General features: G+C 67.5%; 53 protein-coding genes (1 of these 53 only partly in view). 28 read left to right on the plus strand and 25 right to left on the minus strand.

All coding sequences use genetic code 11. From position 1 onward, the window contains the following. Positions 1-1,104 carry the 5' portion of a multidrug efflux RND transporter permease subunit SmeB gene (gene smeB, locus V9K93_RS08105; protein WP_136639197.1) on the minus strand. It extends 2,046 nt beyond the left edge of the window, so only the first 1,104 of its 3,150 coding nucleotides appear in the window; it begins with the start codon at positions 1,102-1,104; its stop codon lies beyond the left edge, outside the window. Positions 1,105-1,116: 12 nt separating this feature from the next. Beyond that, a complete protein-coding gene (gene smeA, locus V9K93_RS08110; RefSeq protein ID WP_253078406.1) occupies positions 1,117-2,313 on the minus strand; it encodes a multidrug efflux RND transporter periplasmic adaptor subunit SmeA in 1,197 nt (398 codons plus the stop codon). 128 nt (positions 2,314-2,441) lie between these two features. Between smeA and baeS the strand changes: the two genes are divergently transcribed. The 9 genes from baeS (at position 2,442) to V9K93_RS08155 (ending at position 12,051) form a co-directional block, all read left to right on the plus strand. Further along, on the plus strand, positions 2,442-3,833 hold the full coding sequence (gene baeS / locus V9K93_RS08115) for a sensor histidine kinase efflux regulator BaeS (RefSeq protein WP_337302345.1): 1,392 nt from the start codon (positions 2,442-2,444) through the stop codon (positions 3,831-3,833). Continuing rightward, entirely contained in the window at positions 3,830-4,519 is a 690-nt protein-coding gene (locus V9K93_RS08120) for a response regulator (protein ID WP_136639200.1), read from the plus strand. Before baeS ends, V9K93_RS08120 begins: the two co-directional genes overlap by 4 nt. A gap of 134 nt (positions 4,520-4,653) precedes the next feature. Next, positions 4,654-5,184: a gamma carbonic anhydrase family protein gene (locus V9K93_RS08125; protein WP_295380699.1), complete on the plus strand. Its 531-nt coding sequence runs from the start codon at positions 4,654-4,656 to the stop codon at positions 5,182-5,184. 123 nt (positions 5,185-5,307) lie between these two features. Next, on the plus strand, positions 5,308-5,997 hold the full coding sequence (locus V9K93_RS08130) for an RDD family protein (protein WP_136639201.1): 690 nt from the start codon (positions 5,308-5,310) through the stop codon (positions 5,995-5,997). Next, positions 5,994-6,986 (plus strand): stage II sporulation protein M, encoded by a 993-nt coding sequence (locus V9K93_RS08135; protein WP_295380696.1) that lies wholly within the window; start codon positions 5,994-5,996, stop codon positions 6,984-6,986. Before V9K93_RS08130 ends, V9K93_RS08135 begins: the two co-directional genes overlap by 4 nt. Next, entirely contained in the window at positions 6,976-8,592 is a 1,617-nt protein-coding gene (locus V9K93_RS08140) for a DUF4129 domain-containing protein (RefSeq protein WP_337302346.1), read from the plus strand. The genes V9K93_RS08135 and V9K93_RS08140 overlap by 11 nt, the downstream gene beginning before the upstream one ends. After that, positions 8,589-9,773: a DUF4350 domain-containing protein gene (locus V9K93_RS08145; RefSeq protein ID WP_136639204.1), complete on the plus strand. Its 1,185-nt coding sequence runs from the start codon at positions 8,589-8,591 to the stop codon at positions 9,771-9,773. Before V9K93_RS08140 ends, V9K93_RS08145 begins: the two co-directional genes overlap by 4 nt. Then, positions 9,770-10,756, plus strand: a complete 987-nt coding sequence (locus tag V9K93_RS08150) for an AAA family ATPase (protein WP_337302347.1) — start codon at positions 9,770-9,772, stop codon at positions 10,754-10,756. The genes V9K93_RS08145 and V9K93_RS08150 overlap by 4 nt, the downstream gene beginning before the upstream one ends. Further along, positions 10,753-12,051: a DUF58 domain-containing protein gene (locus tag V9K93_RS08155; protein ID WP_337302348.1), complete on the plus strand. Its 1,299-nt coding sequence runs from the start codon at positions 10,753-10,755 to the stop codon at positions 12,049-12,051. Before V9K93_RS08150 ends, V9K93_RS08155 begins: the two co-directional genes overlap by 4 nt. A gap of 302 nt (positions 12,052-12,353) precedes the next feature. On the opposite strand, the gene V9K93_RS08160 is transcribed toward V9K93_RS08155, so the two are convergent. Further along, positions 12,354-13,532: a glutathionylspermidine synthase family protein gene (locus tag V9K93_RS08160; RefSeq protein ID WP_337302349.1), complete on the minus strand. Its 1,179-nt coding sequence runs from the start codon at positions 13,530-13,532 to the stop codon at positions 12,354-12,356. A gap of 7 nt (positions 13,533-13,539) precedes the next feature. Continuing rightward, positions 13,540-14,112, minus strand: a complete 573-nt coding sequence (locus V9K93_RS08165; protein WP_014038869.1) for a DUF1190 domain-containing protein — start codon at positions 14,110-14,112, stop codon at positions 13,540-13,542. A gap of 509 nt (positions 14,113-14,621) precedes the next feature. Here V9K93_RS08165 and ilvD point away from each other — a divergent pair. Both ilvD and V9K93_RS08175 read left to right on the plus strand, forming a co-directional pair. Continuing rightward, on the plus strand, positions 14,622-16,460 hold the full coding sequence (gene ilvD / locus V9K93_RS08170) for a dihydroxy-acid dehydratase (RefSeq protein WP_136639209.1): 1,839 nt from the start codon (positions 14,622-14,624) through the stop codon (positions 16,458-16,460). A gap of 138 nt (positions 16,461-16,598) precedes the next feature. Further along, positions 16,599-17,210 carry a hypothetical protein gene (locus V9K93_RS08175; protein WP_136639210.1) on the plus strand — a complete coding sequence of 204 codons (612 nt, stop codon included), beginning with the start codon at positions 16,599-16,601 and terminating at the stop codon, positions 17,208-17,210. Positions 17,211-17,267: 57 nt separating this feature from the next. On the opposite strand, the gene dinG is transcribed toward V9K93_RS08175, so the two are convergent. The 3 genes from dinG to aroE all read right to left on the minus strand — a co-directional run bounded on the left by dinG (position 17,268) and on the right by aroE (position 20,740). Next, the gene (dinG, locus tag V9K93_RS08180; RefSeq protein ID WP_136639211.1) at positions 17,268-19,370 is read right to left on the minus strand and encodes an ATP-dependent DNA helicase DinG; all 2,103 of its coding nucleotides are present in this window, start codon (positions 19,368-19,370) and stop codon (positions 17,268-17,270) included. A 167-nt stretch (positions 19,371-19,537) separates the two neighbouring features. Next, entirely contained in the window at positions 19,538-19,891 is a 354-nt protein-coding gene (locus tag V9K93_RS08185) for a hypothetical protein (protein WP_136639212.1), read from the minus strand. A gap of 3 nt (positions 19,892-19,894) precedes the next feature. Beyond that, positions 19,895-20,740 (minus strand): shikimate dehydrogenase, encoded by an 846-nt coding sequence (aroE, locus tag V9K93_RS08190; RefSeq protein ID WP_006400656.1) that lies wholly within the window; start codon positions 20,738-20,740, stop codon positions 19,895-19,897. A gap of 48 nt (positions 20,741-20,788) precedes the next feature. On the opposite strand from aroE, the gene V9K93_RS08195 reads away from it, so the two are divergent. Then, positions 20,789-21,652 carry a hypothetical protein gene (locus tag V9K93_RS08195; protein ID WP_337302350.1) on the plus strand — a complete coding sequence of 288 codons (864 nt, stop codon included), beginning with the start codon at positions 20,789-20,791 and terminating at the stop codon, positions 21,650-21,652. Positions 21,653-21,749: 97 nt separating this feature from the next. Here V9K93_RS08195 and V9K93_RS08200 read toward each other — a convergent pair whose 3' ends face one another. The 4 genes from V9K93_RS08200 to V9K93_RS08215 all read right to left on the minus strand — a co-directional run bounded on the left by V9K93_RS08200 (position 21,750) and on the right by V9K93_RS08215 (position 24,349). After that, a complete protein-coding gene (locus tag V9K93_RS08200) occupies positions 21,750-22,019 on the minus strand; it encodes a hypothetical protein (protein ID WP_049461678.1) in 270 nt (89 codons plus the stop codon). 32 nt (positions 22,020-22,051) lie between these two features. Next, positions 22,052-23,041, minus strand: coding sequence for a porphobilinogen synthase (gene hemB, locus V9K93_RS08205; RefSeq protein WP_006400669.1), 990 nt, complete (start codon positions 23,039-23,041; stop codon positions 22,052-22,054). 19 nt (positions 23,042-23,060) lie between these two features. Continuing rightward, on the minus strand, positions 23,061-23,978 hold the full coding sequence (locus tag V9K93_RS08210) for a bestrophin family protein (protein WP_012512425.1): 918 nt from the start codon (positions 23,976-23,978) through the stop codon (positions 23,061-23,063). 122 nt (positions 23,979-24,100) lie between these two features. Continuing rightward, positions 24,101-24,349 carry a hypothetical protein gene (locus V9K93_RS08215; RefSeq protein ID WP_005420185.1) on the minus strand — a complete coding sequence of 83 codons (249 nt, stop codon included), beginning with the start codon at positions 24,347-24,349 and terminating at the stop codon, positions 24,101-24,103. A gap of 184 nt (positions 24,350-24,533) precedes the next feature. Between V9K93_RS08215 and V9K93_RS08220 the strand changes: the two genes are divergently transcribed. Continuing rightward, positions 24,534-24,998 carry a hypothetical protein gene (locus V9K93_RS08220; RefSeq protein WP_136639214.1) on the plus strand — a complete coding sequence of 155 codons (465 nt, stop codon included), beginning with the start codon at positions 24,534-24,536 and terminating at the stop codon, positions 24,996-24,998. A gap of 145 nt (positions 24,999-25,143) precedes the next feature. On the opposite strand, the gene V9K93_RS08225 is transcribed toward V9K93_RS08220, so the two are convergent. From V9K93_RS08225 to V9K93_RS08240, 4 genes are all read right to left on the minus strand, one after another. Beyond that, complete coding sequence (locus tag V9K93_RS08225) at positions 25,144-26,943, minus strand: DUF885 domain-containing protein (protein ID WP_136639215.1); 1,800 nt, start codon at positions 26,941-26,943, stop codon at positions 25,144-25,146. Positions 26,944-27,148: 205 nt separating this feature from the next. After that, positions 27,149-27,664, minus strand: a complete 516-nt coding sequence (locus tag V9K93_RS08230; RefSeq protein WP_337302351.1) for a cytochrome c oxidase assembly factor Coa1 family protein — start codon at positions 27,662-27,664, stop codon at positions 27,149-27,151. A 24-nt stretch (positions 27,665-27,688) separates the two neighbouring features. Next, positions 27,689-29,914, minus strand: coding sequence for a S9 family peptidase (locus V9K93_RS08235; RefSeq protein ID WP_337302352.1), 2,226 nt, complete (start codon positions 29,912-29,914; stop codon positions 27,689-27,691). A gap of 170 nt (positions 29,915-30,084) precedes the next feature. Then, a complete protein-coding gene (locus V9K93_RS08240) occupies positions 30,085-30,774 on the minus strand; it encodes a glutathione binding-like protein (RefSeq protein WP_337302353.1) in 690 nt (229 codons plus the stop codon). A gap of 112 nt (positions 30,775-30,886) precedes the next feature. On the opposite strand from V9K93_RS08240, the gene V9K93_RS08245 reads away from it, so the two are divergent. Further along, on the plus strand, positions 30,887-31,507 hold the full coding sequence (locus V9K93_RS08245) for a TIGR00645 family protein (RefSeq protein ID WP_136639219.1): 621 nt from the start codon (positions 30,887-30,889) through the stop codon (positions 31,505-31,507). Positions 31,508-31,707: 200 nt separating this feature from the next. After that, positions 31,708-32,709, plus strand: a complete 1,002-nt coding sequence (locus V9K93_RS08250) for an energy transducer TonB (RefSeq protein ID WP_136639220.1) — start codon at positions 31,708-31,710, stop codon at positions 32,707-32,709. A gap of 73 nt (positions 32,710-32,782) precedes the next feature. Here the strand turns inward: V9K93_RS08250 and V9K93_RS08255 are convergent, their stop codons facing one another. Beyond that, complete coding sequence (locus tag V9K93_RS08255) at positions 32,783-33,037, minus strand: hypothetical protein (RefSeq protein WP_012512430.1); 255 nt, start codon at positions 33,035-33,037, stop codon at positions 32,783-32,785. A gap of 77 nt (positions 33,038-33,114) precedes the next feature. On the opposite strand from V9K93_RS08255, the gene V9K93_RS08260 reads away from it, so the two are divergent. Beyond that, complete coding sequence (locus V9K93_RS08260) at positions 33,115-33,900, plus strand: AraC family transcriptional regulator (RefSeq protein WP_337302354.1); 786 nt, start codon at positions 33,115-33,117, stop codon at positions 33,898-33,900. A 67-nt stretch (positions 33,901-33,967) separates the two neighbouring features. Beyond that, on the plus strand, positions 33,968-34,396 hold the full coding sequence (locus tag V9K93_RS08265) for a DUF7832 domain-containing protein (RefSeq protein ID WP_136639222.1): 429 nt from the start codon (positions 33,968-33,970) through the stop codon (positions 34,394-34,396). A gap of 72 nt (positions 34,397-34,468) precedes the next feature. On the opposite strand, the gene V9K93_RS08270 is transcribed toward V9K93_RS08265, so the two are convergent. From V9K93_RS08270 to V9K93_RS08285, 4 genes are all read right to left on the minus strand, one after another. Beyond that, positions 34,469-35,653: an ABC transporter permease gene (locus V9K93_RS08270; protein ID WP_136639223.1), complete on the minus strand. Its 1,185-nt coding sequence runs from the start codon at positions 35,651-35,653 to the stop codon at positions 34,469-34,471. Beyond that, a complete protein-coding gene (locus V9K93_RS08275) occupies positions 35,650-36,396 on the minus strand; it encodes an ABC transporter ATP-binding protein (protein ID WP_136639224.1) in 747 nt (248 codons plus the stop codon). The genes V9K93_RS08270 and V9K93_RS08275 overlap by 4 nt, the downstream gene beginning before the upstream one ends. Continuing rightward, complete coding sequence (locus tag V9K93_RS08280) at positions 36,393-37,919, minus strand: alpha/beta fold hydrolase (protein WP_295381102.1); 1,527 nt, start codon at positions 37,917-37,919, stop codon at positions 36,393-36,395. The genes V9K93_RS08275 and V9K93_RS08280 overlap by 4 nt, the downstream gene beginning before the upstream one ends. A 68-nt stretch (positions 37,920-37,987) precedes the next feature. Further along, positions 37,988-39,190 carry a GGDEF domain-containing protein gene (locus V9K93_RS08285; protein WP_337302355.1) on the minus strand — a complete coding sequence of 401 codons (1,203 nt, stop codon included), beginning with the start codon at positions 39,188-39,190 and terminating at the stop codon, positions 37,988-37,990. Positions 39,191-39,345: 155 nt separating this feature from the next. Here V9K93_RS08285 and V9K93_RS08290 point away from each other — a divergent pair, with 155 nt between their 5' ends. From V9K93_RS08290 to V9K93_RS08300, 3 genes are all read left to right on the plus strand, one after another. Next, complete coding sequence (locus V9K93_RS08290) at positions 39,346-39,873, plus strand: DUF1203 domain-containing protein (RefSeq protein WP_136639227.1); 528 nt, start codon at positions 39,346-39,348, stop codon at positions 39,871-39,873. 191 nt (positions 39,874-40,064) lie between these two features. Continuing rightward, positions 40,065-41,237: a lytic polysaccharide monooxygenase gene (locus V9K93_RS08295; RefSeq protein ID WP_337302356.1), complete on the plus strand. Its 1,173-nt coding sequence runs from the start codon at positions 40,065-40,067 to the stop codon at positions 41,235-41,237. Positions 41,238-41,412: 175 nt separating this feature from the next. Continuing rightward, positions 41,413-42,573: a lytic polysaccharide monooxygenase gene (locus V9K93_RS08300; protein WP_337302357.1), complete on the plus strand. Its 1,161-nt coding sequence runs from the start codon at positions 41,413-41,415 to the stop codon at positions 42,571-42,573. 75 nt (positions 42,574-42,648) lie between these two features. Here the strand turns inward: V9K93_RS08300 and V9K93_RS08305 are convergent, their stop codons facing one another. Continuing rightward, positions 42,649-43,398 (minus strand): ferredoxin--NADP reductase, encoded by a 750-nt coding sequence (locus tag V9K93_RS08305; protein WP_136639230.1) that lies wholly within the window; start codon positions 43,396-43,398, stop codon positions 42,649-42,651. Positions 43,399-43,482: 84 nt separating this feature from the next. On the opposite strand from V9K93_RS08305, the gene V9K93_RS08310 reads away from it, so the two are divergent. From V9K93_RS08310 to V9K93_RS08330, 5 genes are all read left to right on the plus strand, one after another. Continuing rightward, a complete protein-coding gene (locus V9K93_RS08310; RefSeq protein ID WP_006401063.1) occupies positions 43,483-44,451 on the plus strand; it encodes an ABC transporter ATP-binding protein in 969 nt (322 codons plus the stop codon). After that, complete coding sequence (locus tag V9K93_RS08315; RefSeq protein WP_295381111.1) at positions 44,448-45,239, plus strand: ABC transporter permease; 792 nt, start codon at positions 44,448-44,450, stop codon at positions 45,237-45,239. The genes V9K93_RS08310 and V9K93_RS08315 overlap by 4 nt, the downstream gene beginning before the upstream one ends. Before the next feature lie 343 nt (positions 45,240-45,582). Beyond that, positions 45,583-46,350 (plus strand): hypothetical protein, encoded by a 768-nt coding sequence (locus V9K93_RS08320; RefSeq protein WP_337302358.1) that lies wholly within the window; start codon positions 45,583-45,585, stop codon positions 46,348-46,350. A 187-nt stretch (positions 46,351-46,537) separates the two neighbouring features. Beyond that, positions 46,538-47,476, plus strand: coding sequence for a 2-dehydropantoate 2-reductase (gene panE, locus V9K93_RS08325; RefSeq protein ID WP_337302359.1), 939 nt, complete (start codon positions 46,538-46,540; stop codon positions 47,474-47,476). Between the two features lie 50 nt (positions 47,477-47,526). Further along, positions 47,527-48,396, plus strand: a complete 870-nt coding sequence (locus V9K93_RS08330) for a Rossmann-fold NAD(P)-binding domain-containing protein (protein WP_489686266.1) — start codon at positions 47,527-47,529, stop codon at positions 48,394-48,396. Between the two features lie 49 nt (positions 48,397-48,445). Here V9K93_RS08330 and V9K93_RS08335 read toward each other — a convergent pair whose 3' ends face one another. Further along, the gene (locus tag V9K93_RS08335; protein WP_337302361.1) at positions 48,446-49,243 is read right to left on the minus strand and encodes a TatD family hydrolase; all 798 of its coding nucleotides are present in this window, start codon (positions 49,241-49,243) and stop codon (positions 48,446-48,448) included. 67 nt (positions 49,244-49,310) lie between these two features. On the opposite strand from V9K93_RS08335, the gene hrpB reads away from it, so the two are divergent. Then, positions 49,311-51,815, plus strand: coding sequence for an ATP-dependent helicase HrpB (gene hrpB / locus V9K93_RS08340; RefSeq protein WP_337302362.1), 2,505 nt, complete (start codon positions 49,311-49,313; stop codon positions 51,813-51,815). A gap of 187 nt (positions 51,816-52,002) precedes the next feature. Continuing rightward, positions 52,003-52,377 (plus strand): hypothetical protein, encoded by a 375-nt coding sequence (locus V9K93_RS08345; protein ID WP_006401326.1) that lies wholly within the window; start codon positions 52,003-52,005, stop codon positions 52,375-52,377. A 93-nt stretch (positions 52,378-52,470) separates the two neighbouring features. On the opposite strand, the gene V9K93_RS08350 is transcribed toward V9K93_RS08345, so the two are convergent. The 3 genes from V9K93_RS08350 to V9K93_RS08360 all read right to left on the minus strand — a co-directional run bounded on the left by V9K93_RS08350 (position 52,471) and on the right by V9K93_RS08360 (position 54,453). Continuing rightward, the gene (locus V9K93_RS08350; RefSeq protein WP_046983506.1) at positions 52,471-53,010 is read right to left on the minus strand and encodes a pseudouridine synthase; all 540 of its coding nucleotides are present in this window, start codon (positions 53,008-53,010) and stop codon (positions 52,471-52,473) included. A 188-nt stretch (positions 53,011-53,198) separates the two neighbouring features. Next, positions 53,199-53,519, minus strand: coding sequence for a hypothetical protein (locus tag V9K93_RS08355; RefSeq protein ID WP_248298505.1), 321 nt, complete (start codon positions 53,517-53,519; stop codon positions 53,199-53,201). Between the two features lie 76 nt (positions 53,520-53,595). Beyond that, complete coding sequence (locus tag V9K93_RS08360; protein WP_136639709.1) at positions 53,596-54,453, minus strand: class I SAM-dependent methyltransferase; 858 nt, start codon at positions 54,451-54,453, stop codon at positions 53,596-53,598. A gap of 169 nt (positions 54,454-54,622) precedes the next feature. Between V9K93_RS08360 and V9K93_RS08365 the strand changes: the two genes are divergently transcribed. After that, positions 54,623-55,579, plus strand: a complete 957-nt coding sequence (locus tag V9K93_RS08365; RefSeq protein WP_136639708.1) for an aldo/keto reductase — start codon at positions 54,623-54,625, stop codon at positions 55,577-55,579. The last annotated feature ends 9 nt before the right edge of the window (positions 55,580-55,588 follow it).

The raw sequence follows: 55,588 nt of genomic DNA on the forward strand, positions 1-55,588 counted from the left end.
CGGGATCAGCGTGGCCCGCCAGTTCTGCAGGAACAGGTACATCACCAGCACGACCAGTGCGATTGCCTCGATCAGGGTGATCACCACTTCCTTCAGCGAGATGGTCACGAACGGCGTGGTGGTGAATGCCACGTGGGCGGTGTAGCCATGCGGCCAGTACTTCTGCAGCTGCTGAAGCCGTGCATCGATGGCCTTGGAGACGGCGATCGCGTTCGCACCGGCATTGAGTTCAATGCCCAGCGAGGCCGACGGCTTGCCGTTGAAGGTGCTGATGCTGTCGTAGCTCTCCGGGCCCAGGCCAATCGTCGCCACGTCGCCCAGATGCACCACGCTGCCATTGGCATCGGCCTTGAGTACCACCTGCGCGAACTGCTCGGGCGTGTGCAGGCGGCTGCGCGCGGTCACCGTGGCGTCCAGCTGCTGGCCCTTCAGCGCCGGCTGGCCACCCAGTTCACCGGCCGACACGTCGGTATTCTGCGCCTGCAGTGCGGTTTCGATGTCCGACGGCATCAGCGCGTACTGGCGCATCTTCTCCGGGTCCAGCCAGATACGCATCGCGTATTCCTGGCCGATCGGCTGGATGTTGCCGACGCCGCTGACACGGCTGATCTGGTCGTCGATGCGCGCTTCCATGAAGTTGGCGACATCAAAGTTGTCCATGCTGCCGTCTTCGCTGGTGAACGACAGCACCTCGAAGATCGAACCACTGGACTTGGTGATGGTCAGGCCGTTCTGCTGCACCGCCTGCGGCAGCGTCGCCATAGCCGCCTGCAGCTGGTTCTGCACCTGCACCTGTGCAGTGTCCGGATTGGTACCGGTAGCGAACACCAGGTTGACCTGCGCCGAGCCGTCCGAGGCGCTGGTGGAGGTCATGTACATCAGGTGGTCCAGGCTCTGCTGGGACTGCTCGATGACCTGGGTGACCGCGTTTTCCACGGTCTGTGACGAGGCGCCGGTGTAGGTGGCGCGGATGGTGATGGTGGGCGGGGCGATCTGCGGGTAGCGGTCCACCGGCAGGATCAGGATCGCGAGCAGGCCGAGCAGGCTGACCGCGATGGCGATCACCCAGGCAAAGATCGGCCGGTCGATGAAGAAGCGAACCATGCGCGGCGGGCCTCAGTGCGACTTTTCGTCGGTGTTGCCGTTCGGGTCGATCGCCGGCATGGCGGCCAGCTGCGCGGTGGTGGCTGCGACCGCCTTCACCTGCTGGCCGAGCGCTACCGCACTGCCGTTGCTGACGATTACCCGCTCACCGGCTTTCAGGCCCTGCATGATCTGCCACTGGTTGCCCACCACCTGGCCGGTACTGACCCGGCGCTCGACCACGTGGTCCTTGGCATCGAGCAGGCGCAGCAGCGGCTCGCCGCGTTCATTGCGCAGCACCGCCTTCTGCGGCACCAGCAGGGCACGCGCATCGGTGGCCATCGGCAGCACCGCCTTCAGGTACATGCCCGGCAGCAGCAGACCGTCCGGGTTCGGAATGACCGCGCGCAACACCACATTGCCGGTACCCGGATCGACCGCGCTACCGACAAACTCCAGCGTGCCTTCATGGGCATAGGTGCTGCCGTCCTCCAGCAGCACCTTCACCTGCGCCTTGCCGTCGATGGCCTTCACCAGGCCGGCATCAAGCTGCTTGCGCAGTGCCAGCATCTGCGTGCTGGACTGAGTGACATCCAGGTACACCGGGTCCAACCGCTGGATGGTCGCCAGCGCCGCTTCCTGTCCTGCAGCGACCAGCGCGCCGGCAGTGACGCTGGAGGTGCCGATGCGGCCCGCGATCGGTGCGGTCACCCGGGTGTAGTCGAGGTTGATGCGGGCGGCCTGCAGCGCAGCGCGCGCGGCGATCACATTGGCCTGTGCCTGCTTCAGCGCCGAGGTGGCATCGTCGGCGTCCTGCTTGCTGGCCGCATCCAGGCCCAGCAGCGTGCGGGTGCGCTCGGCCTTCGGCTGCGCCGACAGCACGGTGGCCTCGGCCTGCGCCAGCTGGCCACGCGCGGTATCGAAGGCGGCCTGGTACGGCGCCGGATCGACCTGGTACAGCAGCTGGCCGGCCTTGACCTGCTGGCCTTCGGTGAACAAACGCTGGCGGATCAACCCGCCGATCTGTGGCCGCACCTCGGACACCTCGAACGGCACCGCGCGACCGGGCAGGGTCTGCTGCAGCGCCAGCGGCTGCGCGCTGGCGGTAATGACGCCCACTTCAGGCGTGGCCGGGGCGTCGGTCCTGCCCGCCGTACAGGCCGCCAGGGACATCAGCAGGGGCAACAACAATGGATGGGGAGAGCGGGACAGCAGGCGCGGGAGTGACATGGGGGGCGTGGGGGCCTTGCGTTGACCCGTGCACGCTGCCGTGGAACTGTGCAGAGAATATGGAGAATCTGCGACCAGCTCAGCTGGCGCTTGCTTTCAGCGCCACATGCGCCGCTAATGGCCCCGCGATGGTGAAGATTCGACTCAAATTCGGCCTGACCGCGAAGACCTTCCTCGCGATCTTCACCGCCTGCCTGCTGGTGCTGGCAGTGAACGGCATTGCCAGCCGCGTGGCATTCCAGACCGGCTTCCTGGACTACCTCAACGACCAGGGCGACCTGCGCATGCAGCGCCTGATGCCACACCTGCAGCGCGAGTACAGCGCGCACAGTGGCTGGGAGCATCTGCGCGGTGACAGTGATCGCTGGGCGCGGCTGCTGCGTCCGGATCTGGCCCATGGGCATGAGGGCCCGGTGCCGCCGCTGTCCGACCAGACCGGCGTACCGTCGCGGCTGGGCCTGTTCGATGCGCAGCACCGGTTCGTGGCCGGCAACCCCGATGCCACCAGTGATGACGAGCCGCATCCGGTGCAGCTGGACGGGCACACCGTCGGCTGGCTGGGCATGGTGCCATTCCAGACGGTCATCGCCACCAACGATCTGAACTTCTACAACACCCAGGTGCGCGCCTGGTGGGTGATCGGCGTCGCCCTGCTGCTGGTGACGGTGCTGCTGGCCTGGTTGGTGTCGCGTGCGCTGCGCCAGCGCCTGGCCAAGCTGGCTGCGGCCACCCATCGGCTCGCTGCAGGCGACTATGCCACCCGCATCGAGCGCACCAGCGATGACGAGCTGGACGCACTGGTCAACGACTTCAACCGGATGGCACAGGCGCTGGACGATACCGAGCGCAACCGCCGCGCGTTCATCGCCGACATCTCGCACGAGCTGCGCACACCACTGGCGGTGGTGCGCGCCGAGCTGGAGGCGATCGAGGACGGCATCCGCCCGCTGGACCGCGCCAACCTCGGTGGCCTGCAGAGCGAGATCCGCCAGCTGGGCAAGCTGGTCGACGACCTGCACGATCTGTCGATGACCCAGTCTGGCGGCCTCGCCTACCGCTTCGCGCCGCTGGACCTGGTGGCGCTGCTGCGCAGCGAACTCAATGGCATGCGCGTGCGCTTCGCCAACGCAGGCCTGTCGCTGGAAGAAGATCTACCCGCCACACCGCTGCAGGTGTCCGGCGACGAGCGACGCCTGCAGCAGGTACTGGCCAACCTGCTGGAGAACGCGCTGCGCTACACCCATACCGGCGGCCGCGTGCATGTGCAGGCCGCGCGCGTGCCTGCAGGCGTGCAGCTGATCGTGGAAGACACCGCTCCGGGCGTACCGGCTGACAAGTGCGCGCTGCTGTTCGAGCGCTTCTACCGGGTGGAAAGCTCGCGCAACCGTGCCAGCGGTGGCAGCGGGTTGGGCCTGGCCATCAGCCACAACATCATCCTCGCCCACCACGGCCACATCCACGCCGAGCCCTCGCCACTGGGCGGCCTGCGCGTGGTCATCACCCTGCCGGAGCCTGCATGAGCACGTCCCCCGTCGCGCCCGCGAAGATACTGATCGTCGAGGACGAGCCGCGGTTGGCCTCGGTACTGCGCGACTACCTGGCCGCTGCCGGCATGGACAGCGAATGGGTGGATGACGGCGGCCAGGTGATCGAGGCGTTTGCGCGCTACCAGCCCGACCTGGTGCTGCTGGACCTGATGCTGCCGCAGCGCGATGGCGTGGACCTGTGCCGCGAACTGCGCGCCAGCAGCGACGTGCCGGTGATCATGGTCACTGCACGGGTGGAAGAGATCGACCGCCTGCTGGGCCTGGAGATCGGTGCCGACGACTACATCTGCAAGCCGTTCAGTCCGCGCGAAGTCGTCGCGCGGGTGGTAGCGGTGCTGCGCCGCTACCGCCCGGACCCGGGTGCACGCGCCAACGGCGGCCTGCATATCGACGAACCGGCGGCACGCGCCACCTGGAACGGCAAGGGCCTGGACCTGACGCCGGTGGAGTACCGCCTGCTGCGTACCCTGCTGGCCACGCCGGGCCGGATCTGGGCCCGCGACGAACTGCTCGACCGGCTGTACCTGGACCACCGCGTGGTGGTCGACCGTACCGTCGACAGCCACGTGCGCAACCTGCGCCGCAAGCTGGCCGATGCCGGCATGGAAGGCGAGCCAATCCGTTCGGTGTATGGCATGGGCTACAGCTACGAACCGTAGCGGGTAGTGCCGGCCGCTGGCCGGCAACCGCGCGGCACGCCTGGATTTCCGTGGTTGCCGGCCAGCGGCCGGCACTACCCGTGCGCACCACGCAGGTATCATCGTCGTGAACGCCCTGATTTCCGGAGACACCGATGAACCCGCTGCGCCCCTTCCGCGACAAGATGCCCGTCCTCGGCGAGCGCGTGTACATCGATCCGGCCTGCACCCTCATCGGTGACGTGGAACTGGCCGACGACGTGTCGGTGTGGCCGGGCACGGTCATCCGCGGCGACGTCAACCATGTGCGCATCGGTGCACGCACCAACGTGCAGGACGGCACCATCATCCACGTCAGCCACCACAGCCCGTACAACAAGGCCGGCTACCCGACCCTGATCGGCGAAGGCGTGACGGTCGGCCACGGCTGCATCATCCACGCCTGCACGATCGGCGATTACAGCCTGATCGGCATGGGTGCCTGCATCCTCGATGGCGCCCGCGTGGAGCGCCATGGCTTCGTCGGTGCCGGTGCGGTGATCGGCCCGGGCAAGGTGGTGGGTGAAGGTGAGCTGTGGGTGGGCAATCCGGCCCGTCCGGCACGCACGCTGAGCGACAAGGAGATCGAAGCGCTGCATTACTCAGCCGACCACTACGTGCGGCTGAAGGATGAATACCTGGGCTGAGCGGCCAACGCCGCCATGCGGCTCTGTTAAAGTCTGGGCCCGACCAGGACCTGTCGAGAACCCCATGCCTGTGGCTGCCTGCTGGAGAGGACTCCGGCGCCCACAACGAAGGCCATCGCGCTGATGGCCGCACCGATGCTCGATACCTACCGCGAGGTGGTGACGCCGGAGGGTGTGCCGCTGCAGTTGCCGGCGGCCGGCCCGGTGCCTCGGGCGATGGCCTGGCTGGTCGATCTCGGCGTGCGCATCGCGGTACTGGTGCTGATGTCGTTCCCGCTGGCGCTGCTGGACAAGTTCGGCACCGGGCTCTACCTGGCGCTGATGTTCCTGGTCTACTGGGCCTACCCGATCATCTGCGAAGCGCTGTGGGGCCGTACCCTGGGCAAGCGTGCGCTGGGCCTGCGCGTGCTCGCCCGCGATGGCGCGCCGGTGGGCTGGATGGCCGCGGTCACCCGCAACCTGCTGCGCACCGTGGACATGCTGCCGTTCGGCTATGCACTGGGCCTGATCAGCAGCCTGTTCGATCCGCATGGCCGTCGCCTCGGTGACCTGGTGGCAGGCACCGTGGTGGTGCACGCACCGGCGCTGTACCTGCCGCCACCGCCGACCATCGACAGCGTGCTGGCTCCGCCACAACCGTTGCGGCCGGAAGAGCAGGCGGCACTGATGGCCTTCGCCGAGCGCGCACCTCGACTGTCACCGGCGCGCCAGCAGGAGCTGGCCGGCATCGTCGAACCTCTGACCGGTACCCACGGCCAGATCGGTGTGCTGCGCCTGTACGCGATGGCCAACTGGCTGCTGGGCCGGCGATGAAGCAGGAACAGTTCGTCGCCCGCTACCAGCAGGAATGGCAGGACCTGGAGCAATGGTTGCTGCTGCGCGCTGGCGTGTCGCGCCGCACGCGCCGGAAGGCCAGTGGTCTGTCGCTGCACGACACCGCCTTCCCGCAGCGCTACCGGCGCCTGTGCCAGCAGCTGGCGCTGGCCCGTGAGCGCGGCTACAGCCCCCAGCTGGTGCAGCGCCTGCAGCAGTTGATGCAGCAGGGCCACAGCGTGCTGTACCGCACACCGCCGACGCGCTGGCGCGCGGCGCTGGAATTCCTGGTGGCCGACTTCCCGCTGCTGGTGCGCAGCCAGGCACGCAGCATGTGGGTGGCGCTGGCGATGTTCGCGCTGCCAGCGCTGGCCTGCTTCGTGCTGGCGCAGGTCCACCCGGACCTGATCCACATGCTGATGGACAACCGCCAGATCGCCGCGATGGAGCGCATGTACGACCCGGCCGCCGAACGCCTGGGCCGCGACAGCGGCACCGACTGGATGATGTTCGGCCACTACATCATGAACAACATCAGCATCGCCCTGCGCACCTTTGCCAGCGGCCTGCTGGCTGGGCTGGGCACGCTGCTGGTGCTGCTGTTCAACGGCGTGACCATTGGTGCGGTGGCCGGCCACCTGCAGCACATCGGCCATGGTGGCCCGTTCTGGCGCTTCGTGGTCGGCCATGGCGCGTTCGAGCTGACCGCGATCGTGATTGCCGGCGGCGCCGGCCTGCAGCTGGGCATGAAGCTGCTGGCACCGGGCCGGCGCAGCCGCCTGGATGCACTGGTCGACGGCGGCCGCATCGGCGCCCGGCTGTGCCTCGGCGTCGCCTTCATGCTGCTGGTCGCGGCCTTCATTGAAGCGTTCTGGTCATCGATCGCCGAAGTGCCGGCGTGGGGCAAGTTCAGCGTGGCCGGCGTGCTGTGGGCCGGCGTGCTGCTGTGGCTGTGGCGCGGCGGACGCGGAGGCAGCGATGCGCATTGACCACCTGGACGTGGTGCTGCGGGCGCGCAGCGGCTGGGAAGCCATGGAGCTGGGCAACGCCCTCGCCCGCCGGCACGCGCGTGCGGTGTGGGGCAGCTGGCTGCTGGCCAGCGCACCGCTGTTCGTGATCTTCAACGCGCTGGGCTGGTGGCTGGATGCGTTCGGCTGGGCCTGGCTGGCGATGTGGTGGTGCAAACCGCTGTTCGAACGCGCACCGCTGTACGTGCTGTCGCGCGGCATCTTCGGCGAGCCGGTCGGTGCGCTGTCAGCGCTGCGCGTCCAGCGTCACTGGGGCAACAGCGGTTTCTGGGGCTATCTGGGATGGCGCCGCTTCAGCGTGCTGCGCAGCCTGTGCCTGCCGGTGAACCTGCTGGAGGGCAACGCCCCCGACCAGCGTGGTCCACGTCGGCGCGCAGTGGCGGCCGGTGCCGCTGGCGCAGCACTGGTACTGACCGTGGCCTGCATGGCCTTCGAAGCGGCGCTGGTATCGGGAGCGATCGGCGCAGTGTTCATGTTCATGCCGCTGGAGCTGATGTCCGAATCCTGGCGCGCAGCGTGGGACATGATCGGCCGGGATACACCGGCGTGGGCGCGGCTGGGTTTCAACCTGGCGTGCTGGCTGGCCTCGGTGATGATCGGCCCGTTCTTCGTCGGTGGCGGCTTCGGCCTGTATCTGAACCGGCGCACGCAGATGGAAGCCTGGGACGTGGAAATTGCCCTGCGCCGCCTGCGCGATCGTCTGCTGCCGGCCGCATCGACGCTGGCCCTGCTGCTGTGCCTGGCGCTGCCACTGGTCTCCGCATCGGTGCATGCGCAGGACGCAGATGCCGGGCCGGAGCGTGTGCTGGGCAAACCCAGCGACGTCGGCGCCGATACGGACGACGACGAAGCCACGATCGACCCGGCCAACACCCCGGCAACGATCTTCGGCACCTCGCCGGTGGACACCGCCGGTTTCCGCCAGGCGGTGAACCGTGCCTATGAGGATCCGCTGCAGCGCCCGACCCGTCAGGTCACGCACTGGAAGCCGATCGAAAAGGCCGAGGAAAAGAAGAAGGAAGACAAATCGCTGCAGAGCGACAGCAGCAACAAGGGCGAGCGCAAGCCGCGCAAGGACGGCATCGCCTGGCTGGCACGGTTGGCCGAATGGGGCCTGTGGGGCCTGCTCGGCGTCCTGCTGCTGGTGCTGCTGCTGACCGCACGTCTGTGGCTGCCGTGGCTGCGCGGCAGCGGGCGGCGCAAGGCCGAGGCGGCACCGCAGGTGGTGGAGGAACAGGTGACGTTGCCGGTGGTGCTGCCGCCGGACGTCGCCACCCAGGCCGGCCTGTTGTGGGACCAGGGCCGGCCACGCCAGGCGCTGGCGCTGCTGTACCGTGCCAGCGTGCGTACCGTCGGCGAGCGCAGCGGCATCGCGTTGCCACCCGGCGCTACCGAAGCACAATGCCTGCGCGCATCGCGGCGCATGCCCGAAGCAGCCGACCGTGATCTTTTCGCGCGCATCGTGCGCATGTGGCAGTACGCCGCCTATGGTGGACGCCTGCCCAGCCGCAGCGATTTCGACGCGCTGGCCGAGACCCTGCGCCAGCAGTACCGGTGGCAGGCATGAGCCCGCGCCTGTTCTGGTCATTGCTGCTGGGCGTGCTGGTGCTGTTCGGCGTGCCGCTGACCATCCTCTACCTGCGCACGCACGAGCGGGTCACCGAAACGCTTCCGCTGCCGCCGCAGGGCGAAGCCGCCTACAACCCGCTGTACGTGCTGGGCCAGGCGCTGCGCGCCGACGGTATCGACGTGCACGCGCGGCCGCGGCTTGAGCTGCAGCAGATGGCGCTGGCGCCGCACGACACCGTGGTGCTGTTGCAGGACAGCAGCGAGCTGCCGGCACCCACCGTGAAGCAGCTGCTGGACTGGGTCGACCGTGGCGGCCATCTGCTGGTGCGCACGCCGCCGCCGGCCGAAGACGATGCCAGCAGCACGCAGGGGCCGCTGCTGGACCAGCTGGGCGTGGACAGCCTGTTCCAGCGCAGCGACTGCCAGCCATTCCACATCGACGACGACACCGGTCACAGCGAATTCTGCGGTGGCCGCCGCTTCACGCTTGGCTTTGCCGCCAAAGCGCAGGCTGAGCGACGCTGGGGTGGTGATCGCGATCTGGTGTTCGCGCGCCTGCGCCACGGACAGGGCAGGGTCAGCGTACTGGCCGACATGGAGTTCATGCGCGGCGATGTCGACTCGCCTGCAGCGCGCCTGGCGGCTACTGCCGGCAAGGCCAGCGACGGCCTGCATGATCCCGCCCACCGCGACCTGACCCGCTACCTGCTCGATCCGAACTACGGCAAGGGGGCGGTCTGGCTGGTCTATGCCAGTCAACCGCCATCGCTGTGGGCGCGCCTGTTCTACCAGGGCTGGCCGTTGTGGGTGCCTCTGCTGCTGGCTTTGCTGGGCTGGTTGTGGGGCCGCTCGCAGCGCTTCGGCAGCCTGCTGCCGTCGCCCGTGCTGGAACGCCGCTCGCTGCTGGAGCACGTGCGTGCCAGTGGCGAACTGCTGCTGCGCTTCGGTCACGGCACGCGCCTGTACGAGGCCGTGCTCGCGCTGTTCCTGCACCGCCTGCGCCTGCGCGCGCCGGTTGCCGCCGCACTCGACGGCGCGCCGCGCGATCAGGCCATCGCCGAGCTGCTGAAGTGGCCGCAAAGCCGCGTCGCCAGCGCGCTCTCCCCCCCTCCGCCGCACGATTCCTCCGCCCTGCGCGAGCGCATCCGCTTGCTGCTCCAGATGAGATCCCTGCTATGACCGAAGTCCCCGAGCTGCCGGCGGCCGCGAACGCCCGCCTGATCGAACGCGTCGATGCCATCCGCGACGCTATCGGCCACGCCTTCATCGGCCAGGCCGAGGTGCTTGACCAGATCCTGGTGGCCCTGCTCGCCGGCGGTCACGTGTTGATCGAGGGCGTACCCGGGCTGGGCAAGACCCTGCTGGTGCGCGCACTGGCACAGGCCCTGGAACTGGACTATGGCCGCGTGCAGTTCACCCCCGACCTGATGCCCAGCGACGTCAGCGGCCACGCCGTGTACGACCCGAAGAGCGAGAGCTTCAAGATCCGTCGCGGTCCGGTGTTCACCAACCTGCTGCTGGCCGACGAGATCAACCGCGCACCGGCCAAGACCCAGTCGGCGCTGCTGGAAGTGATGCAGGAAGGCCAGGTGACCATCGAAGGCAAGGCCTTCACCCTGGCGCCGCCGTTCATGGCACTGGCCACGCAGAACCCGCTGGAGCAGGAAGGCACCTACCCGCTGCCGGAAGCACAGCTGGACCGCTTCCTGCTGAAGGTCCTGATCGACTATCCGCAGCTGGAGGACGAGAAGCGCATGGTGACCGCGATCACCAGCGGCCGCGCCGCCAGCGATTTCGACCTGAGCAAGGTGCCGCGCGTGCTCGGTGCTGGTGAGCTGCTGGAACTGCAGCGTGCCACCGCAGCGATCACGGTTGACGACGAAGTGATCGACTACGCGGTTCGGATCGTGGCGGCGACGAGGCAGTGGCCGGGTATCGCGGTCGGCGCCGGCCCTCGTGGCAGCATCGCGCTGGTGCGTGCCTCGCGCGCGCAGGCGGTGCTGGCCGGTCGTGATTTCGTCACCCCGGATGATGTGCGCGACATCGCGCGCCCGGCGCTGCGCCACCGCATCGCGCTGGCACCGGAACTGCAGATTGAAGGCCAGGACACCGACGACGTGCTGGGCGCACTGCTGGCCAAGGTGGAAGCGCCGCGTCGATGAGACCGGCACCGCTGCTGCTGTTGCTGCTGCTGGCCTGGGCCGCGCTGGGCGGCCTGGTGCTCGGCGGCGTGCTGCCGCGCTGGAGCTGGGCGCTGGTGGCGCTGGCGATTGCCGTGCCGGCGTTGATGGATCTGTGGCGGCAGTCGCGGCGACCGTCGCCGCAGGTGCAACGCGAGCTGCCCGAGGCGCTGGCACTGGGCGTGCGTCGCGAAGCCGCGCTGCGCCTGCAGGCCGGACAATCGATGACGGTGCAGGTGTTCGACCTGGTGCCCGGCGGCTGGCCGCTGGAATCACTGCCGCAGCGCGTACGCCTGCAGGGCGGCAGTGCCTCCACCCTGCACTACCACCTGCAGCCGCTGCAGCGTGGGCATTTCCGCTTCGAAGGCGTGCACCTGCGCATGCGCTCGCCGTGGCGGCTGTGGTGGCAGCAACGCACCCTGCCACCATCGCTGGACGTGCGGGTCTATCCGAACTTCGTGCCGCTCACCCGGTTTGCGTTGTTCAGTGCCGACCAGGCCTCGCGGCTGGTCGGTGCGCACGTGAAGCGCCGCCGGGGTGAAGGCACCGACTTCCACCAGATGCGGGAGTACCGCATCGGCGACAGCCTGCGCCAGCTCGACTGGAAGGCCACCGCACGTGCGCGCAAGCTGATCTCGCGCGAGTACCAGGACGAGAAGAACCAGCAGCTGTTGCTGATGCTCGACAGTGGCCGGCGCATGCTGGCCAGCGAAGGCGGGCTCTCGCACTTCGACCACGCGTTGAACGCCTCGCTGGTGGTGGCCTACCTGGCGCTGCGCCAGGGCGATGCCGCCGGCCTGTTCGCTGCCGGTGGCGAACGCCGCTGGGTGGCGCCGCAGCGTGGCATGGGCACGGTCGAGCACCTGCTGCGCGCCAGCTACGACCTGCAGCCGCGCGCAGTCGCCACCGACTACCTGGCCGCCGCCACCGAGGTGTCGCTGCGCCAGCGCCGGCGGGCGCTGGTGATGCTGGTCAGCAACGTGCGCGACGAGGATATCGAGGACCTGCTGGCGGCGGTGCGCCTGCTGCAGCGCCGCCATCTGGTGTGCGTGGCCAGCCTGCGCGAACGCGAACTGGACGCTGCGCTGGAAGGTGACGTGCAGACCCTGGAGGACGCGACCCAGGCCGGTGCCGCTGCACTGTACCTGCAGCAGCGCGCGAAGGCGCATGAGGCACTGCGCAGCGAGAAGGTGATGGTGCTGGACGTGACCGCCGATGCCCTGCCTGCCGCACTGGTCGAGCGCTACCTGGCAGTGAAGCGCGAGGGGTTGCTCTGATCGATGGCGCCGGGCATGGCCCGGCGCTACCGACGCATTGCGCTGGTTCGCGGCCGCTCTGGTAGGTGCCAACCTTGGTTGGCACGAAACCCAAACCGCCGACCAAGGTCGGCCTCTACCCCTTGCGGTTGCCGGCCAGCGGCCGGCACTACCCCTGCAACGGCCGACGCATCGCTCTGGTGGGTGCCAACCTTGGTTGGCACGGAATCAACAGCGCCGACCAAGGTCGGCCACTACCTACAGCGGTTGTTCTACGACAGGCGTCGGTTGCCCACGCCGGCCCGGGGGGCGCCGCACCGCCATCAGACGTAGATCCGCGTTGGCGCCTCATCGACGATTGCGTGCGGCACGAAGCGCGCACTGTCGCGGGTGATCGCGCTGTCGTCCTCGCGGATGCCGATACCGCAGGCGTGGTCGCCGATCACCCAGCTGCCGATCAGCGGGTAACCGCCTTCGAAGCGGGTCAGCGGATGCGCACGCTGGATGATCGCCGGGCCGTCGTAGGGACCGTCACTGCGCTGGGTGCTGCCATCGGCCAGGTGCATCTCGATGTTGGCACCTTCGCGCGAGAACAGCGGCTTGCGTACCCAGCCCGAGGCCAGCGTGCTGCCGTCATCGAAATGCGCTTCCAGCAGGTTCGGATGGCCCACGTTGCGCTGCCACAGCAACGGCAGGATGCCCTTGTTGCTCAGCACCGCTTTCCACGCCGGCTCCAGCAGCTGCACGCCCGAGCCGGGCAGCGCACGACCGAATTCCTCGGCCATCAGGTCTTCCAGTGGATACAGCTTGAACAGCGTGCCGATCACCGAATCGTCCAGCGCGGTGAAGCGACCGTCCTCGGACAGACCGATATCCTCGACAGCGATCGCCTGGCCATGCAGGCCGGCCTGCGACGCACAGTCGCGCAGATAATCGACGGTGCCGCGGTCTTCTTCCGAACTGCCCACGGCGCTGAAATACAGCGGCGGCGGCAGCTGCGTGGCCAGTTCGCCGAAGCGTTCGACCAGCGCCTCATGGATCGCATTGAACTGGTCAGCATGCTGCGGCAGGCGACCGGCGTTGCGCTGGTCCTCCAGCCACTGCCACTGGAAGAAGCTGGCCTCGAACAGCGAGGTCGGCGTGTCGTAGTTCAGTTCGTACAGCTTGGCCGGGCCGGTGCCGTCATAGGCCAGGTCCAGGCGCCCGTACAGGTGTGGCTGGCGCTGGCGCCAGCTGTCGGCGATCCAGTCGCGGTAATGCGACGGAATCGACAGCTGGTCCATCAGGCGTTCGCTGCCGATGACATCACCGACCAGGTCCAGCGCCATCTGGTGCAGCTCGGCGCTGGGGTCTTCGATGTCCTGTTCGATCTGGCGCAGGGTGAAGGCGTAGTACGCGCTCTCATCCCAGTACGGCTGGCCGTCGATGGTGTGGAAGCGGAAACCCGCCTCTTCCGCGCGTGCCCGCCACTGGGCACGCTCGGCAATCCGGATACGCTGCATGGGTCGATCAGCCGCCGTAGCTGCCGCTGGTGCTGCGGCGCGCGCTGGTGTTGCCGAAGCCACCACGGCTGGCAGTGACCGCACGGTTCGGCTCGCTGGTGACCGGGGCGAGGCCAGCCTTGCCCGCGCCGATGCCGCTGGCGGTGTTCAGGCCACCGCTGCCGCCCGGTGCCGGACGCGCCCAGCCGGCGCTCTTGTCCTGGTAGGCCGGCGACGCCGCCGGCGCCTGCGGAGCGAGGCCACCGCGGTTGCTCAGCATCTGCGACATGAAGAAGCCCATCATCATCGGGCCGATGAACGAGGTGCCGGCCGAGGTGTGCTGCTGCACGCACTGTTCCGGCTTGTAGTCCTTCTCGCAGGCTTCCTTGCTGGCGTACTTCGGCGCGGCATCGGCGGCCTGCTTCTGCGCTTCCGCGAAGGCATTGCGGCACGACGACGGATCGCCGGTGGCCTCGGTGCAGGCCTCGACCGAGGTGTACAGGCCTTCCTGCACCTTCACCTCCGGCTCCTTCTGGCAGGCGGTGAACAGCAGCGGCGCAGCGCTCATCAGCAGCAGCGCGGTGGTGCGGGAACGTTTCATGGCCTCATGCCCTGTCGACGGATCAATGCCCCAATGATGCCAAATCCGGACCAGCAACCGGAATCGGCAAAGTCCGAAAGATGAACGGACTTTCATTTTCGTCGTTCCAATCAGGAATCGGGGTCGGATCCGGTCAGATCGCGGCCAACTGTCAAAGGCGGGGTGGGTCCGGTGGCAGGGGCGTGAGCGCCATGGGCGCGAGGCATGCCTCGGGCGGATTGGGCAGGACGCTCAACCCCGGTCTTGCCGTGTGCGCAGGGAAGCGCACACGAGCAAGGCGCGACCGAGGCTACATGGACGTACTTGCGCCGTCCCCTGCCACCGGACCCACCCCGCCATCCCACGGATAGCCCAGCTGTTGCTGTTGAGGTTGCCGGCCAGCGGCCGGCACTACCGCGGGTGCCGGGCGCAGCCCGGCCCGACCACCTCCGGTGGTTGCAGCAGCAACCGAAAAAATTGTCCATGATCGGGCGACCCCCACGTCGTACGGCCCGCCCGTTCCGCCAGCCATGCCCGAATACCGTTCCCGTACCTCCACCGCCGGCCGCAACATGGCCGGCGCCCGCGCCCTGTGGCGCGCCACCGGCATGAAGGACGGCGACTTCCACAAGCCGATCATCGCCATCGCCAACTCCTTCACCCAGTTCGTGCCCGGCCACGTACACCTGAAGGACCTCGGCCAGCTGGTCGCGCGCGAGATCGAAAAAGTCGGCGGCGTCGCCAAGGAATTCAACACGATCGCCGTGGACGATGGCATCGCCATGGGTCACGACGGCATGCTGTATTCGCTGCCCAGCCGCGAAATCATCGCCGACTCGGTGGAGTACATGGCCAACGCGCACTGCGCCGATGCGCTGGTGTGCATTTCCAACTGCGACAAGATCACCCCCGGCATGCTGATGGCCGCACTGCGCCTCAACATCCCGGTGGTGTTCGTCTCCGGCGGACCAATGGAAGCGGGCAAGACCAAACTGTCCGAGCACAAGCTGGACCTGGTCGATGCGATGGTGATCGCCGCGGACGAAACCGCCAGCGACGAAAAAGTGGCCGAGTTCGAGCGCAGTGCCTGCCCGACCTGCGGGTCGTGCTCGGGCATGTTCACCGCCAACTCGATGAACTGCCTGACCGAAGCGCTGGGCCTGTCGCTGCCCGGCAACGGCTCCACGCTGGCCACCCACGCCGACCGCGAACAACTGTTCCTGCGCGCCGGCCGCCTGATCGTCGAGCTGTGCCACCGCTGGTATGGCGGCGAAGACCCGACTGCGCTGCCGCGTGGCATCGCCACCCAGGCCGCGTTCGCCAATGCGATGACCCTGGACATTGCCATGGGCGGGTCCACCAATACCATCCTGCACCTGCTGGCCGCCGCGCAGGAAGCGGAAGTGGACTTTGACCTGACCCACATCGATGCACTGTCGCGGCGCGTGCCGCAGCTGTGCAAGGTGGCGCCGAACACGCCCAGGTACCACATGGAAGACGTGCACCGCGCCGGGGGCGTGTACGGCATCCTTGGTGAACTGGCGCGCGGTGGACTGCTGGATACCAGCGTACCGACCGTACATAGCCGCAGCCTGGCCGACGCCATCGCACGCTGGGACGTGGCGGTCAGCAGCGACTCGAACGTGCAGGACTTCTTCCGTGCCGGCCCGGCCGGCATCCCCACCCAGGTGGCCTTCAGCCAGGCCACACGCTGGCCGACGCTGGACGTGGACCGTGCCGAGGGCTGCATCCGCAGCGTCGAGCACGCCTATTCGGCCGAAGGCGGCCTGGCCGTGCTGCGTGGCAATCTGGCGGTGGACGGCTGCGTGGTGAAGACCGCCGGCGTGGACGAATCGATCCACGTGTTCGAAGGCAACGCGCGCGTCTACGAAAGCCAGGACGCGGCCGTGGCCGGCATCCTCGCCGACGAGGTGAAGGCCGGCGACGTGGTGGTCATCCGCTACGAAGGCCCGAAGGGTGGCCCCGGCATGCAGGAAATGCTGTACCCGACCAGCTACCTGAAATCGAAGGGCCTGGGCAAGCAGTGCGCACTGCTCACCGATGGGCGTTTCTCCGGCGGTACCTCGGGCCTGTCGATCGGCCACGTGTCGCCGGAAGCCGCCAGCGGCGGCACGATCGGCCTGGTGGAAGATGGCGACCGCATCCGCATCGACATCCCCGCCCGCCGCATCGATCTGCTGCTGGACGAAGCCACGCTGGCCCAGCGCCGCGCCGACGCCGATGCACGCGGCTGGAAACCGCGTGCGCCGCGCCCGCGCAAGGTCACCAGCGCGTTGAAGGCCTACGCCCTGCTCGCGACCAGCGCCGACAAGGGCGCCGTACGCAACACCGCCCTGCTCGGCGACTGATCTGTGTGCGGTAATGCCGGCCGCTGGCCGGCATCTGCACGATGCATCCGCGTACCAATGAGGTTGCCGGCCAGCGGCCGGCACTACCCATCCTGATCCGTTATGGTGTTCCAGGAAGTCACCAACACGGAGGTTGCGATGATGTTGCTTTCCTTTGCGCTGGCCGCTGCCATGGGCACGTCAGCCGAACCGCCCAAAGCCCCGGACTGCAGCTACGACCGCGATGCGATGCTGGCGATGGAACCGGATGCGTTCGATCAGGACATGGAAGGCGGCTGGCGCACGCTGGCCGACCGTGGCTGCCACCGCGAAGCCGCTGACCTTCTCGCCGCCTATGCTGCGTTGCCGAAGGCTGCAGGCAACTCCATGATTCTGTGGCATGAAGGCCAGATGCGTGCGGAGGCGGGCCAGTACCCGCAGGCGGTGGCGCTGATGCAGCGCACCTACAAGCCCACCGACACCGATCCCGGTTACTGGAACGCCTACGTGGACGGCACGATCGCGTTCCTGCAGCGCGATCGTGCGGCGCTGGAGAAAGCGCGTGCAAGGTTGATCGCGATTCCTGCCCCGGCGCAGATTGCCAGGGCGCTGAAGGATGGGCGCTATCACTTCACGACCGCCGGCGGGCAGAAGGTGGATGCGCCGTGGCCGCCGAACCTGGACGTGCTCGATGGCTTCCTGCGCTGCTTTGATCGCGATTACCACAATGCGATGGGCAACCAGTCCTGCCGGAATCCGGAGGGCGGTTGAGCGACAGAGTGCGTGGTGGGATCAGAGCCCTTCCTGCGGAAGGGATCCGACCCTGTGTCAGCCGATCACGCGCTTGAACGGCGGCAGCGCGTCGATGATGCGCTTGCCGTAGCGGCGGGTCAGCAGCCGCGAATCGAGAATGACCACGCGGCCGGTGTCGGTGGAGGTGCGGATCAGTCGGCCGGCGAACTGGGTCAACGTGCGCAGCGCATGCGGAATGGCGATCAGGTTGAACGCGTTAAGCCCGCGCCCCTCGAACCACTCGCTGAGCGTGGCGGTCTGCGGATCGGTCGGCACCGCGAATGGCACCTGGGTGATCACCACCGTGGTGCAGGCTTCGCCGGGCAGGTCGAGGCCTTCGCCGAACGAATTCAGCCCGAACAGCACCGAGCCTTCGCCCGCCGCCACGCGACGCAGGTGCTCGTCGATCAGCCGGGTCTTGGACATCTCGCCCTGCACCAGCACCCGCTTGCGGCGCGCGGCCGACATCAGCCCGGCCACCTTCTCCATCTTCCAGCGCGAGGTGAACAGCACCATCGAGCCCTTGGCCCAGTCCAGTTCGGTGTCGAGGTAACGCGCCACTTCGCGCGGGTGGCCTTCGCGGTCGTCCGGCGTGACCGGGAACTTCGGCACGATCAGCTCGGCCTGGTTGGGCAGGTCGAACGGCGACGACAGCGAGACCATCTCCGCCTCTTCGGGAATGCCGTTGTCGATCGCCAGCGACTGGAAATCGCCACCGCCGGTCAACGTCGCCGAGGTCATCACCACCGAGTCCACTTCATCCCACAGCAGTTTGCGCAGCACGTGCGCGGCCGACACCGGCGAGCCGTGCAGCACCAGGTCGCCATCGCGGGTGGCAGTCACCCAGCGCGCCATCGGCGGCGCGCCATCCTTGTCCTCGCGGCGCCACGCCTGCCACAGGTTGTACTGCTGCTCGATCATTTCCAGCGCCATGCCCAGGTTGCGCTGCAGGCGCTCGCGCGCGGCATCGTCCTGCTTGCCCTTGGCCACCTGCGCGGTGGCGGCATGCGCCCAGTTGTAGAGGCTGCGGGTGTCGTCGGCCAGCGCTTCGATCGGCTCGCGCCAGGCCTCGGGCAGGCGGCCGTTGGCGGCGCGCCACATCGGTTCCTCGTCGGCCGGTGCCGGCATCCATACCCGTTCGATGTGGTCGCGGAACGCACGCAGCTGCTTGGCCACGTTGCTGGCGACGTCGATCGCTTCGTTGGGCAGCAGGTTGCCCAGGCGGTCCTTGTCGACCGCGCGGTAGGCACCGGCAATCAGGATCTGCAGGCGGCCTGTGCGCTTGGCCATCTCGTCCAGCGCCAGGCTGGCCGCGCCCTGGTCGATCGCCACGTTGCCGATGTGATGACCTTCGTCCAGCACCAGCAGCATGTCCGACGGCGGTGCGATCAACGGCTGGCCGTTGTCGCTGTCGCCGATCGACAGCGCTGACAGCAGCAGCGCGTGGTTGGTGACCACGATCTGCGCGTCGCGCACCGTGTTGCGCGAACGCAGCACCGCGCATTGCGCCGAATAGGCGCAGCGGCGCCCGGCGCAACCCGAAGCCGGCGTGGTGATGCGACTGCGCAGGCCGGGGCTGATGGTCTCCGGCGCGTTGTCGATGTCGCCATCCCAGCTGCCACCGGTGAAGGCATCGGTCAGGCGCTTGGCGATATCCATCTCGATCGGCGCCAGTGGCCGGTCGAACAAGGGTGCGTCATCCTCGAACATGCCGCCCTGCGAGCCCTCGCCCTGCGCTTCGGCAGCATTGCGCGTGCACAGGTAGCGGGTACGGCCCTTGGCCAGCGCGACAGTCGCTTCCAGGCCGGTGGCCTTGAGGAAATTCGGGATATCGCGCTCGACCAGCTGCGACTGCAGCGCCACGGTGCCGGTGCTGATCACCAGCTTCTTCTTGCTGGCCAGCGCGATCGGTACGCCTGCGGTGAGGTAGCCCAGGCTCTTGCCGACGCCGGTGGGCGCTTCGACCACGCCGACGCCACCGCTTTTCGACAGCGCACGCGACACCACGCCGATCATCTGGCTCTGCGAGCGGCGGGTGGAGAAGCCGGGCGTATTGGCCTGCAGCGTCGTGTACGCCTTGCGGATCGCGTCCTTCAAGGGGTCATCGAGCGTGCGCGGAGCGGCGACGGTTTCGGTCACGCCGGGAAGTACCGTGGCTGGATCGGGCCGGTCATTGTCGCATGGCCGGCCACGTTCACCGCCGCTGGCACCCTGAACGGGCCAGCGACGACGCCAGGCGGCGGTCACGGTCCGATGGCCGGACCGCTCAAGGGCCAGATACGCCGGGCATGGCCCGGCGCGACCGGTCAGGCCGCCGGGATCGGGCGGGTACGCAGCAGGCGCACCAGCGCCCATACCAGCAGCACCACGCCGATGGCCTCGACCATCGCCAGCGCGAAGTGCAGCACGCCAAGGATGGCACTCATGCCCGAGATGGCGTCGAAGTTGCCGCTCTTGATCAACCACATCGGCAGGATGCCGGCGGCCATGCCGCCGAGGCTGGACAGCAGCAACAGCACCAGACCGACCAGGGCACCTGTGCGGGTGGCATCGCGTGGTGCGCCGACCACCCAGACCAGGCCCACGCACAGTGCGATCAGCACCGGCAGGCGCACGCCCACGATGCTCAGCACCGTCACCATCAGGGTCGTGTTGTCCATCGATCAGTCCTCGCCGGCAAGCACGGCGGCACCCTGCCGCAACGTCTGGTAGACCTCGTCGGTCTGCGGGCGCACACCGTGCCACTGCAGGAAGCTCTCGGCGGCCTGCTCGACCAGCATGCCCAGGCCGTCCACGGTATTGCGGCAGTTCGCTGCACGCGCCCAGGCCAGGAAGGCGATGGCGGCCTCGCCGTAGTTCAGGTCGACGGCGGTGGTCATCGAGTTGACCAGCGACAGTGGCAGCTTGAACTCAACGTCGCGGTCGCGGCCGGCCGAGGTGGCGTTGACGATCAGCTCGAAGTCGCCCAGCTCGCGCAGGTCTTCCCAGTAGCGGCTGATCGCGCGGCCCGGCTCGCCCATGGCGTCGATCAGTTCATCGGCGCGTTCCGGCGTGCGGTTGACCACCACCAGTTCGGTGATTCCAGCATCGAGGAAGGCCGGAGCGACGCTGCGCGCGGAGCCACCGGCACCGATCAGCAGCATGCGGCGGCCACGCAGGTCCAGGCCGTGGCGGTCGGTCAGGTCGCGCACCAGGCCGATGCCATCGGTGGTGTCACCATGCCAGCGGTCGCCCTTGCGCAGCAGCGTGTTGACCGAGCCGGCGCGGCGCGCGCGCGCGGTCAACGTGGTGCACACCGAGAACGCGGCTTCCTTGTGCGGCGAGGTGACGTTGGCGCCGACACCACCGTCGGCGGCGAAGGCTTCCAGGCCGGCCAGAAACGCATCCGGGGCCAGGTCGATCGCGCGGTAATCCACCGCGATGCCTTCCTGGCGACCGAACGTGGCATGGATCTGCGGCGACTTCGAGTGGGCAACGGGGTGTCCGAAGACGGCGTAACGGTCGGTCATGGAATCCTCAAGCTGGCTAGACTGGTGCTCTTTCGTGCACGGACCCGGATGATGCGCATCACCCCGCCCCTGCTGGTGCTTGCCGCCAGTCTACTCTCTGCCCCCGTGGCGATGGCGTTGAACGAGTACGGCATCGAAGGCATGGGCGTGGTCTCGACCCGCGCCGACGAGGGCCGCGCCACGATCAGCGCCGATGGCCAGCGCATCGTCTTCGCCCGCCGTGGCGAGGCCGGTTGGGGCCTGTGGGAGGCGCGCGTGGTCGACGGCCGCTGGCAGCAGGCGCAGGCCTTGCCGGTAGGCGTGGCCGGTGAGGCCCGTGATCCCTACTTCAGCCGTGACGGCCGCTGGCTGCTGTTCGCGGCCGGCCGCGAGGGCAAGCTGGCGCTGTACCGGGCCGCGCTGGCTGCCGATGGCCGGCTGGGCAGCGCGCAGGCCCTGGCCGGTGATGGCGGGCGCCGGGAAGAACGCGGGCCGGCCCTGAGCGCGGATGGCCAGCGGCTGTTGTTTGCTCGGCAGCAGGGCGGTGGCGCGGGCTGGGACCTGTTCGTGACCACATTGGATGCCCAGGGCAGGCGTGGCCCTGCAACGGCGTTGACCGCGTTGAACAGCGCCGATGACGAGACCGATGGCGATTGGCTGGGTCATGGCGGCGCCGTGGTGTTCAGCCGCGGCAGCGGCACGACCGCAAAGGTGTGGAGCAGCGGCTGTGCGTGGACCGGTGCGGCGCTGCAGCCATTGGGGCTGTCGTTCAACCAGGCCGATGGCTGGACCGGCGCGCCGGTGATCGACAACGCCAAGCCCGGCGAGATGGTGGTCGCCAGCAGTGCGGCGAAGGCACCGCGTGCCGGTGGCGTGGATGTGTACCGGTTGGCCGTGCCGAAGGTGGCGGCGGTGGCCGGGTGCATGCCGTAGATCCACGCCACGGATGGATGATCGTTTGGTAGATGCCAACCTTGGTTGGCATGCGGGAAAGCGCCAACCAAGGTTGGCGGCTACCAGAACGTGAGGGTCAGCGCGACAGCACCTTGGCGCGCTGCTGCTCGTATTCCAACTCGCTCAGCTGGCCGTTGTCCTTGCGCTGGTTCAGCGCGGCCAGCTCGGCCTGCACGCTGTCCGGCAGAGCCTGCTCACGGGCCACGTGACGGGCGGCGGAGAGCTGCTCCGGCGGGCGCTTGCCGGCCCGCCAGGCGGCGATGAAGACACCGACGATGATGGCGCCGAACACCAGCGTACCGATGCCCCAGATCAGCCATTGCATCCATCCCAGTTCGGGTCCCATCGCGTAGTCCTCCGTCTATCGTGGCGCTATTGTCAGCGCTCGCGCAGCCATCGCGCCACCTGCGGCGCGAAATAGGTCAGCACGCCGTCGGCACCGGCCCGCTTGAAGCCCAGCAGCGACTCCAGCACGCAGGCGCGCTCGTCCAACCAGCCATTGGCGAAGGCGGCCTTCATCATCGCGTACTCGCCGCTCACCTGGTAGGCGAAGGTCGGTACGCCGAACGTCTCCTTCACCCGGCGCACCAGGTCCAGGTACGGCATGCCCGGCTTGACCATCACCATGTCGGCGCCCTCTTCCAGGTCCAGCGCAATCTCGCGCAGCGCCTCGTCGCCGTTGGCCGGGTCCATCTGGTAGGTCTTCTTGTCGGCCTTGCCGAGGCTGGCCGCGCTGCCCACCGCATCGCGGAACGGACCGTAGAACGCCGAGGCGTACTTGGCCGAGTAGGCCATGATGCGCACGTTGATGTGGTTGTCGGCATCCAGCGCACGACGGATCGCGCCGATGCGGCCGTCCATCATGTCCGACGGCGAGACGATGTCGACACCGGCTTCGGCGTGCGATACCGACTGCTTGACCAGCGCCTCGACGGTGATGTCGTTCAGCACATAGCCCTTGTCGTCGATGATGCCGTCCTGGCCGTGCGTGGTGTACGGGTCCAGCGCCACGTCGGTCATCACCCCCAGCTCCGGGAAGCGTGACTTCAGCGCGCGGATCGCACGCTGCGCCAGGCCGTCCTCGGCCCACGCCGCCGACGCGTCCAGCGACTTCAGCGACGGGTCGATCACCGGGAACAGGTCGATCACCGGGATGCCCAGCTCCAGCGCCTCTTCGGCCACCTTCAGCAGCTCTTCGATCGACAGCCGCTCCACGCCCGGCATCGACGGTACTGCGGTGCGGCCGGCCAGTTCGTGCACGAACACCGGGTAGATCAGGTCGTCGGTGGTCAGCGTGTTCTCGCGCATCAGGCGGCGCGAGAACTCGTCGTGACGCATGCGGCGCGGGCGGTAAAGCGGGTGGGACATGGCAGGCTCCGAGGAGTGGCTATTGCAACAGGTAACCCTGCGGCAGCAGGGGTTCAGGCAAGGGGCGTTCGCCGAGCGCGTCGAGCTGGTCGATCTCGATCGTGCGCACCAGCGCGTCCAGCGGCAGGTCGTTCGGCTCCAGGCCGAACGGGTCTTCCATTTCTTCGCCCAGCTGGTCCAGGCCGAAGAAGGCATAGGCCAGCACCGCCGACAGCACCGGCGTGCCCCAGCCCAGCGAACTTGCCAGGCCGAACGGCAGCAGCACGCAGAACATCCATGCACAGCGGTGCAGCAGCAGGGTGTAGGCAAACGGCAGCGGTGTGGTGAGAATGCGCTCGCAGCCGGCCTGGATCGACGACATCGCGTGCAGGCGTTCTTCCAGCTGGGTGTAGAGGATCGGGTCCAGCTCACCGCTGCGCAGTGCCTGCGCCAGTTCGGCGGCGATCATTGACAACAGCGCGTCGGGCACGTTCTCGCGCTGGCCCAGCTGTTCGCGCTGGCGCTTGTCCAGCCATGGCAAGGCCACCAGGGCGACGATACGCCCGCGCAGGCGACCGGCCAGGGCATGGGCGAAGGCGGTGGTGAGGTAGGCGATGCGGCGACGACGGCCGGTGTCATCGGCCAGCAGCAGGTTTACCTGGCGGGCCAGCGATCGCGATTCGTAGACCAGCTGGCCCCACAGCTTGCGGCCTTCCCACCAGCGCTCGTAGCAGGCGCTGTTGCGGAAGCTGAGGAAGATCGACAGCACCAGGCCGAGCAGGGTGAACGGCGTGACCGAGACGCGCTCGATGCCGGTCGGCGGTGCCAGTTCCACCACTGCGGCCACGGCGATGGACAGGATCAGGATGGCCAGCACCTTCGGCGCGATCGCTTTTACGATCGAGCCGCGCAGGATGTACAGCAGTTGCCAGCCGTGGGGACGGGGTCGGATGATCATGGGGCAGCCGCGCCGGGCGCGGATTCACAGGCACGCGGGGGGCTCGCGCAGCCATTCATTGTACGCCCCTGCCCGGCCACGGGCCGTGCGCCTGCGACGCCCTGTCGCACCCCGGCCCGGGATCAGATCACGCCGCCGCCCAGGCCCAGGCGCAGGATGCCAACCACCACCACGATGCCGTTCAGCACCAGCCCGGCCCAGGCCCGCCCACGCTTGGTCGGATGGGTGAACAGGATGCCCAGCGCGGCGATCACCGCACCGACGGCGGCGAACGGGATCAGGAACCAGTTGCCCCAGCCCAGCAGCGGAATCAGCGCCAGGATCATCCACAACAGCGCCAGTACGCCCCACAACAGACTGATTACACCCATTCCGCTCTCCCGCAGTTGGTTCCTGCCCCAACCATAGACGTTCCCGCTGCCGCCGCCTACTGCCATTGGCGGGGCTGTCACCCGCGCCGTGCTAGCGTACTGCCGTGCGTGCCCTGGCCCGGGTGTTGGCGCCGATTCAGAGTGGCCCGCCGATGATCGCAACCAGTCCTACAGGGGTCGTGCCATGAACATCCGTTGGGCCGCGTTGGCGGCCATCCTGCTGGTCGCCGCGGGCTGTGCCAGCACCTCCAAGGTGATGCTGGGCCGCGCCCGCGCACCGATCGATCCGGCACTGGTGCAGATCTATTCGACGCCGCCAGCCGGCTCGCAGGAAATCGCCCAGCTGGAATCAGCGTCTGCGGTGGGCTTCGGCACCCAGGGCCAGACCGATGCCGCCGTGGCCCGCCTGAAGCGCGAGGCCGCGGCGCTGGGCGCCAATGGCGTGGTGCTGGTGGGCGTGGGCAGCAGTGGCTCGCCGGTGGGCATGTCCGTCGGCGCCGGTTCGTTTGGCTCGCATGTCGGTGGCGGGGTAGGCATTGGTATTCCGACCACGCAGAAGCGCGCCGCCGGCGTCGCGATCTGGGTGCCGAATCCGGCACCGCCCGCGCGGTTGCCGACGCAGGTGATCACACCGCAACCGCAGCGGTGACCCTCTCGGGTCACCGCCGGTAGTGCCGGCCGCTGGCCGGCAACCTCAGGAATGCTTCCTGCGCCAAGGGAATGCCGGCCAGCGGCCGGCACTACCTGATGGGATGGGGTAATGCCAGCCAGCGGCCGGCACTACCGGGCAACGTTCAGCGCTTGTACTTCGGCACGAACACCTTGTTCACCGCATCGGCCAGCTGGTCCGGCGGCAGCAGGCCCTGGTCGAGCAGGAAGTTGTTGAACGCCAGGCGGTCGAACTTCGCGCCCAGTGCCAGCTCGGTCTGCATGCGCAGTTCCAGGATGCGGGTGTAGCCGTAGAAGTAGCTTCCGGCCTGGCCCGGCATGCGCACCATGTAGCGGTCCAGTTCCTGGGTGGCCATCGCCTTGGACAGGCCAACCTGCTCCATCAGCACGCGCTCGCCATTGGCACGATCGGTCAGGCCAAGGTTGAGCATCGGGTCGAGCATCGCGCGCGCGGCACGCAGCAGGCGGAACTGCAGGGCGATCATCTGACCGTCCAGCGGCTCGTACGGCACCATCTCGGCTTCGGCGTACAACGCCCAGCCTTCCACGTTCACCGAATTGAACGCGAACATGGTGCGCGCCAGCGAAATGCCGCGCTCGACCATCGCGGTGAACTGCAGTTCGTGGCCGGGACGCCCTTCATGCGCGCTCAGCGTCCACGCCGCCGCGCCGAAGTTGAAGTCGTCGTACTGCGCACCCGGACCGGCGGCCGGATTGCCCAGCGGCAGCACGAAGGTGCCCTGCTGCCCGGTGTTGTTGACCAGTGGCGCCGGCAGGAAGTGCGGCGCCGGGCTGGCGGCGCTCTCGGCGGCCGAACCCAGGCGCATCTGCATGGCACGCTTGGGCACGTCGACGATGGCGTGCTCGCGGATCAGCGGATCGATCGCGTCGATCACCTTGCGGTAGTGGCCTTCCAGATGATCGTCGGCGATCTTGTCAGCCTTCAGCGCACGGATCACCGCCACCGGGTCGCTCGGGTCGGCTACCTTCAGGCCCTTGTCCTTCACCACCAGCGGCGCCAGCTGCTGCATCGCCGAGCGGGTTTCCATGAATTCCAACTGCGCGCGCTGCATCAGCAGCTTCGGGTCGATGTCGATGCCGACCTGCTTGAGCTGGTACGCGTACAACGGTGCCGGCAGGCGTGCATCGGTGCGCGCCTTCGGCAGCACGGTCGAGCGCGTCCAGCTGGCGTAGTCCTTCATCTGCCCGGCCAGGGCCTTCATCGCTTCATCGGCACCGGCGATCTGGTACTTCTTCAGCAGCGACTCGATGCCGGTGATGTAGGTCTCGACGTTGTCCAGCGACTGCTGCACTTCGATCTTCGTCGGCTGCAGCAGGCTGCTGTCCTTCAATCGCTCTTCATAGCGCTGGCGCGCCAGCGTGGTGAACGCGGTGCCACCCGGCTGCAGGCCGGCATAGGCCTTGAGGCGCTCGATCGCCTTGGCCCGGCGCTCGGCCGGCACCTGATCGGACAGCAGCAGGTTGAGGCCGCTGAACACCGTCTGCGGCGCATCGCTCCACGGCAGCAGGTACTTCTCGTTGAGCTCGCTGCCTTCGATGTTCTGGTTGGCGGCGTGGATCATGATCTCCAGGTCCTGGCGGACATTGGGATCCTTCTCGGTGGCCAGCTTCGCCTTCAGTTCGTCGCGTGCCTTGGCCATGGCGGCGCGGTAGCGCGCATCATTGTCCGGGCCTAGGTCGGCCACCTTGTCGTCATAACCGGGAACGCCGAAGAAGCCGGTTTCCTCTGGCTGGAACGGGCCCTGCGCATCGAGCAGGATCTGCGCCAGCGCATTGCTGCGGGCGACCCAGGCCGGGCTGGCCGGAGTGGCGGCCTTGGCGGCGGGTGCCGCCAGCGCCGGTGGCGCGGACAGCAGCGGGGCGGCAGTCAGGGCCAGGGCAACGGCCAGCGCAATCGGCTTCATGGGACACTCCAGCAAAGGGTTGCCCGCAAGTTACGCGCTCAGGGCGGCGGCGACAATCGGCTGGAGGTCACGGCGCGGCTTATGGGTAGAGTCGACTGTCAGTCGACTATCGCGCGCAGCGCGGGGTTTTCAGGCGTCTTGTGGAGAGCAGTCGACCAACAGCCGACTCTACATGGTCGCCCTTACCCGGTCGCGTGACCGAAGGTCACAACGCGGCAGTGAGTGGGCAGTCGCCACGCTCGCGGCAGGCCTGCAGTTCGCACTCCTGTGCGGCCTCGTCATCATCCAGCGCGGTCAGGTCGAAGGTCTGCTTGTCCTCGCCCAGCACGTACATCACCGGGTAATCCCACACGTCATCACTGCGGGTGCCCTTCACGAACAGGCGACCATGCGCGTGCGGGCCTTCCAGGGCCACGGTCAGGCCGACATCGCGCTGGCCGTTCATCGCGGTCTGCATGCTGCCCAGCGGCATCGATTCGGTGCGCAGCGGCTCGCCGAAGGCTTCCACCAGTTCGATGCTGCAACCGGCGCGGCGCAGTGCTTCGCGCATCGGTGGGCTCTCGCGTGCCGCCTCGCTCCAGCGCAGCACGCTCCAGGCCACCACACCGCCTACGCCGCCCAGCACCAGCACGACCATCAACGGCATCGCCCAGCGCCAGTGACGGCACCACCAACCGGTGGAGGTCTGTCCAGGGGTGGGAATCGGCGGTGGCAGGGTCATGACGGGCTCCTTCCCGGCTGGTGATCAGGGTTTCAGGCAACGTCCCAGGAAGGCTTCGGCGACGCGGTAGCGATGCAGCGCATCGGCACCGGACAGGCCATGCTTGGCACCCGGATAGGTCATCAGTTCGAACGGCTGTGCACGCTTCTGCAGCGCACTCATCAGGCTGGTCGAGTTGGTGAACAGCACGTTGTCATCTGCCATGCCGTGGATCAGCAGCAGCGGCGAGCGCAGGCCGTCGATATGGGTCAGCACGCGCGCTTCGCGGTAACCCGCTTCGTTGCGCGCCGGCAGGTCCATGTAGCGTTCGGTGTAGTGGCTGTCGTACAGGCCCCAGTCGGTCACCGGCGCACCGGCCACGCCACAGGCGTACTGGTTCGAGGCCTTGGCCAGCAGCATCAGGGTCATGTAACCGCCGTTGGACCAGCCCTGCACGCCGATGCGCGCCGGGTCCACCCATGGCTGCTGCTTCAGCCAGGCCACGCCACGCAGCTGGTCGGTCACTTCCACCGTACCCTGCTTGCCGTACAGCGCGCCACCGAAGTCGCGACCACGGCGCGGGGTGCCACGGTTGTCCAGCGAGAACACCACGTAGCCCTGCTGGGCCAGGTACTGGTTGAACAGGTGATCACCACGGCCGGGCCAGCTGTCGGTCACGGTCTGGCTGGCCGGGCCGCCATACACGTATACCGCCACCGGGTAGCGCTTGGATGGATCGAAGCCGGCTGGCTTGATCAGGCTGTAGTTGAGCGGGGTCTTGCCGTCGGCAGCCATCATCGTGCCGAACTCGATCGGGCGCTGCGCATCGCGGTAACGCGCATACGGATGCTTGGGATCGGCCAGGTCGTTCTCGAGCAGGGTGGCGATCTTCTCGCCGTTGGCGCGGAACAGCTCGATCTGCGGCGGCGTGGTGCTGTTGGACCAGCTGTCGACATAGACGCTGGCGTTGCGGGCGAAGCTGGCGCTGTGCATGCCTGGTGCCCTGGACAGGCGCTGCGGCTCGCCGCCCTGCAGCGACACCGCGTAGATCTGGCTTTCGCGCGAGGTCTCGATGCCGGCACGGAAGTAGGCCTTGCCGGCATTCTCATCAACCGCCAGCAGTTCGTCTACCGGCCAGTTGCCGTGGGTCAGCGCGGTGGCCTTGCCCTTGCTGTCGATGCGGTACAGGTGCTGGAAACCGGTGCGCTCGGACGACCACAGCACGCTCCCGTCGTCGAGGAAACGCAGGCTGTTGTGCAGCGGCACCCAGGTCGGGCTGGTTTCGTGGGCAAGCACGCGCTGGTGGTTGGACTCGAGTGCCACTTCCACCAGGTCCAGCTGCCTCTGGTCGCGCGACTGGCGTTGGAAGCTCAGGTGCTGCGCATCGCGCCAATCGACGCGGGCCAGGTAGATGTCCTGTTCCTTGCCCAGGTCGACCCAGCGCGGCTGCGCATCGGCGGCCGGCGCGATCACGCCCAGCTGCACGCGCACGTTGGCGTCGCCGGCGGCCGGGTAGCGCTGCTCGATCACATCGGTGCGGTCGGCATAGACCTCGTAGCGCTTCTGCACCGGCACCGGCGATTCATCGATGCGGGCAAAGGCAATCGCCGAATCATCCGGCGCCCACCAGTAACCGGTATGGCGGTCCATCTCCTCGTCGGCGACGAACTCGGCCACGCCGTTGCCGATGGTGGTACTGCCGTCGCGGGTCAGCTGCAGCTGCTTGCCGCTGGCCAGATCGATCACCCACAGGTTGCGGCCACGAATGAAGCTGACGAAACCGCCCTTGGGCGACAGCTTGGCGTCGGTGGCGAAACCTTCACCATGGGTCAGCTGACGCACCGCCGCCTGGCCCTGCTGCTTGAGGTCATACAGGTACAGCTCGCCGCCGAGCGGGAACAGCAGGCGCTGCGCGTCGGGCGACCACTGGTAATCGACGATGCCGGTCATCGCGGCGATGCGCTGGCGCTCGCGGCGGGCCTTTTCCTCATCGCTGAGGGTCTCGGTGCCGGGCAGCACCACCTTCGAATCCACCAGCAGGCGGGTCTGGCCGCTGCCGATGTCGTAGGTCCACAGGTCCAGCTGGTTGCGGTCGCTGTCCTTGCCGCGCAGGAAGCTGACCTGCGAACCGTCGGGAGCGACCTTCGGCTTCATCAGGGTTGGGCCGGACAACGGCAGCGGGCCGGTGATGGCTTCCAGGGTCAGCTTTTCAGCGTGGGCGGCAGTACTGGTGGCGAGCATGAGGGCGAGCGAAGCGAACAGGTGGCGCATGGAGGATCCCGGCAAACGGCAGGTCCGCCCCCGGTGGGTGCGGGGCGGTCGTCCCCCATCCTAACCAAGCCCGTGCGGGAAGGCAGCATGACCTTCTGCCCATGCTGCGGTGCTGGGGTCAGAGCCCTTTGCGCTGCAAAGGGATCCGACCCCTGGACCACCGTCCTGGGTCAACGCTGGCCGAACAGGTGCTTGCGCTCTTCGTCGCTGAGCGGCTTGCCCGCGTTCGGGTTCACCTGCTGACGCAGGGCATAGGCGCGCTGGGTCGCCGGGCGTGCGGCAATCGCTTCATGCCAGCGCTTCAGGTTCGGGAACGCGGCGAAATCCACCGGCAGCTTGTCGTAGGCGCCGATCCACGGGTAGCTGGCCATGTCGGCAATGGTGTAGTCATCGCCGGCCAGGAAGGCGTGCTGGGCCAGGCGCTTGTCCATCACCCCGTGCAGGCGGCGTACTTCGTTGTCGTAGCGCTCAATCGCGTAGGGGATCTTTTCCGGCGCGTACACATTGAAGTGGCCCATCTGGCCGCTCATCGGGCCCAGGCCGGCCATCTGCCAGAACAGCCACTCCAGGGTGGTGACGCGGCCGCGCGGGTCGCTGGGCAGGAACTGACCGGTCTTCTCGGCCAGATACAGCAGGATCGCGCCGGACTCGAACACGCTCTGCGGGGCGCCGCCATCGGCCGGGGCGTGGTCGACGATGGCCGGCATCTTGTTGTTGGGCGAGATGGCGAGGAATTCCGGCTTGAACTGGTCGCCCGAGCCGATGTTGACCGGGTGGATGCGGTACTCCAGGCCGGCTTCTTCCAGCAGCAGGGTCACTTTATGGCCGTTCGGGGTGGGCCAGTAATACAGGTCGATCATGGCGGCGGCTCGGGGTGCGGAAAGGAACCTGAAGTCTAGTGCGTGAGTTGGGTTGGCACCGTCATGGCGGCCCGGTAACCTCGCCACTCCCCCGCAACGCAGCATCCTCCGCATGAGTGCAAACCGCCCGCCGCTCTCCCCGCTGTCCACGCTGATCTTCGCCTCGCGCTGGCTGCAGCTGCCGCTGTACCTGGGCCTGATCGTGGCGCAGTGCGTCTATGTGTTCCTGTTCGGCAAGGAACTGTGGCACCTGATCTCGCATTCGGCCTCGATGGGTGAACAGCAGATCATGCTGATCGTGCTGGGCCTGATCGACGTGGTGATGATCTCCAACCTGCTGGTGATGGTGATCGTCGGCGGCTACGAGACCTTCGTCTCGCGCCTGCGCCTGGAAGGCCATCCGGACCAGCCGGAATGGCTGAGCCACGTCAATGCCAGCGTGCTGAAGGTGAAGCTGGCGATGGCGATCATCGGCATCTCCTCGATCCACCTGTTGAAGACCTTCATCGCCAGTGGTGCACTGGGTGGCATTCCGCTGTGCACCCCGGAGCAGATGAGCGTGGCCGCGGCCAACATCGGTGTCGCCCGCTGCTCGATGCTGACCCAGGAAGGCGTGCTGTGGCAGACCATCATCCACTGCGTGTTCATCCTGTCGGCGATCGGCATCGCCTGGACCGACAAGCTGATGTCCAACAGCCACAGCAAGGCGCACGACAAGGCGCACGACCACTGATGTAGCGACCACCAGCGGCGCATTGCCGCTGCCCTGTTCCGGCCATCGCCCTTGTACGCGGCGGTGGCCGGGATGCTAGATTGCTCCCTCGCCGTTGCCGGCGGTGGCGTCGGGAAACGTCACCCTGCCGCGCCCGGACCGCTGGTCCCGGCCATGCATATCAATGATTTACGTCACGTCGTCTTCTAGAGGGGAGCAGGATGTCGCACGTCTCAACGATCACCGCCGCGCGCCGGTGGCTGCCGGTTGCCCTGGCACTGGCGCTGGCCGCCTGCTCGGGCAAGGAAGAAACCCCGGCACCCGCACCCGCCACTACGCCCGCCGCGGCTGCATCAACAGCACCGGTGGTCGCCGCCAAGGTGCAGTCGATGGGCACCGAACAGCTGCGCGAATCGGCCAGCCAGGCGCTGCGTGAGAACCGCATGTATGCGCCGGCCGGCGACAACGCCATCGAGTACTACCTGGCGCTGCGCGACAAGACGCCGGACGACGCTTCGGTGAAGAGCGCGCTGACCGATCTGCTGCCCTACACCCTGATCGCCGCCGAGCAGCACCTGGGCCGTGAGGACTACCCCGAGGCGCAGCGCCTGGTAGCGCTGATCGAAAAGGTGGACGCCTCCGCCCCCGCCCTGCCGCGCCTGAAGGAAGGCCTGGCCAAGGGCGTGGAGAACGCGGCCAAGCGCACCGAGACCGAAGCTGAAAAGGCGAAGAAGGACGCCGAAGACCGGACCAAGCAGCAGGCCGAACAGCAGCGCCTGACCGAGCAGCGCGCCAAGGAGGCCGATGCGGCCAAGCAGATCGCCGCGCAACAGGACGCCGCGCGCCGCGACAGCGAGCGTCAGGAAGCCGAGCGCCAGGCCACCGCCCGCCGCGAGGCCGAGCAGAAGCAGCAGCAGGCGGCCGCCCAGCAGGCCAGTGCCGCACGCCAGGCCACGGCAGCGGCGGCACCGAGCCTGCGCCCGGTCAGTACGCCGGCACCGCGCTATCCGGCCGAGGCACTGCGCGCCGGTACCTCCGGCGAAGTGCTGGTGGAAATCACCGTCGGCACCGACGGATCAGTGATCAATGCCCGCGTGCTGCGCGCAACGCCGTCGCGCGTCTTCGACCGGGAAGCGATGAACGCAGTGAAGCGTTGGCGTTTCGAACCGGTCAGCGCACCGGTCACCACCCGCCGCACGCTGGTGTTCGCACCGGGCGGCTGAGCGGGTAACGCCGGGCCACGCCCGGCGGCAGTTGTTGCCCACAGGGCCCGGAGCGTTCCGGGCCTTGTCCGTTTCAGCAGACGCTGTCGATCAGGCGTTGCAGCGCCGGATCACGCGCAGCCAGCACCTGGAACAGGCCCAGTGCGTGCAGGCCCGGCAACAGTGCGCGCAGGTCGGCCTCGGCAGTGGTGCGGAGGGTAGGATCACTGGCCGGGTCCTGCCAGTCGCGGACGCTGGCAAGAAAGGCGCCAACACTGCCCTTGCGCACAGTGAGGCCGTTCACCTGCACGTCGTTCTGGTGATCGGGGAGGATGTCCTGTGGCTGCATGGTGTCGGTGCTCCATTGAGGGGAGCCCAGTGTCAGGCTTGCCGTTCGACTGTTCTGCCGTATAACTGCCACACGATATGGCAGAACAGACATCCTCCGCATTGATTGACCCGGCGCTGGCCGATGCCGCCGACGGCCCGGTGTTGCTGGCGGCGCAGCTGCGCCTTCCGGGTCCGCGCCGCACGGCACGCCACCAGCACGCCCGCGGGCAGCTGCTGGGTGCACATCAGGGCCTGCTGCGGATCGAGGTCGGCGACCTGCACTGGCTGCTGCCGGCGGGTCATGTCGCCTGGATACCACCTTCACTGCCCCACGCACTGGCCAGCACCAGTGCGTTCGACGGCTGGAGCCTGTACTTCAGCGCGCAGGCCTGCACCGACCTGCCTGCAGCCCCTCGCATCTTCCAGCCCGTGCCGCTGCTGCAGACCGCGGTGATCCGGGCGTTGCAGTGGCCGCATGTTCCGCTGGATGCCACACAGGTGCGACTGGCCGGGGTGATCGCCGATGAGATCGCCGCCAGCTCGCCATTGCCGCTGGCCCTGCCGCAACCGCGCGACCGTCGCCTGCGCCGGATCGCTGCCGCACTTGCACGTTCACCGAACGACCTTCGCAGCGTCGAGGACTGGGCGGCCGCGATTGGACTGTCCAGCCGCAGCCTGGCGCGCCATTGGCTGGCCGAGACCCACATGACGCTGAGCCAATGGCGGCAACGCCTGCGGGTGCTGCTGGCACTGCCACGCCTGCTGGCGGGAGAACCGGTGATCAGCGTCGCGCTGTCGATGGGCTACGACACACCCAGTGCCTTCATCACCGTGTTCAAGCGCGAGATGGGGGTGACGCCTTCGCGGTATGCCGGCGGATGACGCATTCAACGCTCCCGCTGTCTGTACTCGCGACCTAAGCTGTTTTCCAAATTCAGGAGGAGAACAGATGAAGTACGACGACGCCAGCTGGCATTCCGGGGGTGACTTCCCTTCGGATCTTCCGGCCGAAGCCAGCGCCACCCACATCGGCATGTACCTGGCATGGCTGCTGTCACAGGGCATGGCAAGCGAAGAGCTCGCCGAGGACGCAGAAGAAGACCTGCAGGCGCTGCGGGAACGTAGTACGACGCCCGGCCTGTTCCTGCTTCGATGCAGCGACGGCAAATTCGTCGATGACCTGATCAGTGATGAAGCCAACACGTTCACTGCTGTGTATTACGACCTCGAGAATGGCCAGTATCTCGAAGACTATGAGGAACAGCTGGGGGCCGACGTCCTTTCGCTGTACCACGTCGCTGATACCTGGGAGAACTTTGATCGATTGGCACCGGTGATCGCCCAACGCTTCGCCGCTTGGCAGGCAACGCAATCCTGAAAACAACGAGGCCCGGAATGACCGGGCCTCGTTCCAAATCCGCCGGGCATGGCCCGGCGCTACCAGTGGCGGTCAGCCCGAGATGGCCAGACGCTCGTTGTGGTAGCGACGCACGGCAGCGAACCACAGCACCGCGGCCAGGCCAAGGCTGGCGCCCAGGTAGATCGCCCACACCGCCGGCGTGATCGTCTCGTGGCGGATCACCTTCAGCAGCATCTGGTTCTGCGACAGGAACGGCACGGCGTACTGCCACAGCTCGCTCTTCAGCGGGTACGCCACCAGTGCGTAACCGGGCATCATCGGCAGCAGCATCAGCCAGGTCATGTGGCTCTGCGCTTCCTTCATGCTCTTGGCCGCCGCCGACAGGAAGGTCAGCAGCGAGGTACCGATCATCAGCATCGGCAGCATCACCAGCAGCATCTGCAGCATCGAAGCGACGTTCATGTTGAACTGGCGGCCGATGTTGCCGGGCGCGATCTGTGCGCTCACCTTGAACGCCACCAGGGTCAGCAGCAGTGACACAAAGCCGACCACGCAGGCAGCCGCGATCTTGCCGCTGACGATCGCGCTGCGCGAGCCGGGCGTGGCCAGCAGCGGTTCCAGTGACTGCCGCTCGCGCTCGCCGGCGGTGGCATCCATCACCAGATAGGCGCCGCCGATGAACGAGGTCAGCGTGAGCAGCACCGGCAGCAGCATCGAGAGGATCATGCCGCGCTTGGCCTCGGCACTGGCCAGGTCCTGGCGTGCCACATCCAGCGGCCGCGCCACCTGCGCGTCAACGCCACGCGCCATCAACCGCAGCGCACCGACCTGGCCGTTGTAGGTGGCCAGCGCCGCTTCCAGCCGCGCACTGGGTACCTCAGCAGCACGGCGGGTACTGTCCTTGATCACTTCCACCAGCGCCGGCTTGCCGTCGGCCCAGTCCTTGCCGAAGTCATCGCTGATGCGCAGCGCCACGTCGATGTCCTGGCTGCGGATGGCCTCGGCCAGGTCCTTCGGCGCCGGTGCGGTATTGAGCCCCTGTGCGGCGAGGAAGCGCACCAGGTTCGGTGCATTCTCCGCACCGATGGTTGGAATCTGCAGCGGCTGTTCGATCTGGGTGCGTACCCGGCTCTCGGCCAGCTTGCCCATGCCCAGCAGCAGCACCGGGTACAGCAGCGGCCCGAACAGCAGGGTCAGCAGCAGCGTGCGGCGATCACGGGAAAGATCGCGCAGTTCCTTGCGCATTACCGTCATCAGGGTCGACATCATGCTCATGCGTGCAGGCCCTCTTCGCTGCCGATCAGTTTCACGAACGCGTCTTCCAGGTTGGGTTCGCCGGCCTGCGCGCGCAGTTCATCGGCGCTGCCGTCCGCCATCACCGTGCCCTTGGCGATGATCACGATGTGGTCACACAGTGCGCCCACCTCCTGCATGATGTGGCTGGACAGGATCACGCAACGGCCCTCTTCGCGCAGGCCCAGCAGGAAACGGCGCAGCGCGCGCGTGGTCATCACGTCCAGGCCGTTGGTGGGTTCATCAAGAATGACGTTGCGCGGGTCGTGCACCAGCGCGCGGGCGATCGCGGTCTTGGTGCGCTGGCCCTGCGAGAAGCCATCGGTCTGGCGATCGAGGATGTCACCCATGTCCAAGGCATGCGACAGCACTTCGATGCGTTCGCGGATGCGCTCGGCCGACAGGCCATGCAGCTCGCCGAAGTAGGCGATGTTCTCGCGCGCGGTCAGGCGCTTGTAGACACCGCGCGCATCGGGCAGGACGCCAAGGTGGCGGCGTACTTCCACCGGATTGCGCGCCGCGTCGATGCCATCGACGCTGATGCTGCCCTGATCCGGAGTCATCAGTGTGTACAGCATGCGCATGGTGGTGGTCTTGCCGGCACCATTGGGGCCGAGCAGGCCGGTGATGCGGCCATCCTCGGCACGGAAGCCGACGTTGGCGACCGCCTGGATGCGCCCGGTACGGGTGTCGAAAGCCTTGTGCAGGTTGTCGGCGACGATCATGGTTCCCATCCGTTGAACGAGGTGAACGCCGGCACGTAGCTCAGCGTGTCCAGGCAGCCGGCATCCAGCGCCTTGGCATCGGTCCTGTCGATGAACTGGCCGAGCAGGCGCGGCATGCAGCCGGCACTCAGCGTGCCGTGGCCCTGGCCACGGGCAACCAGTGCACGGCCATTCGGCAGGCCCTTGAGTACCTGCTCGGCGTAGCGCGGGGGTGTCACCGGATCCAGTTCACCGGACAGCAGCAGCGCGGGTACCTCGCTGCGCAGCGGCACGGCATTGGCGGCTGGTGCCGGCTGGTGCGGCCATACCGGGCACGCGGCGAAGAACGCGCTGGCCACCTCGTTGCCGAACAGTCGCTCCGGGTCCTCGGCAGGCGCCCTGTAGCGCGGCGCATCCTCGCTGCAGATCACCGACCACTGCATGCCGCGGTTGATCTGGAAATCCATGCTGCGGTTCGCACCACGCGCGAGCGAGGCCAGGGGCGCGTAGCGTCCCTGCGCGGCCTCATCGAGCACCAGCGGCAACAGCGAGGCGTACTGCGGAACGTAGGAGAAAGCGAAGGCCAGACCCACCACGCTGTCCGGATTCAGCACATCCTTGCGGGTCTGATAGGTGCCAGGATCGCGGTACTCGACCGAAACCGGGGCACGGCGCAGTGTCTCGACCACGCTGCGCAGCTGCGCGCGGGTGTCGGTCGGGAAGCGCTTGCTGCAGGCGGCATCCTTGCGGCACTGCGCCGACTGCAGGGCGATCGCATCCTCGAACGTTGTGGCGAAGTCGCCACCCACCACCAGTTCATTGGGCACTACGCCATCGATGACGATGCTGCGGGTGTGCTGCGGGTAAGCGCCGGCATAGCGCTGGGCCACGCGGGTCCCGTAGGAGCCGCCAACCAGGTTGATCCGGTCCACGCCCAAGGCCTGGCGCACGGCGTCCAGGTCGGCGATGGCCTCGGTGGTGGTGTAGAAGCGTGCATCGGCACGCCCCTGCAGCGAGGCCGCGCAGCGCTGTGCGTAGTCGCGCAGCGACGCCTCTGTGGGGGCGGCGTCCTCGTCCATCTGCAGTTCCTTGCCGTCCGTGCCGTGGCAGCTGAGCGGATTGGAGCCGCCGGTGCCGCGCTGGTCGATCAGGAACACGTCACGCTGTTTGCGCACCTGGCGCAGCGCGGTATCGACGATGACGGCCACTTCGCTGGCCGCCTGGCCGGGGCCACCGGCCAGGAAGAACACCGGGTCGGGCTGGCTGGAGCCGCTGCTGCCCGATTCCAGCCAGGCGATGCGCAGGCCGATGCGTCGGCCATCGGGCTGTGCACGGTTCTCCGGCACCTGCAGGGTGGCGCACTGCGCCTCGACGTTGGCGCTGGCACCTTCGGTGGACAGCGTACAGGGCTGGAAATCGATCGTGCCGAAGCGGCGGCTTGGTGCATCGCTGGCGCCTTCGGCGCCGGGTGACGGTAACTGGCTGCAACCGGCAAGCATCAGGCTGGCCAACGCTGCGGCCAACGCGAGGTGGTGTCTTTGCATCGTGCTCGTTTCCCCTGGAGGACGTTCCTGGCAACCACGACGGGCTGCCGCGGAAGATGTGACTCAACTTACACGGGCACGGCGTCGTCGGCGATGGGCAAGGCCGAAATCGTCGCCGGAACGGCGCAGACCAGGCGATCGCGGCCCTCGGCTTTGGCCCGGTACAACGCGGCGTCAGCCGCTGCCAGCAGCGTCGACAGATCACCTTGGCCCTCGTCCATGGCCAGGCCGATGCTGGCGGTGACCGTCACCGGCCCACCGGCCAGCAATGCAGGGTACTGCTGCAGGTGGGTGCGGATCAGCGCTGCCAACGCCACTGCGTCGCTCGACGTACCGTCGGCCAGGACCAGCACGAATTCCTCGCCCCCATAGCGGCCCAACAGGTGTGTCCGTCCCTGCGTGCTGTGCTGCAGCACCGAAGCAAAGTGACGTAGTACCTGGTCACCGGCCAGGTGGCCCCAGCGATCATTGATCCGTTTGAAGTGGTCGACGTCGACCAGCAGCAGGGCCAGCGGCCGTTGCTGCCGGCGCATCAGCTGCAGCTGTGCCTGGCCGTCGGCCAGCAGCGCGCTACGGTTGAGCAGGCCGGTCAGGCCATCAGTGCGTGCCGCATGCCGCAGATCGACCAGCATGCGCTCGACCAGCAGCAGCACCATCGCGAAACAGCGCGCCAGTTCCAGCATCACGCCGGCGATGTAGGTAACGAACATCGGCGAGCCGGTACGCATGATGTCCTCGCCGGCATCGGGTGCCGCCGGCAGGAACAAGCGCACGGCGTACAGCGCAGCCTCGGCCAGGAACACCGCCGCCGCGAGCCGGCAGCTGGTGCGCTGCTGCGCCGGTGCATGTCGCAGCAGCAGCCATGCGATCCAGCCATCGACGATCAGCGCGAATACACTGAACACCTGCAGGCGCAGGTGCAGGTTCGGCCAGAGCACCAGGAAGGCGAAGATGCCTGCCATGAACGCGGCCGCGATCAGCAGCGGCCGCCACAACGGCAACAGCTGCTCCAGGTGCAGTGCCACGCCGCGCAGCATCATCAGGCCACAACCGGCCATCGCCGCATTGCCGGCCAGCACGGCCGGGGCCAGCGGCAGGTACGGCCGCAAGGCCAGCAGGGTCACGCCCACGGTCAGCAGCCACAGGCTGATGGTCCACTGGCGCAGCACCGGTTGCCCGCGCAGCACGACCAGCAGCAACGAGAACCCCACCGCAATGCCGATGCAGAGCAGGAAGCCAAGCACGGTGATGGTGGGGAAATCCAGGGACATGCGGCGCTCGTCGACCGGGGCGGCGCGCGCATCTTAGCGCCTTGTGGTGCAGTCCCCATGGCGTTGTCCGGTCCGAGGGTGATGCGGGGTCGGAAAACGGCGAGCAGGACCGGCGACGCATGGGCAGACTCCGCAGGAAATCCAAGGAGACGTCCGTGCACACCTGGTACCTCGGTGGCCTCGACCACCGCCCCTTCCAGCACCTGTTCGAGAAAAGTGAGCGCGAACTCGCCGCGCTGGGCATCCAGCGTCGCTGGGCCGGCGAGAGCGGCGGCCATCCCTGCCGGATCAGCCTGAGCGATCCACCCAGTGGCAGCGAACTGCTGCTGTTGTCGCATGTCCATCTGCCCCTGCACTCTCCCTATCACGCCTCCGGCCCGATCTTCGTGCAGCGCGGGGTGACCCGTTGCGTGCTGCCAGCGGGCGAGGTGCCTCCCTATGTGCAACGGCGGATGATCTCGCTGCGCGCCTATGACCACGCTGCGCTGATGCTGGCTGCGCAGGTCTGCGCCGGCACCGACGTCGCCACGCAGCTGGACACCCTGTTCGCCGACCCAGCGGTGGCCTTCGTCCAGTTGCACAACGCGGCACATGGCTGCTTTTCGTGCCAGGCCGATCGGATCGACCGCGAGATTGGCCAGCACGATCTCCACGACGTGATCGATGCCACGCCTGTCGCGTGACCGCCAACGCATCCGTTCAGCCCCACGTGAAGCTGGCGGGAAGGGCTTCACACCCACAGTCACGGATCGGCGCTTCCGTGGTTCCTCAGCCCGCACCGCGACTCGATACTCGCCGTGGTGCCGCCGAAAGTCCGCCGTGCAGCGCAGCTCCTGCGGTCACCGCTCTCTTTCGACGACCACAAGGAAGCGCCATGTCATTCCGATCCACACCGCTGTTGCTGGCCACTTCATTGGCCGCCGCTGGCCTGCTGGTAGCCAGCGATGCATTTGCCCATGGCACGATGACCACGCCGATCAGCCGCGTCTATGCCTGTTTCCAGGGCAATCCGGAGAACCCGACCAACCCGGCCTGTGCCGCCGCCAAGGCCGTCGGTGGTTCGCAGGCGTTCTACGACTGGAACGGCATCAATCAGGCCAACGCCAACGGCAACCACCAGGCCGTAGTGCCCGACGGCAAGCTGTGCAGCGGCAACAACCCGACCTTCCGCGGGCTGGATGTGAACCGCAGCGACTGGCAGACCACTCCGATCCAGGCAGACGCCAACGGCAAGTTCACCTTCGTGTTCAAGGCAACCGCACCACATGCCACGCGCGACTGGCGCTTCTTCGTCACCCGCGACGGCTGGCAGCCGGGCAGCCCGCTGCGCTGGGCCGACCTGCAGGAGTTCTGCACGCTGGGCAACACGCCGCTGTCGGCCGATGGCACCTACAAGCTGCAGTGCACGCTGCCGCAGCGCAGCGGCCAGCATGTGATCTACAACACCTGGCAGCGCTCGGATTCGACCGAAGCGTTCTACACCTGCATGGACGTGCGCTTTGAAGGAAGCGGCGGCAGCGCCCCGCCGGCAGCGCAGTGGCAGGACGCCGGTCCGGTCACCGCGCGCGGCGAGCTGCCGGTCGGCACCATCCTGGCGCTGCGCGTGTTCAATGCCAACGGCAATGATGTCGAACGCGTGGAAGCGATCCTGGCCAGCGGCCAGACCGCGGCCGCGCAATGGCCGTTTGCGCTGGCCCGCAAGGTCAATGCCAGTGCCCAGCATGCGCGCGTGGGCGTGCTGAACAACGGCGTGATCACGCCCTCCGCCTCGGCCACCGACAACCGCGTGTACCTGAAGAACGGCAACCGCTTCCAGCTCGACACCAAGGTGCCGGACCCGGGGACGCCGTCACCGGGCGGCGATTTCGACCACGTATACCCCGCCGGCATCGGCAGTTACGTGCCGGGCCAGACCGTGGTGAAGGGCAGCGATGGCAAGCTGTATGCCTGCCGCCCGTTCCCGGAAGGTGCATGGTGCAACGTCAACGCCGAAGCCTATCGGCCGGGTGCAGGCGCGGCCTGGCGTGATGCGTGGATCGCGTACTGAGGTGATGCGGGAGGCGGTGCACAGTGCACCGCCTTCCGCACGGAAGGCTGCACAGTGAGCATCGTGTTGCAGATCGAACACAGCAGTCATCGATTTCAAACTTGTCCGATGTTGCCGGCCCGCCTGCATATGAAGACTGCGCGAGGTTTCCCACACTTCGCAAAGGAATTCCTGCATGCATCTGTCCCATCGGGCGGTCCTCGCACTGTCCGTCGTCGCCGGCCTGGCCCTGTCCGGCAGCGCCCTCGCCCACGGCACCATGTCCAAGCCGCTCAGCCGCGTGAAGCAGTGCCACGAGGGCAATCCGGAAAACCCGACCAACCCGGCCTGTGCCGCGGCCAAGGCCATCGGCGGCGCGCAGCCGTTCTACGACTGGAGCGCGATCGCGCATGGCAACGCCAATGGCAACCACCGCGACCTGGTGCGCGATGGCGAGCTGTGCAGCGCCAGCATCCCCAAGTACCGCGGCCTCGATCTGAACCGCAGTGACTGGCCGACCTCGCCGATCCGCGCCGATTCGCGCGGGCGTTACACCTTCGAGTTCAAGGCACCGGCGCCGCATGCCACACGCGAGTGGAAGTTCTACGTCACCCGCGACGGCTGGCAGCCGGGCAGCCCGCTGCGCTGGGCGGACCTGCAGGAGTTCTGCACGCTGGGCAACGTGCCGCTTTCCGGCGGCGTCTACAAGCTGGACTGCCCGCTGCCCGAGCGCAGCGGCCAGCACATCATCTACAACACCTGGCAGCGCTCGGATTCGGGCGAAGCGTTCTACACCTGCGCGGACGTGCGCTTCGAGGGGGGCGGTGGCGTGACCCCGCCGCCGCAGTGGCAGGATGCTGGTCCGGTGACCGCCCGCGGTGCGCTGGACGTTGGCACCACCGTGACCCTGCGCGTGTTCAATGCCCAGGGCAACGACCTGGAACGCCCAGAGATCACCCTGGCAGCCGGACAGACCGCTGCGAACCAGTGGCCGCTGGCGCTGGCCCGCAAGGTCAATGGCAGCGCCCAACAGGCACGCGTGGGCGTGATGAAGGATGGCGTGATCACGCCCGTCGCCTCGGCCACCGAGAACCGTGTCTGTCTGAGGCCGGGCAACCTGTTCCAGCTCGATACCCGCTTGCCGGGTCCGGTCGATCCGCCGCCGGGTGACGACTACGACTTCGTGTATCCGGCCGGTATCGGCAGCTACAAGCCGGGCGAGACCGTGGTCAAGGGCACCGACGGCAAGCTGTACGCCTGCCGCCCGTTCCCGGAAGGCGCCTGGTGCAACATCAACGCCGATGCCTACCGCCCGGGCACCGGCTATGCCTGGCGTGACGCCTGGATCGCGTACTGAGGCACGGCACCGGGGGCGGCGTGACGCCGCCTTCGGTTCGTGGGACTGCCGGCCAGCGGCCGGCACTACCCGGGATTACTTACTGCTGACGTACTTCTCGCGGCGGATCTGCGGATTGCCCAGGCCGGCGGCCTTGAGGAGTTCGGCACAGGCATCGACCATGTCCGGGTTGCCGCACAGGTAGGCGATGTCGGTGGCCGGGTCCGGGGTGAAGCCGGACAGCGCCTGCTGGACGTAGCCGTGCTGTACGTCCGGATGAGGATCGGCGGGCAATTCGCGCGACAGGCACGGTACATAGCGGAAGTTCGGATGCTTTTCGGCGAAGCTGTAGAAGTCTTCGCTGTACAGCAGTTCACCCGGGCTGCGCGCGCCCTGCAGCAGCACGATCTGCACACCGCGCTCGGCCATGGCCTTCTCCAGCAGCGGCAGCATGGAGCGGTACGGGGTAACGCCGGTACCGGTGGCGATCAGCAGGTAACGGGCGTTGTGGTCACCTGGATTCAGGCAGAAGCGGCCGTAGGGGCCGGACGCGCTGATCTGGCCGCCCTGCTCCAGCGCCTCGAACAGGGCCGTGGCGGCGCCACCGGGTACGAAACTGACCGCGATATCCACCGCCTCGCCCGGGCCCAGCGCGTGGTCGTGGATGGTCGCCAGCGAATAGCTGCGCTTGGTTTCGGTACCGTCGGCGTAGCTGAAATGGACCTGGATGAACTGGCCGGGCTGGAAATCCAGCGGCTGTCCATCGTCACGCACGAACTGGTAGTGGCCGACGGTCGGGGCCAGCATGCGGCAGCCGACCAGCTTGAGGGGGAATTGAACAGGCACGACTTTTCGGGACAGTGTGTAGCCGGGGCAAGCCCTCGGGGTCTTCTATAATAGCCCCTCCCCGCCCCTCTCCAGCGCCAGCCCATGGGCGCGAAGGCTTCGAGCTTGGCTTCCCTGAACGATACGGCGCCCGCCCTGCGCGTGCGCGACCTGCGCAAGACCTACGACAACGGCACCCAGGCCCTGAAGGGCGTTTCCCTGGAAGTGGCCCCGGGCGACTTCTTCGCCCTGCTCGGCCCCAACGGTGCCGGCAAGTCGACCCTGATCGGCATCATCAGCTCCCTGGTCAACCTCAGCGAGGGCCAGGTGGAAGTGTTCGGCAGCGACCTGGTGCGCAACCGCAGCGCCACCATGCGCCTGATCGGGCTGGTGCCGCAGGAAATCAACTTCAACCTGTTCGAAAAGCCCTTCGACATCCTGGTGAACTACGCCGGCTTCTACGGCGTGCCGCGCGAGGAAGCCGAGCAGCGCGCCGAAGAGGAACTGAAGCGGGCCCACCTGTGGGAAAAGGCACAGGTGATGAGCCGGACGCTGTCCGGTGGCATGAAGCGCCGGCTGATGATCGCCCGCGCGATGATGACCCGCCCGCGCCTGCTGATCCTGGACGAGCCGACCGCCGGCGTGGACATCGAGATCCGCCGCGACATGTGGCGCGTACTGAAAGAGATCAACGCCGCCGGCACCACGATCATCCTCACCACGCACTATCTGGAAGAAGCCGAGTACCTGTGTCGCCATCTGGCGATCATCAACCACGGCCAGATCGTCGAGCAGGGGCCGATGCGTACCCTGCTGGCCAAGCTGGACGTGGAAGGCTTCCTGCTGGACATCGACGGTGACCTGCCGGCGCAGCTGCCGGTGATCGAGGGTGCGACGCTGACCGCGCCCGACCCGCACACGCTGGATATCGACATGCCGCGCGCGATGGACCTCAACCGCGTATTCGCCACGCTCAACGAGGCCGGTATCCGCGTGCGTTCGATGCGTACCAAGAGCAACCGCCTGGAGGAGCTGTTCGTGCGCCTCACCGGCAACCTGGAGAAACCCGCATGAGCACCACCGAGCTGACCGACGGCCAGCGCAACCGCGTCGCACTGATGACAATCGTGCGCCGCGAAGTCGCACGCATCATGCGCATCTGGGGCCAGACCCTGGTACCGCCTGCGATCACCATGACCCTGTACTTCCTGATCTTCGGCGGCCTGATCGGCTCGCGCGTTGGCGACATGGGTGGTTACAGCTACATGCAGTTCATCGTGCCTGGCCTGGTGATGATGAGCGTGATCCAGAACAGCTACGGCAACATCAGCTCCTCGTTCTTCGGCGCCAAGTTCGGCCGCCACGTTGAAGAGCTGCTGGTCAGCCCGATGCCGAACTGGGTGATCCTGTGGGGCTATGTGGCCGGTGCGGTGCTGCGCGGCCTGATGGTGGGCGTGATCGTGCTGATCATCGCGATGTTCTTCACCCCGGTGCGCATTCCGCATCCGCTGGTGACACTGACCACGGTGATCCTGGGTGCGACGATCTTCTCGCTGGCCGGCTTCATCAATGCGGTGTATGCGAAGAAATTCGATGACGTGGCGATCGTGCCGACCTTCATCCTGACCCCGCTGACCTACCTGGGTGGCGTGTTCTATTCGGTGAAGCTGCTGCCGGGCTGGGCCGAGGCGGCGACGCATGCGAATCCGATCTTCTACATGGTCAATGCGTTCCGCTATGGCCTGCTGGGCAGCAGCGATGTGCCGGTGCTGGTGGCGTATGCGCTGATGATCGGCTTCGTGGTGGTGCTGACGGCGCTGGCGCTGTGGTTGCTGCGCCGTGGCGTGGGCATGCGTAGCTGAGGGGTACCTGCAGGGCCTGCGGCCCTGCACCCGCCGAATCAACGTCAACGGCAACTTCAACAGCTGACTATCCGTGGGATGGCGGGGTGGGTCCGGCTGCGGGGGACGCCGTAAACCCATCCATGGGGGCTTAGCCGCGGCATCCATGCCGCGGACACCCCCGCAACCGGACCCACCCCGCCTTCGACAGATTCCTGCGATCTGCCGGGACGTCGTTCTCCGCTGCTGCTGGTAGGTGTCGACCTTGGTCGACACGGTAGATCCACGCCATGCGTGGATGGAGCGTTCCCGGTAAGGCCGATGCTCGGCTCTTTCCGTCTCGGATTACGGATAGGCTGTGGCCATGAAGATCACTTCCATTCCGTTGGACAAGGCCGTGTCGGATGGTCCGATCGATGCGTTCAGCCGTGCGTTGCTGAGCGGTTCGCCCACGCTGGATGAGGTGTTGGGTTGCCTGGCCTCACTGCTGACGGCTGATCCCCTTCATCGTTACCTGTGCACGCTCGATGATGTCGGCCAGTGCCGTTACACCAGCATGCATGCATCCGACGACGAGCGTATCGCGTTGTACGAGGACGAGGAGCCGGCAACACCCGGAGATGCCTGGGCCGCGCGCAGGCGGTTGCTGGCGCATGTGGTCGCGCAGCTCGAGCACTCCATGCATCGGCTGGAGTGGAGCGCGCTGGCGGGCACCTTGATGTGCAGCGATGAGGATATCGAGGCGCTGGTCGCTGCCAATGCGACACCGGATCTCATCATCGATGACGTGGTCTGCGTGCAGCAGGTGCCCGTGACCCGTGATGACCTGCTGATCGCCGCCCTGCCCAACGGCTACTTCAGCGCGGACTGGGACATCTTCCAGAACCACGCCCTCATACGGCATCTGCAGGAGCACTACGACTACCGCCTGTTCGGACTCGGCGCATCGTGGCTCGGCTTCCAGCGCGACAGCGCACCGTCGCCTGCAGAGGCGAGCGCGTTGGTCGCGGACCTGCAGCGCGTCTACGCGGCCGGAACGCACGGCACGTGGTCAGAGCTGGCTGCAACGCTGGCCAACCGCACCACGCTTCTATTGGGTTACACCGAAGACTTCAGCGAACAGCTGCGCTGAGCACCGCTCTGCTCGAGCGAGCGCAGCGAGCGACCCGCTTCCGCTCTTGATCTGCTTCCCGTGGTGGCCGCGCCCAACCAACCCCAATGAACAGTGCTTTCTGCGAACCACCACGAGGGGCACCGCAGCTGGCCGCAATCTCCGGCACAATCGCACTCCTGATTGCCCAGAAAACGGTGAACGTGCAATGCGCATCCTGATCCTTGGCGCCGGCGGTACCGGCGGTTACTTCGGTGGTCGCCTGGCCCAGGCCGGCGTGGACGTGACCTTCCTCGTGCGCCCCGCACGCGCCGCCCAGCTGGACCGTGACGGCCTGGTCATCCGCAGTCCGCTCGGCGATGCCAGCTTCCCGGTACAGCACGTCACCGCCGACGCCCTGCCCGCGCTTGCCGCACAGAAGCCGTTCGACCTGGTCATCCTCAGCTGCAAGGCCTACGACCTGGACAGCTCGATCGATGCCATTGCACCGGCTGTGGGCACCGACACTACGGTGCTACCGATCCTCAATGGCCTGCATCACTACAACGCACTGGATGCGCGCTTCGGCCGCGAAGCAGTGCTCGGTGGCCTGTGCTTCATCAGCGCCACCAAGGCACCCGACGGCGCCGTGCTGCACCTCGGCAAGCCGGCCAAGCTCACCTTCGGCGAGCGCGACGGCGGTGTGATCTCCACGCGCGTGCGCGCCTTCGCCGCCGCCTGTGCGCAGGCCAACCTGGACCACCTGGCCAGCGAACACATTGGGCAGGAGCAGTGGATCAAGTACACCTTCCTGACTGCGCTGGCCGCCGCTACCTGCCTGCTGCGTGCGGATATCGGAACCATCGTCGCCACCGATGATGGCGAAGCGATCGTGCGCGGCCTGTACGACGAATGCCTGGCCGTGGCCGAAGCTGCCGGTGAGCCGATTCCCGATGCCGCGCAGGACACCGCGCGCGGGACCCTGACCCAGGCCGGTTCAGCGTTGAAGGCCTCGATGCTGCGCGATCTGGAGGCCGGCCAGCAGGTGGAGGCCGCGCAGATTGTCGGCGACATGCTGGCGCGTGCGCGCAAGGCCGACCAGGAAGGCCTGCTGCTGCAGGTCGCCTACAGCAGCCTGCAGGCCTACCAGGCACTGCGCGGCGCGTGAGCGATACGACGCAGGCCAACGCCCTGCCCGCGCGGGTGTTGATCCTCGGCATGGGCTGGAGCGGGTGCGTGCTGGCCACGCATCTGCGGGTGCTGGGCGTACACGTGGTCGGCACGGTGCGCGACCCGGCGTCGGCACCGCACGATGGCCTGCTGCGCCATCAGCTACGCGCCGACGCCACGCCATCGACGGCCCTGCTCGATGAGATCGCGCAGGCCGAGGCCGTGCTGTGCAGCGTGCCGCCCGATGCCGAGGGTGACCCGGCACTGCGTCTGTTGCTGCCCGCGCTGCAGGCCAGCCCGGCATTGCGCTGGGTGGGCTATCTGTCGTCCACGTCGGTATATGCCGATCGGGCCGGCGGCTGGGTCGACGAGCGCAGTGCAGCCGATGCCACTGAAGCAGCCGGCGTGAAGCGCCTGCGGGCCGAAGCGCAATGGCGTGCGCTTGCTGAAGAACGCGGCATCGCATCGGCAGTGTTCCGCCTGCCCGGCCTGTACGGGCCGGGGCGCAATGCGCTGCTGCAGCTGGCACAGGGACGTGCGCGCCACGTAGTGCGTCCTGGGCTGGTATTCAACCGGCTGCACGTGGATGACCTGGCAACGGTCGTTATCGCATCGATGCGGCGGCCGTGCGTGGATGGGCTGTATCTGCCGGCCGATGACGAGCCGGCACCCTCGCAGGAGGTACTGGCCTTCGCCGCGCAGCTGGGCGGCTTTGCGATGCCACCTGCAGTGGCATGGGACGACCCTGCACTGAGCCCGACGCTGCGACGCTTCTACGAGAGCAACAAGCGCATCGACAGTCGCGGCACGCGTGAAGCGCTGGGGTGGGAGCCGAGGTTCCCGACGTATCGGGAAGGATTGGAAGATCTGGCCGCTGCGCTCGCTGGGCATGGCCCAGCGCTACCACCGCTTCTGTAGAGTCGAGCTTGCTCGACTCTACGACGCAGGGTCGCCGCGACGAAGGGAATCAACCCGCGTCGGGCAGGCGGAAGAACGCACGCGTCGCTGCAGTCGCATTGGCCGCCGTCACCGCCACGTCTTCGCCCCGGTCGCGCGCCAGCTCTTCCACGATGTGCGAGAGGAACATCGGTTCGTTGCGACGGTCCTTCGGCATCGGCTTCAACGTGCGCGGCAGCAGGTACGGTGCGTCGGTCTCGATCATCAACCTGTTGGCCGGGATGTTCTTCACCAGTTCGCGCAGGTGCGCGCCACGGCGTTCGTCGCACAACCAGCCGGTAATGCCGATGTACCAATCCTGGTCCAGGTAGTCGAACAGCTCGTCGCGTTCGCCGGTGAAGCAGTGCACCACCGCAGGGCCGATGCGACCCTCGAAGTTCTTCATCTGTGCCATGAAGTCAGCATGCGCGTCGCGCTGGTGCAGGAACAGCGGCTTGCCATTGTCCGCGGCCAGCTGCAGCTGGCGCTCGAATGCACGGTGCTGGGCCGGGCGCGGCGAGAAGTCACGGAAGTAGTCCAGCCCGCACTCGCCCACTGCTACCACCTCCGGGTGAGCATGCAGCGCGCGCATCTCGGCTTCGCATTCCTCGGTGTATTCCACCGCGTGATGCGGGTGCACGCCCGCGGTGGCGTACAGGAAGCCGGGGTGCTGCTGCGCCAGTTGCACGGCCAACGGCGAGTGCTCGCGGCTGGCGCCGGTGATGACCATCTGCACCACGCCGGCCTGCCGTGCGCGGTCCAGCACGGCATCGCGGTCACGGTCGAAGGAGTCGTGGGTCAGGTTGGCGCCGATATCGATCAGGTGCATGGTCATCGCGGGGGAAAAGTGCCCGCGCATTGTACCTGCGGCTGCCGTGGCCCTTTATCCTTTGCACATGAATGCCCCGCTCTTCCCGATTTCCCCGCTGTTGCCGCAGATCCAGCAGCACCTGGCCACACACCCGCGGCTGGTGCTGGAGGCCCCGCCCGGCGCCGGCAAGACCACCCAGGTGCCACTGGCCCTGCTCGATGCGCCGTGGCTGCAGGACCGGAAGATCATCATGCTGGAACCGCGCCGGGTGGCCGCGCGCAGCGCCGCACTGTTCATGGCGCGGCAGCTGGGCGAAGAGGTGGGCGGCACCGTCGGTTACCGCATCCGCTTCGAGAACAAGGTCTCCGCGCGTACGCGGATTGAAGTCGTCACCGAGGGCATCCTGACCCGCATGCTGCAGGACGACCCGATGCTGGAAACGGTCGGCGCGATCCTGTTCGATGAATTCCACGAACGCCACCTCAGTGGCGACCTCGGCCTGGCCCTGGCGCTGGACGTGCAGGCGCAGCTGCGCGAGGACCTGCGCCTGGTGGTGATGTCGGCCACGCTGGATGGCGAGCGCCTTGCCCGCTTCCTTGATGCGCCGCGCCTGAGCAGCGAAGGCCGCAGCTACCCGGTGGCGGTCAGTCACTTCCCGGCGCGCCGCGATGAAGCGCTGGAACTGCAGGTGCGCCGCGCGGTGCAACAGGCATTGGCCGAGCACCCGGGTGAGCTGCTGGTATTCCTGCCCGGCCAGCGCGAGATCGCGCGGGTGCAGGCCGGGCTGCAGGAATCGCTGGATGCCGGCGTGGAAGTGCTGGCTCTGCACGGTGAGCTGCCAGTGGAACAGCAGGCGCGGGTGTTGCAGGCGTCCAGTGATGGCCGCCGCCGCGTGGTGCTGGCCACCAACGTCGCCGAGTCCTCGGTAACGCTGCCCGGCGTGCGCGTGGTGATCGACAGCGGCCAGGCACGCGAGCCGCGCTACGACCCCAACAGCGGCTTCACCCGGCTGGACGTGGTGGCCATCGCGCAGGCATCGGCCGACCAGCGCGCGGGCCGCGCCGGCCGTGTCGCCGAGGGCGTGGCGTGGCGGCTGTGGCCGCAGTCGCAGCGGCTGGAACCACAGCGTCGCGCCGAGATCGATCAGGTGGAACTGGCCGGGCTGGCGCTGGAACTGGCGGCCTGGGGCAGCAGCGACCTGCGATTCCTCGATCCGCCACCGGCGGGCCCGATGGGCGCGGCACGCGAACTGCTGCAGCGGCTCGGCGCGCTGTCCAGCAGCGGCGCGATCACCGCACTCGGCCGGCGCGTGCTGGCGCTGGGTACGCATCCGCGGATGGCGGCGATGCTGCTGGCGGCGCCCGATGCACGTGCGCAAGCCCTGGCCGCCGACCTGGCCGCCTTGCTGGAGGCGCGCGACCCGCTGCGCCAGAGCGGTGACGCGCTGGCGGCGCGCTGGCGTGCGCTGGCGGCGTTCCGCAATGGCCGCGCACCGGGCGACGCCAACCGCAGCGGTCTGGCCGCGATTGATGCCGCCGCCAAACAGTGGCGACGTCGCCTGCGCTGCGATGCCGCACCGCCGGCCAGCATCGAAGCCCATGAACTCGGTGACCTGCTCGCACACGCCTTCCCCGACCGCATCGGTTTCCAGCACCCCAGCGACCCACTGCGCTACCTGCTGGCCAATGGCCGCAGCACGCGCCTGCACGAATTGAGTGACCTGCGCGGCGAGCCGTGGCTTGTGGCCAGTGAACTGCGCTTCGAGGCACGCGACGCCCTGCTGCTGCGTGCAGCACCGGTGGACGAAGGCCAGCTGCGCAAGTCGTGGCCGGAACGCTTCGTCAGCGAGGATGTGGTGCGCTGGGACAGCGAGCGTCGCGCGCTCGTCGCGCTGCGTGAAACCCGTTTCGACCGCATCGTGCTGGACAGCCGCTCGGCCGGCCGGGTTGATCCACAGCACGCCGCGCAGGCGCTGACCGACGCGGTGGCCGAACTCGGCCTGCAGGCGTTGCCGTGGACCGAAGGCCTGCGCCAATGGCAGGCGCGGGTGGAGTCGCTGCGGCGCTGGATGCCGGAACTGGATCTGCCTGACTGCAGCGATGTGGCCCTGCTGGCCAACCGTGCGCAGTGGCTGCAGCCTGCGTTCGCCGGCAAGACACGGTTGGATGCGCTGGACGAAGCCAGCTTCGGCGAGGCGCTGAAGTCGCCGCTGGAATGGTCGCAGCGGCAGCTGGTCGAACGTCATGCGCCCACCCGCATCACCGTGCCGTCCGGACTGGAGCGGCCAATCACCTATGCGCTGGACAGCGAGAGCGGCGAACCGCTGCAGCCGGTGCTGGCGGTGAAACTGCAGGAACTGTTCGGCCTGGCCGACACCCCGCGCATTGCCGATGGCCGCGTGCCGCTCACCCTGCACCTGCTGTCGCCCGGCGGGCGGCCGTTGCAGGTCACCCAGGATCTGCGCAACTTCTGGGAAAACACCTACGCCGAGGTGAAGAAGGAAATGAAGGGCCGCTACCCGCGCCATCCGTGGCCGGATGATCCGTGGACGGCGACGGCCACCCATCGGGCCAAGCCGCGCGGCACCTGATTGCTGGGGTCGGATCCCTTTGCAGCGCAAAGGGCTCTGACCCCGTCTCCAGGGAAAGCGCTCCAACCCCACCCTGCCTGATCCTGAATGGCTGCGGTAGAGTCACACCACGTGCGACCCCGACTGACATACCGTTTACGGGCAACGCGCGACACTGGACTTCGACCCGAGGCAAAGGACCCCCCGCATGAGCAAGCTGACCGTAATCACCGACCGCGCTTTGGAGCGCGCCCTGGAGCTGGCCCACACCGCCGGCGACGGCCTCAAGAGCGCCGGTGGCAGCCTGCGCAGTGCCGACTGGATCAAGACCGGTGCCGCCATTGGCGCGGTGAAGACTGGCGGCAAGGCCGCGACCAGGTTCGCGCGCCGCAACCCGGCAGTCGCCGTGGCTGCCGCAGCCGTTGGCGTCGGCCTGCTTGGCTATGCGCTATACCGCAAGCAGCAGAAGAAGAAGGCCGCGCAGGGCCATGTGGTGAACGGCCAGGCCCAGCGCATCAATGCGCGCGACCGCCGCAATGACACCGTGGTCGACGAGCACAGCGACATCGGCAGCGATGCCTGAGTCTGCGGGGGTCAGAGCTCTTCCTGCGGAAGGGATCTGACCCCACCAGCTACGAGAGGGCCGGGTACCGGAAAGTACCCGGCCCTTTCTGCATCAGCCGATCTGCCGCCACTGCCCCGGCTGCAGGTCGTCCAGCCGGTACGGCCCCATCGACGCGCGTACCAGCCGCAGCGTCGGCAGGTTCACCGCCGCGGTCATCCGCCGCACCTGCCGGTTGCGGCCCTCGCGGATCGTGATCGCCAGCCAGCTGTCGGGTACGGTCTTGCGGAAGCGAACCGGCGGATCACGCGTCCACAGCGATGGCGCCGGATCGAGGCGCTCGATCTTCGCCGGTAGGGTCGGCCCGTCATTGAGCACCACGCCCGTACGCAGCTGCTGCAGCTGTTCGTCGCTGGGCATGCCTTCCACCTGCACCCAGTAGGTCTTGTCGGCCTTGTGCTTCGGGTCGGTCAGTTTGTGCGCCAGCGTGCCGTTGTCGGTCAACAGCAGCAGCCCTTCGCTGTCATGGTCCAGGCGCCCGGCGGCATACACGCGCGGCGGCAGGCCGAACCCGGCCAGCGTCGGTCGCGGCGGCACGCTGCGGTCGGTGAACTGGCAGAGCACGTTGAACGGCTTGTTGAAGGCAATCAGCATTGCGGGCACGGCGGGTGGCGGGTGGGGCATTGTCCCACGCCGCGCCACGCGCCACTCAGCTGTAGAGCCGAAGGCAGCAGCAGGAGCCGCTGCCAACGTCGCGCGCGAGGGCACGAAGGGTGCCAGTCAGGACGGCCGGCATAGCCCATGCTCGGCTGCTCTTTCCTGCCGCCGCGATTACGGCAGGCTCAGCCGAGGACCTTCCACTCCAGCAGGAACGAGCCCAGCACCAGTGCGATACCGCACGCCGCTATGACATTGGCCCGGCGCCGCAGGCGAGCTGGTGGCTGACTTGCGCTGCGTGCACGTTCATCCAGCAGGATGCCGGCGAACAGCACTGCAAAACCAACAGCCCCGACCAGGTCATGGGTGTGACCGCCGTAGAACATGAAATCGATCAGCCGCGTCAGCACCAGCACCGCAACGGCGATGTATAGAACCTTCTTCAACAGTCCATGTCCTTGCATACGATTGAATTCCGACGCATGGCCGGCCTTGGGACCAGCCATGCGCCGCACTACGCGCGATGAGCCGAGCATGGGCTCGGCTCCACAGAGTCAACATGCGCCAGCCCGGCACCAGCCCTTACGGCTTGATGAAGCGCAGGGTCATGCGGTCGCTTTCGCCGATTGCCTGGTACTTCGCATCATCGGCCTTGTCGTGCTGGTTGGTCGGCGGCAGCGTCCACACGCCGTTCGGGTGGTCCTTGGTGTCACGCGGGTTGGCGTTGACCTCGCTGCGCGCGTCCAGCTTGAAGCCGGCAGCCTCGGCCATCGCGATCACCTGCTGCTGGCCGACATAGCCGGTGTCATCGTCGTCGGCCACATCGGCCCTGGCGCGATGCTCGACCACTCCGAGCACGCCACCCGGCTTGAGCACGTTGAAGAAGCCCTGGAACATGCCCTGCGCCTGGCCGGCCTTGCGCCAGTTGTGCACGTTGCGGAAGGTCAGCACCACGTCAGCTGAACCGGCCGGGCCGAACACCGGCTTGGCCGGATCGTAGGCGACCACGGCGGTCTTGCCGAACTGTGCCGGTGCACCGGCGTACTTCTTTTCCAGGCTGTCGCGGCTGCGCTGCTGGTAGTCACGGCCGCGGCCTTCGGCAACAGCCATCGGGTCGACCACGGCAGCGACGTAATGGCCCTTGTCACGCAGCAACGGCGCCAGGATCTCCGAGTACCAGCCGTTGCCCGGGGTGATCTCGATGACGGTCTTTTCCGGCGCCACCTTGAAGAACGACAGCGTCTGCGCCGGATGACGATAGCCATCGCGCTTGACGTTGTTGGCATCACGGGTCGACGCCTTCACCGCCGCATCGATGGCCGGTGACACCTGGATCTTCGCCGGCGCCACCGTGGCCGGTGCGGCGAACGTGGGAACAGCGGCAAGCAGGGCCGAAGCAAGCAGCAGGCGGCAACCACGCAGGGAAGAGGCAGCAATCATCAGGGCGACTCCAGCGGAAGATGCGGCGAGACTAGCAGCCGCGGCGTCCCAGGTGTTCACAAAACGTTAGCTGCGTACGCATCGCGGAACACTGTTTTGTGGTTGCCGCCGCAGCACGGTCACACAACGCGTTCTATTCTGGAGCACTTCCCCCAAGGAGTCCGTGCCCATGACGGCAACCCGCGAACTGGGCCGTTCCGGCCTGCATGTACGTCCGCTCGCCTTCGGTGGCAATGTGTTCGGCTGGAGCGCCGATGAAAAGGCCAGCTTCGCCCTGCTCGATGCCTTCGTCGACGCCGGCTTCAACCTGGTCGACACCGCCGATGTGTATTCGGCCTGGGTCCCGGGCAATGCCGGCGGCGAATCGGAAACGCTGATCGGCAAGTGGTTTGCCCGCAGCGGCAAGCGCGACAAGGTGGTGCTGGCGACCAAGGTGGCCAAGTGGGCCGAGCGCCCCGGCCTGACCCCGGACAACATCAATGCGGCGGTCGAGGATTCGCTGCGCCGCCTGCAGACCGACGTGATCGATCTGTACCAGGCCCACGAGGATGACGAGTCGACGCCGCTGGAAGCGACCCTGGCCGCGTTCGGCCGCCTGATCGAAGCCGGCAAGGTACGTGCGATCGGTGCCTCCAACTACAGCGCCACGCGCCTGGCCGATGCGCTGAAGGTGTCCACCGACTACAAGCTGCCGCGTTACGAAACCCTGCAGCCCGAATACAACCTGTACGACCGCGCCGGCTACGAGACCGAACTGGAACCGCTGGTGCAGCGCGAGCAGATCGGCGTGATCGGCTACTACGCGCTGGCCAGTGGCTTCCTCAGCGGCAAATACCGCACGCCGGCCGATGCGGCCAAGAGCCCGGCGCGTGGCGAGACCGTGGTGAAGCGCTATCTGAACCCGCGTGGCCTGCGCATCCTGCAGGCACTGGATGACGTGGCCAGCAAGCACAGCGCCAGTACCGCGCAGATCGCATTGGCATGGCAGATCGCACGACCGTCGATCACTGCGCCGATCGTCAGCGCCACCAGCGTCGAGCAGTTGCACGATCTGCTGGCGGCGGCCAACGTGTCGCTGAGCGTGCAGGATGTCGCGCAGCTGGATGCCGCCAGCACGGAAGCTTGAGACACGGTA

Origin of the sequence: Stenotrophomonas sp. CCNWLW162 (assembly GCF_037203745.1) — a bacterium.
Taxonomy (GTDB): Bacteria; Pseudomonadota; Gammaproteobacteria; order Xanthomonadales; family Xanthomonadaceae; genus Stenotrophomonas; species Stenotrophomonas maltophilia_AQ.

What these genes read in the sequence shown, in the direction of transcription:
- hrpB (WP_337302362.1), top strand. Translation starts at nt 49,311, where the DNA reads ATGAATGCCCCGCTCTTCCCGATTTCCCCGCTGTTGCCGCAGATCCAG.
- V9K93_RS08140 (WP_337302346.1), top strand. Translation starts at nt 6,976, where the DNA reads ATGCGCATTGACCACCTGGACGTGGTGCTGCGGGCGCGCAGCGGCTGG.
- smeA (WP_253078406.1), bottom strand. Translation starts at nt 2,313, where the DNA reads ATGTCACTCCCGCGCCTGCTGTCCCGCTCTCCCCATCCATTGTTGTTG.
- V9K93_RS08335 (WP_337302361.1), bottom strand. Translation starts at nt 49,243, where the DNA reads ATGCACCTGATCGATATCGGCGCCAACCTGACCCACGACTCCTTCGAC.
- V9K93_RS08235 (WP_337302352.1), bottom strand. Translation starts at nt 29,914, where the DNA reads ATGCGCCACCTGTTCGCTTCGCTCGCCCTCATGCTCGCCACCAGTACT.
- V9K93_RS08250 (WP_136639220.1), top strand. Translation starts at nt 31,708, where the DNA reads ATGTCGCACGTCTCAACGATCACCGCCGCGCGCCGGTGGCTGCCGGTT.
- V9K93_RS08345 (WP_006401326.1), top strand. Translation starts at nt 52,003, where the DNA reads ATGAGCAAGCTGACCGTAATCACCGACCGCGCTTTGGAGCGCGCCCTG.
- V9K93_RS08135 (WP_295380696.1), top strand. Translation starts at nt 5,994, where the DNA reads ATGAAGCAGGAACAGTTCGTCGCCCGCTACCAGCAGGAATGGCAGGAC.
- V9K93_RS08160 (WP_337302349.1), bottom strand. Translation starts at nt 13,532, where the DNA reads ATGCAGCGTATCCGGATTGCCGAGCGTGCCCAGTGGCGGGCACGCGCG.
- V9K93_RS08280 (WP_295381102.1), bottom strand. Translation starts at nt 37,919, where the DNA reads ATGCAAAGACACCACCTCGCGTTGGCCGCAGCGTTGGCCAGCCTGATG.
- V9K93_RS08195 (WP_337302350.1), top strand. Translation starts at nt 20,789, where the DNA reads ATGATGCGCATCACCCCGCCCCTGCTGGTGCTTGCCGCCAGTCTACTC.
- V9K93_RS08330 (WP_489686266.1), top strand. Translation starts at nt 47,527, where the DNA reads ATGGGCTGGAGCGGGTGCGTGCTGGCCACGCATCTGCGGGTGCTGGGC.
- V9K93_RS08295 (WP_337302356.1), top strand. Translation starts at nt 40,065, where the DNA reads ATGTCATTCCGATCCACACCGCTGTTGCTGGCCACTTCATTGGCCGCC.
- V9K93_RS08270 (WP_136639223.1), bottom strand. Translation starts at nt 35,653, where the DNA reads ATGAGCATGATGTCGACCCTGATGACGGTAATGCGCAAGGAACTGCGC.
- panE (WP_337302359.1), top strand. Translation starts at nt 46,538, where the DNA reads ATGCGCATCCTGATCCTTGGCGCCGGCGGTACCGGCGGTTACTTCGGT.
- V9K93_RS08265 (WP_136639222.1), top strand. Translation starts at nt 33,968, where the DNA reads ATGAAGTACGACGACGCCAGCTGGCATTCCGGGGGTGACTTCCCTTCG.
- V9K93_RS08200 (WP_049461678.1), bottom strand. Translation starts at nt 22,019, where the DNA reads ATGGGACCCGAACTGGGATGGATGCAATGGCTGATCTGGGGCATCGGT.
- V9K93_RS08350 (WP_046983506.1), bottom strand. Translation starts at nt 53,010, where the DNA reads ATGCTGATTGCCTTCAACAAGCCGTTCAACGTGCTCTGCCAGTTCACC.
- V9K93_RS08220 (WP_136639214.1), top strand. Translation starts at nt 24,534, where the DNA reads ATGAACATCCGTTGGGCCGCGTTGGCGGCCATCCTGCTGGTCGCCGCG.
- ilvD (WP_136639209.1), top strand. Translation starts at nt 14,622, where the DNA reads ATGCCCGAATACCGTTCCCGTACCTCCACCGCCGGCCGCAACATGGCC.
- V9K93_RS08355 (WP_248298505.1), bottom strand. Translation starts at nt 53,519, where the DNA reads ATGGCTGGTCCCAAGGCCGGCCATGCGTCGGAATTCAATCGTATGCAA.
- V9K93_RS08320 (WP_337302358.1), top strand. Translation starts at nt 45,583, where the DNA reads ATGAAGATCACTTCCATTCCGTTGGACAAGGCCGTGTCGGATGGTCCG.
- V9K93_RS08365 (WP_136639708.1), top strand. Translation starts at nt 54,623, where the DNA reads ATGACGGCAACCCGCGAACTGGGCCGTTCCGGCCTGCATGTACGTCCG.
- V9K93_RS08120 (WP_136639200.1), top strand. Translation starts at nt 3,830, where the DNA reads ATGAGCACGTCCCCCGTCGCGCCCGCGAAGATACTGATCGTCGAGGAC.
- V9K93_RS08165 (WP_014038869.1), bottom strand. Translation starts at nt 14,112, where the DNA reads ATGAAACGTTCCCGCACCACCGCGCTGCTGCTGATGAGCGCTGCGCCG.
- V9K93_RS08145 (WP_136639204.1), top strand. Translation starts at nt 8,589, where the DNA reads ATGAGCCCGCGCCTGTTCTGGTCATTGCTGCTGGGCGTGCTGGTGCTG.
- V9K93_RS08310 (WP_006401063.1), top strand. Translation starts at nt 43,483, where the DNA reads ATGGGCGCGAAGGCTTCGAGCTTGGCTTCCCTGAACGATACGGCGCCC.
- V9K93_RS08125 (WP_295380699.1), top strand. Translation starts at nt 4,654, where the DNA reads ATGAACCCGCTGCGCCCCTTCCGCGACAAGATGCCCGTCCTCGGCGAG.
- V9K93_RS08230 (WP_337302351.1), bottom strand. Translation starts at nt 27,664, where the DNA reads ATGACCCTGCCACCGCCGATTCCCACCCCTGGACAGACCTCCACCGGT.
- V9K93_RS08315 (WP_295381111.1), top strand. Translation starts at nt 44,448, where the DNA reads ATGAGCACCACCGAGCTGACCGACGGCCAGCGCAACCGCGTCGCACTG.
- V9K93_RS08275 (WP_136639224.1), bottom strand. Translation starts at nt 36,396, where the DNA reads ATGATCGTCGCCGACAACCTGCACAAGGCTTTCGACACCCGTACCGGG.
- V9K93_RS08185 (WP_136639212.1), bottom strand. Translation starts at nt 19,891, where the DNA reads ATGGACAACACGACCCTGATGGTGACGGTGCTGAGCATCGTGGGCGTG.
- V9K93_RS08300 (WP_337302357.1), top strand. Translation starts at nt 41,413, where the DNA reads ATGCATCTGTCCCATCGGGCGGTCCTCGCACTGTCCGTCGTCGCCGGC.
- V9K93_RS08245 (WP_136639219.1), top strand. Translation starts at nt 30,887, where the DNA reads ATGAGTGCAAACCGCCCGCCGCTCTCCCCGCTGTCCACGCTGATCTTC.
- V9K93_RS08215 (WP_005420185.1), bottom strand. Translation starts at nt 24,349, where the DNA reads ATGGGTGTAATCAGTCTGTTGTGGGGCGTACTGGCGCTGTTGTGGATG.
- V9K93_RS08155 (WP_337302348.1), top strand. Translation starts at nt 10,753, where the DNA reads ATGAGACCGGCACCGCTGCTGCTGTTGCTGCTGCTGGCCTGGGCCGCG.
- baeS (WP_337302345.1), top strand. Translation starts at nt 2,442, where the DNA reads ATGGTGAAGATTCGACTCAAATTCGGCCTGACCGCGAAGACCTTCCTC.
- V9K93_RS08260 (WP_337302354.1), top strand. Translation starts at nt 33,115, where the DNA reads ATGGCAGAACAGACATCCTCCGCATTGATTGACCCGGCGCTGGCCGAT.
- V9K93_RS08285 (WP_337302355.1), bottom strand. Translation starts at nt 39,190, where the DNA reads ATGTCCCTGGATTTCCCCACCATCACCGTGCTTGGCTTCCTGCTCTGC.
- hemB (WP_006400669.1), bottom strand. Translation starts at nt 23,041, where the DNA reads ATGTCCCACCCGCTTTACCGCCCGCGCCGCATGCGTCACGACGAGTTC.
- V9K93_RS08210 (WP_012512425.1), bottom strand. Translation starts at nt 23,978, where the DNA reads ATGATCATCCGACCCCGTCCCCACGGCTGGCAACTGCTGTACATCCTG.
- aroE (WP_006400656.1), bottom strand. Translation starts at nt 20,740, where the DNA reads ATGACCGACCGTTACGCCGTCTTCGGACACCCCGTTGCCCACTCGAAG.
- V9K93_RS08240 (WP_337302353.1), bottom strand. Translation starts at nt 30,774, where the DNA reads ATGATCGACCTGTATTACTGGCCCACCCCGAACGGCCATAAAGTGACC.
- V9K93_RS08255 (WP_012512430.1), bottom strand. Translation starts at nt 33,037, where the DNA reads ATGCAGCCACAGGACATCCTCCCCGATCACCAGAACGACGTGCAGGTG.
- V9K93_RS08360 (WP_136639709.1), bottom strand. Translation starts at nt 54,453, where the DNA reads ATGATTGCTGCCTCTTCCCTGCGTGGTTGCCGCCTGCTGCTTGCTTCG.
- V9K93_RS08150 (WP_337302347.1), top strand. Translation starts at nt 9,770, where the DNA reads ATGACCGAAGTCCCCGAGCTGCCGGCGGCCGCGAACGCCCGCCTGATC.
- V9K93_RS08225 (WP_136639215.1), bottom strand. Translation starts at nt 26,943, where the DNA reads ATGAAGCCGATTGCGCTGGCCGTTGCCCTGGCCCTGACTGCCGCCCCG.
- V9K93_RS08130 (WP_136639201.1), top strand. Translation starts at nt 5,308, where the DNA reads ATGGCCGCACCGATGCTCGATACCTACCGCGAGGTGGTGACGCCGGAG.
- V9K93_RS08175 (WP_136639210.1), top strand. Translation starts at nt 16,599, where the DNA reads ATGATGTTGCTTTCCTTTGCGCTGGCCGCTGCCATGGGCACGTCAGCC.